Below are 55,736 nucleotides of genomic sequence, written 5' to 3' on the forward strand. Positions count from 1 at the left end.
ACTTGCCTGGCTGAAGCGTGAACTGCTGAATTCCAAAGCCACCTGGAAGGTCATCGCCTGCGACATGCCCATCGGCCTGATCGTCTGGGACAACTGGAAAGAGCAGGAAGGTGCCGAAGCAGTTGCCAACGGCGATCACGGCGCTCCGAAAGGCCGCGAACTGGAATTCGCCGATCTGCTGCGCTTCATCAAGACGGCCGACATCGACAACATCGTCTGGCTGACGGCCGATGTGCACTATACGGCGGCGCATTACTACAATCCGGACAAGGCCCAGTTCCAGGACTTCAAGCCCTTCTGGGAATTCGTCTCCGGCCCGATCCACGCCGGCACTTTCGGCCCGAACGAACTCGACATGACCTTCGGCCCGGAACTGAAATACATCAAGGCTCCGACTGCCGAACAGGGCGCCAACCTGCCCCCGTCCATGGGACTGCAGTTCTTCGGCCTGGTCGACATTAACGGCCAGAGCGAACAGCTCACCGTCCGCCTGATGGATCGTGACGACGTCGAACTGCACACCGTCACGCTGGATCCGGTTCGCAAGGCCTGATCTGAGTTTTTCAGACAAAAGAGCGGGCCGGGAAACCGGCCCGTTTGATTTTTCCACTCTCCCAGCCAGCCGCGCCGTTTCCGCAGCCTCCGGCAAGGACGGAAAGGGATCGGAAGATAAGGGCGACGGGAAGCGACCCGCGCGTCTACTCCGCTGCCGCCGGCTGGCGGATCTGGCTGCGCAGGAACAGATGAAAAATGATGCCGACGATGGGCATGCCCGGCAGAATGAAGGCGAGGCCAAGGATCGGTTCGCCAAGCGCGGCAATTGCCAGGCTGGCGACGATGCCGCCGCCGAACTGAAGGAAGCCGAGCATGGAAGACGCCGAGCCGGCAATATGCGGGAAAGGCGCCATGGAGTCGGTAAAGCTGGCCGGCAGAACCAGGGCCAGCGAGAATGTGAACAGCGCCACCGGCCCCATCACCGTCAGGATTGTCGGCTCATGGGTCAGCGTGACGTAACACATCAGTGCCGATGCCACGACCCACAGAGAGAGACCCCAGGGCACCAGCTTGCGCGCTTCGAAGTAGCGCAGCAGACGGCCGGTCAAAATGGTGCCTGCGATGAATGAACCCGACTGGATGATCATGGTCAGCCCGAAGGCGGACGGTGTCAGGCCGACTTCATAGATCAGGATGAAGGGCAGAACGGTCGCGAGCGCATAAAGATTGCCGAGCCCAAAACCGATGAGAAGACTTGGCGCGAGGAACCTCGGGTCCTTCAGCAAGGTCATATAATTGACCGCAAGTTGCCGCGGATTGAGGTGATGCTTGCCCGGCTTTGGATTGGTTTCGACCTGGAACACAAGCACGGCAACCATGAGCAGGGCGCCGTAGATCACCATGCACCAGAACACTTCCTGCCAGCCGAACAGCTCCAGCACGATGCCGCCGATGGTGGGCGAGATCGCCGGACCGAGCGCCAGCATCATCGCAATCGTATTCATGATCTTGGCGGAAGCCTGACCGGTAAACTGGTCGCGAACGATGGCGCGCGACACCGCGATACCAACCGCAGCGCCGACACCCTGAAGCGCCCGGGCGAACACCATAAATTCGACAGTTGGCGAGAAAGTCGCCAGCACGCTGGAGACGAGATACAGGACCAGGAAGGCAATCGTGACCGGTTTGCGTCCGAAAGCGTCGGTCAGCGGCCCGCAGACGAGCTGCGTGACGGCAAAACCGGCAAAATAGGCCGTGAGGGTAAGCTTGACCGCTGAATCGGTGGTGCCGAAAGCTTCGACGAGGGCCGGCATGGCCGGTGTGTAAAGCGCCATTGAAATGGGGCCGATGGCAACGAGCCCGGCCCCAAGCAGTGAAGTGCGTCTTGCGCTCATGATAGAGCTATCGGCAGTCATTTCTGTTTCCCTTTGGAAACCTCCTGCAGCAGGCTGTCCTTCATCGTCTGCAGAAGTGCTTCCAGTATCGGTCCTTGATCCGCGGGAATGCCCTCAAGCGCCTTTGAGCGCACTTGCTGAAGGGCAGCCCCAATTCTGTCAAGCAACGGATCGGCCAACGGCGTCAGCTCGATTATCTTGGCCCGGCGGTCTTTCGGGTCCTGGCAACGTTTGATCAATCCGGCTTTTTCGAGCGTGTCGAGATAACCGACAAGGGTCATCGGCTCGACGTACATTGCATCTGCCAGAACGGCTTGCCGTTGACCTGGAAGACGCCAAACATAAAACAGCGTACGCGCTTCTCCGGCAGTCAGACCAGTGTCAACCTTGGATAATTCCGCTTCGAAGTTCCGCCGCAACAACCGCGCCAGATCAACAACCAGCATGGTAACACCGACATTCGGAGTTGGAAGTGCCATCGCCGCCCCATTTTAGTAAGGTTACCTTACGAATACGGCTCTTCTGGAAGCTCTGTCAATGCGTAGATGTGACATTGCATTGCACAATTCCCTCGCGCCACGTATAAAGGCGCCAAATTCGGCATGGATGCCGATCCATAGCAATTCAACTTCCAGACAAGCTGCGGGTCCCCAAGGGCCCGTTCTGTCTTTTGGAGCCACTCATGAAACTTCGCAATATTGCCATCATAGCGCACGTTGACCATGGCAAAACCACCCTTATCGACGTTCTGCTGAAGCAATCCGGCGCGTTCCGCGACAACCAGCGCACCGAAGAACGGATGATGGACTCCAACGACATCGAGCGTGAGCGCGGTATCACCATTCTGGCCAAGGTCACCTCCCTGGTCTGGAAAGACACCCGCATCAACATCGTCGACACTCCGGGCCACGCCGACTTCGGCGGCGAGGTCGAGCGTATCCTGCACATGGTCGACGGCGTTATCCTTCTGGTGGACGCCGCCGAAGGCCCGATGCCGCAGACCAAGTTCGTGCTCGGCAAGGCACTGAAGCTCGGCCTGAAGCCGATCGTCGCGATCAACAAGATCGACAAGCCGGAACAGCGCGCTGATGAAGTGCTGGACGAGGTGTTCGACCTGTTCGCAGCCCTCGACGCCAATGAAGACCAGCTCGACTTCCCGGTTCTCTACGGCTCTGCCAAGCAGGAATGGATGGCGCTGGAGCCGACCGGCCCGCAGGACAGCATGGATCCGCTCTTCGACATGGTTCTGGACAAGGTATCGCCGCCGGAAGCCGAGCCGGGCGATTTCCGCATTCTGGCGACTACCATCGAATCCGACCCGTTCCTGGGCCGCATCCTGACCGGCCGCATCGTATCCGGCACTGCCGTGCCGAACATGCCGATCAAGGCGCTTGCCCGTGACGGCAGCCTGGTGGAAAACGGTCGCATCTCCAAGATCCTCGCTTTCCGGGGCCTGGAACGCCAGCCGATCGAAAAAGGTGAAGCGGGCGACATCGTCGCCATCGCAGGTCTGACCAAGGCAACCGTCGCTGACACCCTGTGTGCACCGTCGGTCACCGAGTCCCTGCAGGCACAGCCAATCGATCCGCCGACACTGTCCATGACCTTCCGGGTCAACGACAGCCCGCTGGCCGGCACCGAAGGCTCCAAGGTTCAGTCCCGCGTTATCCGCGACCGCCTGAAAAAGGAAGCAGAAGGCAACGTCGCGCTGAAGATTGAAGATACCGCTGAGCCGGACGCTTTCGTTGTATCCGGACGCGGCGAACTTCTGCTGGCGATCCTGATCGAGAACATGCGTCGCGAAGGTTTTGAACTCGGCGTCGGCCGTCCGCGCGTTGTCTATCAGTATGACGATGCCGGCAACCGCCTGGAGCCGATCGAGGAAGTCATCATCGACGTTGATGAAGAACATTCCGGCGTCGTTGTTCAGAAGCTGCAGGAACGCAAGGCCGACCTTCTGGAAATGAAGCCGTCCGGCGGTGGCCGCACCCGTCTGGTGTTCCATGCTCCGACGCGTGGCCTCATCGGCTATCAGTCCGAACTTATGTCGGACACCCGCGGCACCGCGATCTTCAACCGCCTGTTCCATGGCTACGAGCCGCACAAGGGTCCGATCCAAGGCCGCCATACCGGCGTGCTGCTGTCCAACGGCACCGGTGAAGCCGTCGCCTATGCGCTGTTCAACCTGGAAGACCGCGGCCCGATGATGATCGATCCGGGCACAAAGGTGTATCCGGGCATGATCATCGGCGAGCACACCCGTGGCAACGACCTGGAAGTGAACGTCCTGAAGGGCAAGCAGCTCACCAACATCCGCTCTGCCGGCAAGGACGACGCGGTCAAGCTGACCACGCCGAAGAAGCTGACCCTGGAAGCGGCACTCTCCTACATCGCAGACGACGAGTTGGTGGAAGTCACACCGGACTCCATCCGCCTGCGCAAGGCCATCCTCGACCCGCATGAGCGCAAGCGCGCCGACCGCGCGGCGAACAAGGAATCGGCATAAGCCCGATTTGAGAAACCAGAAAAGCCCGGGCAGCGTCCCGGGCTTTTTGCTTTTTCAAGGCCAGTTTCCTTTACGCCTCATCCTGAGGAGGACCGCAGGTCCGTCTCGAAGGATGGGCTGCTTGCTCCGAACTCTGCCGCCCATCCTTCGCGACAGCGCTTTGCGCTTCCTCAGGATGAGGTTTTGGTTTCCCTTCTCCGGTTTTCAGGGCTCCACTTATTTCGCCGGCAAACCAGAAGACTTGCGGCAATCCGCAAGCCTGCCCCGCAACCAATTGCCAAGCCACTTCTGCGCCTTGGTTTAATATGTCAATCCGCCCACCAAGTTTGAAATGCCATCCCACGCTCCGTGACGGAGAACTTCCTAAAATTCGGCAATTGAATTGAAGCGTCTGGCTGCAAGGCCATCGCGCACCAGGAAGGCCAAACCGATGAAACATCTCGCTCTCGCATTGGCGATGACTGCAAGCCTCGCCACATCCGCCGCTGCCGCAACCTTCGGCCCTCTGGTGGAGCCCGCCGAGCTGTCCGCGTCGCTGGACACCGTGGAGCCGGTGCTTCTGGACATTCGCAATGCCGGATACGAGAAGGGCCATGCCGACGGCGCCCTGTTTGCCCCCTACCGCATGTTCCGCGGACCGTCTGAAAATCCAGGCGGTCTTGTGGATGTCGAAAAGCTGGAAGCCGAACTGGAAGAGCTCGGGCTGGAACAGGACACCCCCATCGTCATCCTGTCCGAAGGCAAGACCGATACGGACTTCGGCTCGGCAGCGCGTGTCTACTGGACCCTGAAGTCCACCGGTTTTACTGATCTGTCGATCCTGAACGGCGGTCTGGAGTCCTGGAAAGCTGCGGGCCTGCCGGTCAACTCCACGGCAGAATCCGCCTTTCCGAGCGAGCTGGACCTGACGTTTGACGACACCTGGCTTGCCACCACGGCAGACGTTGCCGCTGTGGCAGCGGGCGAGTCGGACGCGCTTCTGGTTGATGCCCGCCCGGCTGACTTCTTCAACGGCAAGAAAGCGCATGACGCGGCAGCGCGTCCAGGAACCCTGCCGACCGCCATCAACCATACCTATACGGCTTTCTTCAAGGATGGCTCGCCAGCCATGTCGACCGCCATCGATCCTGCCGCGCTGAAGGCCTCGCTTGGTGTGAAAGACGGCAAGGATACGGTTTCCTTCTGCAACACCGGCCATTGGGCTGCGGCTCACTGGTTTGCGGTGTCCGAAGTGGCCGGAGTGGAAAACGCGAAGCTTTACGCGGGCTCCATGGTCGAATATTCCCAGTCCGGAAACGAGATGGCGAACACCCCGGGTCTCGTACAGAACCTGCTCAACCAGATATTGAACTGACGTGACCACCACCGCAGATATTCACGCAGCCGCTGCGACGCCGGTCTGGCGCCGCGGCGGTCTTGTTTTGGCCGCCTTGGCGGCTGTTCTGGCCACCGCTCTCCTCGTGGGCGGCCGCTATGGCTTGCTGCTTGCCGTCGGCCTTGGCTTCGGCATCGTGCTGGAAGGCCTGCGCTTCGGCTTTGCCGGCCCATGGCGTGCGATGATCCTGCGCCGCGACCCCGGCGGCCTGTGGGCACAGCTTCTGTCGATTGCCCTTGTTTCCCTGGTAGCCTTTCCCCTGCTTGCCGCCAACCAGGGTGAATTGAGCGGCGCTCAGGGGCCAATCGGCTTTGCGATGATCGCAGGGGCCTTCGTCTTTGGCGCCGCCATGCAGGTGGTGCTGGGCTGCGGGTCCGGCACCTTGGTCAATGCCGGCTCCGGCAATGCGGTCTCTCTCGTCGCCCTGCCCTTCTTTGCCATCGGCAGCTTCGCCGGGGCTTATCACCTCATCTGGTGGACAGACCTTGGCGCACTGCCGGTTCTGACCCTGTCCGGCTGGCAGGGCGCGGCGATCACGCTGCTGGGACTTTCGGCAGTTGCGGCACTGCTTTGGAAATTGTCAGCCCCCGAACACCGGCGCCTGCCACGCCGGCTGATCGTTGCGGCCGTCCTGCTGGCCGCCCTTGCGGTTCTGAACCTGATTGTCGCCGGTCAGCCGTGGGGCGTCGTTTACGGCCTTGGCCTGTGGGCCGCGAAAGCGGCGTCTGCCGCGGGCGCGGATCTGTCCGGCTCGGCTTTCTGGAGCGCGCCGGGTTCCGTCGAGCGCCTGACGCATAGCCTGCTGACGGACTACACCTCGCTGACGAATATCGGCATCATCCTGGGGGCGTTTCTGGTCGCCGGTTGGCGGACGGGCGGCCTGTCCCAGAACATCCCGTACCTGCCCGCACAGGCCTGGGTGGCTGCAATCGTCGCGGGCTTTCTGCTGGGTTATTCCTCCCGCCTCGCCTTCGGCTGCAACGTCGGGGCGTTCTTTTCCGGCATCTCGACCGGCAGCCTGCACGGCTGGGTCTGGTTTGCAGCCGCCTTTGCCGGATCGATCTATGGCGTGAAACTGCGCCCCCTCCTGAAGCTGGAGGCAAGATCATGACCCGTCTGGTGACTGCCCTCATCGCTCTTGCAGGCCTGGCCGCCGTGATCGCTCTCGACGCGTCTGCGACACCGCCCAATCCCTACAAGGCCCCGAAGCTTCTGGCCCTGGGGTCTGGCACCGCCCCCAGCGGCGGGTTTTGCGGCGCGCTGCCTGATCCGGCGGGCAAATGACCGCTGTTTACCTGTCCTTTTTCGGGCCGGATAGACAGCTTCAAATGCCGAGACCTGTTACAAAGCGTCATCGGCAAAACGTCTGACTTGCTTGTGTGCACCGCAGCGGGCTTAATCCTCTCCAGCAAATCAGAACCGGGAGGCACAGGTGAGCAAGACCAATCGCGGCAATTTCTTCGAAGACTTCAAGGTGGGTCAGGTAATCCGCCACGCAACGCCGCGCACCATCACCGGCGGTGACCAGGCGCTCTATAACGCGCTTTACGGCTCCCGCTTTGCGGTTCAATCGTCGGACGCTTTCGCAAAATCCCTGGGTTACGCCCATGCCCCGGTCGATGACCTGCTGACCTTTCACGTCGTATTCGGCAAGACCGTGCCGGACATCTCGCTGAATGCCGTTGCCAATCTCGGCTACGCCGGTGGCCGGTTTCTGGCGCCGGTGTTCCCGGGAGACACGATCTCCACCGTTTCCGAGGTGATCGGCAAGAAAGAAAACTCCAACGGCAAGACCGGCGTCGTTTATGTGCGTTCAACAGGCTACACCGCCAACGGCACCGAGGTGCTGGACTATGTCCGCTGGGTGATGGTCAACAAGCGTGTGGCGGCAAATCCGGCACCGGAACCCGTCGTGCCTGAACTTCCCGCGGCGCTCGACCCGCAGTCTCTCGGCACCGCCGTGCCACTGTTGGACACCGCCAATTGGGACAACGACCTGGCCGGTTCCGAATACCGTTTTGCCGACTACGAGGTTGGCGAGCAGATCGACCATGTTGACGGCATGACGGTGGAAGAAGCCGAGCACCAGCTTGCGACCCGGCTTTACCAGAACACCGCCAAGGTGCATTTCAACCAGCATACGGAAGCGCATAATCGCTTCGGACACCGACTGGTCTACGGCGGCCACGTGATCTCCATTGCCCGTGCCCTGTCGTTCAACGGGCTGGCCAACGCGTTCCACATAGCCGGTATCAACGGCGGCCGCCACGTCGGCCCGCTGGCCGCGGGGGATACGGTCTATGCCTGGTCGGAAGTGCTGGACAAGGCGGACATCGACGGACGCTCGGACGTTGGCGCGCTGCGCCTTCGCCTTGTCGCGACCAAAAACCGGACCTGCCATGATTTTCCGGGCCAGGACCATGAAGGCAACTACCTGCCGGAAGTGGTGCTCGATTTCGACTACTGGGCCTTGATGCCGAAATAAGCTGAAAACCGGCCCGATCCTTTTGGATGACGGATCTCCTCTTCCCGGCTACCATGACGCAAGAGGAGGTCTGGCATGCTGACAACGCTTTCGGGCCGGGAAACAAAGCTGATATTCGCGATCATGCAGGACATGACCGCCATCCAGGACGCGCGGCAACTCAGGCTGCAGCTTGGTGCACGCTTGCTTGACCTTCTGGAGGCCGATTATTTCGCGTCCTACGTCTGGACACGGACGGACGGCGACACCGACGGTGTGTTCCTGAACATGGACGAAAGCAATCTCGCCGCCTATCAGCATCATTTTCAGCACTGCGACCCGATCACGCCCCGGTTCCGCATGTGCCGGCGCGCCACCCATCTGGACCAGATCATTTCCCGGGAAGACTTCCTGCGCACCGAATTCTACAACGACTTTCTGGCGCGCGACGGCCTGCACCAGGGAATGAACTTCCATGCCTATGCGGCCAACGGCCATCTGGGCGACCTGCGCATCTGGCGCGGCGCCGGCAAGGAAACCTTCCAACAGCGCGATCTGGAGATGCTGAACGCAATCGGCACGGCCTTCGGGCAGGCGCTGGCCAACATGCGCTCCAATGAACAGAAACAGCGGGAAGCAGACCCCCGGTTACGCTTGGCTGCCTGGGCGACCCGCCATCATCTGACGGGCCGCGAACAGGACGTTCTGTGCCTGGTTAGCGAAGGCAAGCGCGACCGCGAGATCGCGTCAGACCTGAACATCTCCGTGACCACTGTGCGTTCCCACCTCAAGGCCGTGTTTCAAAAGTCCGGGCTCACCAGCAGGGCCGAACTGCTCGCCAGCATCAACGCACGGCATTCCCTTCAGTAAACACCCTTGCCTCCTCATTTTGGAGGATGTGCAGCACAGGCTCCCGGCGTTTGCTGTTTCCCCCAAGCACAAGAAGGGGAACAAAATGAAAGTGCATCTTACAGCCGGACTGACCGCGCTCGCGGCTGCCCTGGCCTGCCCGGCCCAGGCCGCGGAAGATATCACCACCCTGAGCGCGGCGGAAATGGCGAGCGCCATAGCTGAACAAACGCTCAGCGCCACGGACCTCGTCAACGCTCTGATTGCCAAGACCGGGGATGACCCTGGCAACGTCTACATATCCTTCGACACCGAAGGCGTCCTGGCGGCAGCAGCCGCGGCGGATGAAAGCGTGAAGGCGGGTGAAGCCCTCGGCCCGCTGCACGGTGTGCCGATTGTCGTCAAGGACAACATTGCCGCCGAAGGCCTGCCGACAACCGGTGGAACGCCGGCGCTGAAGGGCTGGGTGCCACGGGAGGACGCACCTGTCTTGAAGAAGCTGCGGGAGGCCGGTGCCATCCTGCTCGGCAAGACCAATCTTCATGAACTTGCCTTCGGCATCACGTCCAACAATGCCGCGTTCGGCGCGGTTGCCAACGCTTACGATCCGGACCGTATTGCCGGTGGCTCAAGTGGCGGCACAGGTGCTGCCGTTGGCGCCCGTCTTGCGCCTGCCGGACTTGGAACAGATACAGGCGGATCGGTGCGCATTCCCTCGGCGCTCAACGGCGTTGCCGGTCTGCGTCCAACCGTCGGCCGCTATCCGACAGAAGGTATCGTGCCGATTTCCGCCACGCGCGACACCCCCGGCCCGATTGCAAGAACAGTTGCCGATCTGGTTCTCCTCGATTCGGTCATCACCGGCAGTACGCCAGGGCTTGAGCCGGTCGACCTCACCACTGTCCGCCTCGGGGTTCCAGCTGGCCTGACGGACAACCTTTCACCGGAAACGGGCCGTCTGTTCAAGGAAGCGCTGGACAAGCTGGAGGCTGCGGGCGTGACGCTGGTTCCCGTTGATATCAGCACGGAGTTGGAGCTTGCCGGAAAAGCCGGGTTCCCGATCGCGCTTTGGGAAGTGAAGCGGGATCTCGCCGCCTTTCTGGAGACCCATGACACCGGGCTCGGATTGCAGGACATAGCCAATGAGGTCGCCAGCCCTGATGTCAAATTCATCTTTGACAATCTGATCCTGGGCAATCAGGCGATCCCCGATGCTGTTTACCGCGACGCCATGGACGACATGCGGCCCCTGATCCAGTCCGGATATGCGGAGGTCTTTGCGGCCAACAAGCTGGATGCGCTGGTCTTCCCGACAACCCCGCTGCCGGCCCAACCCATCGCGGAGTCCGACGAGACAGTGTCACTGAACGGAGAAGACGTACCCACCTTCCCCACCTTCATCCGCAACACCGATCCGGGATCGGTCGCCGGAATTCCGGGCCTCTCGCTGCCCGCGGGACTGACAGCGGATGGCCTGCCCGTCGGTCTTGAACTTGACGGCCCAGCCTTTTCCGACAGGCACCTGCTGGCGCTCGGTCTTGCGGTCGAAACGGTGCTGCCGGACATGCCGGCCCCGGCATCCAACTAAGCAGAAGACCCAGACAGGAAAAGGAAATTTCCTGTCTGGACTTTTCCGGATACCCTGACGCACACTCCCGCAAAACAGGAGTGTGAACCATGAAAACCGTTTCCTTCACCCAGATGAAAGACGGCACCAAGGAAGAATACGACTTCCTGGCCGAGGCGGAGCATCCCCATCACGCCATGACGCCGGATCGCGTCCTGGCTGAACTGAAACGCCAGGACGAGGACACCCTGAGTGGCTACAAGATCACCCGTCTGCAGCACGGCCTGCAAGCGGCGACAAGAGCACGCCGGGAAGGTGCGGATATCGACTGGATCGTCGGCGCGCTTCTGCATGATGTCGGCGACGGGCTGGCCCCGCAGAACCACGACCGGTTCTCAGCCGAAGTTATCCGGCCCTTCGTGCGCGACGAGGTCGCCTGGGTGGTGGAACATCACGGCATCTTCCAGATGCTCTACTATGCGCGCCATTACGGCTGGGACGAAAACGCCCGCGACAAGTTCAAGGACCACATGCACTTTCAGGCCTGCGCCGACTTCTGCGAGCGCTGGGACCAGTCGTCCTTCGATCCCGACTATGAAATGGACACGCTGGAAAGCTTCGAGCCGCTGGTGCGCGAGGTCTTCTCCCGCAAGGCCTACGACCCTGAGGTGCTGCAAGAGGGCGTCTCCACGGGTTTGCCGCCGCTAAAGGAAACGATCGCCGGGTAGTGGAAACGCGAAGCGGGCAAATCGGCTCGGCCCGCAGGACATCGCCATTCTGAAAAAAGCCCATGGCCTGTCGCGCTGGATGGGGAACTTGCTCCCGAGAACACGTTCCCCTTGAGAAGGACGTCTCAGTCCTTCTTGCGAATGAGGCGGTCAACGGCACCGGACACTCGCGATGGAGCTGAAACCGGACCTGGGTCCGGCTACCGGATCAAATGCCGAGCCAGATCAGTTCGGCTTGGTATCAGGAACCACTTCGGTTTCGATGGGGCCGACAGCGGCCCCTTCATCCGACGCTTTCGGCCCGAAGGGCACCCAGCGCTTGAAGAAGCTGCCGACAGAGCCGCCGCCAGACTGGTCCTGCGGGGCAAAGGCCGTCTCGACCGCCGAGCCCGGCTGAGCTGCCGGCGCGGCTTCCGCAGGTGCTGCTGCTGTCGCCGTTTCAGCCGGCTGCCCTTCGGGAACAGCGGTCTCGGCCGTGGTGACTTCCGGATTGGTATCGTCATCACCGCCGCCAAGCACTTCAGCAAGCCGATTGGACCGCTCTTCCCAGCGCTTCTGACGCTCTTCGCGAGCCTCGAACCGGGCCGCGAGCTGCTGGTATTTCTCGTTGTCGCGGCGCTGCTTGGAGGCCACGGCCGTCGCGATGCTCGGGCTCACCTGATAATCCGGGCACTTGGCGCTGGCCCGGAACGGCACACCCTGCACCAGCGTGGTGGCGTCGAACACGTATTTTTTCTCGCACACGGAAATCTGCGGCGGGGTCTGCGTGACTTCAAAGTGATCGTAGCCGGTCTTCAGCATCTGCCAGAATTCCATGTGCTCGCTATCGCGATGGCGCGCCATGTTTTCCGGCGTCATGCGAAACGGAAACGCCTGCACCTGGAAGGAGCGCTGGCCACCCTTGAAGCTGTCGCGGGCAAGCGCGTAGATGTCCTGCACCTGCTCGTCTGTCATGGCGTAGCAGCCGCGGGAGGAACAGGCACCATGCACCATCAGGTGCGAGCCTGTGCGACCGTGGGAACGGTCATAGGAATTGGGATAGCCGAGATTGAAGGCCAGATGGTAATTCGAGTTCGGGTTCATCAGGGCCGGCGTGATTTCATAGAACCCTTCCGGAGCCTGACGATCGCCTTCCTTGAACTTCGGGCCGAGTTTGCCGGACCACTTGCAGATCTCGAATTCGTCCAGAAGCTTGTACTTGCCGCTGCGTGTCTGTTTCCAGACTTCCAGCAAGCTCTCCTCCTTGAAGATCCGGATCATGATCGGTGAGGACGAACTCATGTTGAGGTCGTTCATCTTGCGCTTGATCGACGCACTGACGGGAAGTTGCGCCTTGTTCGGGCCTGCGCTGAATTCGTCTCCCTGGCAAGCGGCCAGTACGCCGGCAAGCAAAAGCGCTGCACCGAGGCGGACTGTCTTGCGACCACTCAGGCCACTTTTACCAAAAAGAAGGCCGGCTGACGTGTTCATAAGGCGCCGAAAGACCATGATACTGTCCCAAACTTAGCGGAAACCGACGAAGGCAGACGAATTGCCTTGCCGCACTTCCTGCGTCCTCGCCCCCGCGCAGAGGCTAGGCAACTATGGTTGACGATAAGTTACTGAAACCGCATTGCCCCTGCGACCAAAATTATGGTGATAGGAACAAAAACCTGCCCAAGCGTCATCCCGCACGTCTCAACGTCGCCTGAATGACGGCAAATTCTGGCCACAGAATGGCGAAAGGGCCGCTTTTACGGCGGCCCTGCAACGTTTTTCGCATATCTGCGGCGGTTTGAAGCCCTTTACGGTCGTGGAGAAGCTGTTTCACCGACCACCGCAATTGCGACGCCTTCACAGGACCGTGAAGTCCTAGCTCAGCGTCCTGCCGATGGAGAGGAATTTTTCGCGCCGCTGCTTGCGCAGTTCATCCGCAGACAGACCCGCCAACCCCTTCAATGCGGTTTCGATGGCTTTGCCCGCGTTGTCGATCACAATTTCGCTGGCACGGTGCGCGCCGCCGACCGGCTCCTTGATGATGTCGTCGATGACGCCGAGCTGCTTGAGATCCTGCGCGGTGATCTTCAGCGCGGTGGCAGCGTCCTGCGCCTTGGCACTGTCGCGCCACAGGATGGAGGCAGCCCCTTCCGGTGAAATCACCGAATAGATTGCATGCTCCATCATCAGCACCTTGTTGGCGGTTGCGATGGCAATCGCGCCACCTGAACCGCCTTCACCGATAACGACGGCGACGGATGGCGTGCCCAGACCCAAACCAACATCGGTCGAGCGCGCAATCGCCTCGGATTGACCGCGCTCTTCAGCGCCGCGCCCCGGATAGGCACCCGAGGTGTCGACAAAGCTGATCAGCGGCAGGCCGAAGCGTTCAGCCATTTCCATGACCCGGACAGCCTTGCGGTAGCCCTCGGGACGGACCATGCCGAAATTGTGCTTGAGGCGCGTTTCCGTGTCGTGCCCCTTTTCCTGGGCCAGAACGGCAACGGACTCTCCGCGGAAACGGCCGATCCCTGCGATCAGCGCTGCATCTTCGGCAAATTTCCTGTCGCCGGCGAGCGGCGTGAAATCCTCGATCAGCCCGGCGATATAGGCAACCGCGTGCGGACGGTCCGGATGACGCGCAACGAGCGTTTTCTGCCAGGGTGTGAGTTTGGTGTAGAGTTCCTGCAGCGTTTGCGAGGATTTCGTTTTCAGCCGGTCGATTTCTCCATCGACATTGACGGCTTCGCCATCTTCACCGGCCAGAGCCCGTAGCTCCTGAATCTTGCCTTCAATGTCTGCAACGGGCTTTTCGAATTCCAAATAGCTGTGCATTTACTCGGTTACCTGAAACATGCCGGTGCCGCCTCTCGTCCGCGGCCGTTCCGGAAATTCTGTTACAAGATCGAAGGATATCCGGCCGTCAGCGCCCAGTCACCCAATGTCGATCATTTCAAAGACGTTCAAGCATCTTTGCCGCCTTTGAACAACGCAAGATGCTTCAGGCCGCTCACGCGCGCCTGAACGCATACGTGGGGGCTGTATCAAGAGACGCAAGTAGGTGCAAGCCTCGGCGTGCCGGTTGCGGGAAACCGGAACGCCCCTTCGTCCTTGTTTTCATGCCGAAAAAGGGCCTGCAAGGAGCGTCACGAAAGACCGGAAATCAGTCGGCGGACGCCTGATCGCTGCCGGCACCGTCGATCTTGAGCTTGTCGGCTTCAACCACTAGCCGGCCGTTCTTCGTGTCGATGGAAATTCGGTACGGCACCAGCACGTTGTCGCGCCCCATGGGTGCGACCCAGACTTCCATCTTGGCTTTGGCCATGTATTTGACCGAATCCTTGGACGGACGGTGACCCGCGACCGGCACCCAGCGGGCCTTGCACACCACCACCGGGCCGTCATAACCGTGTCCGGAGACTTCCTTGGTACCGGCGTAGCTCAGCTTGATATCGAACCGTGTCCAGCCGTCGAACACCGGCAGACGGCGGGAACAGGCTTTCGGTCCGAGACTATCCTTGGCCCGGCCAACCGGCATCAGCGCCGCGCTCAGCGGATCGATCGCGTTCCGCGTATGCCGGCTCGTCACCTTGATCCGTTCCGGATTCGGCTTGAACTGGGGCGCGACCTCCATGGACCGGATGCTGCCGGACCCCTGGCTGAGATTGACGTAGAAATCGAGATTGGAGGCGTGCGAGGCCATGCGGTATTTCGACGGCACGACGCGTGAACCCACCATCCAGCCGGATGCTTCCGCCCCACCCTTGCCGGTGGAGAACAGCGTGCCGATCCCCGCGGGCTCAAGGCTGACCTTGGCCGAATAGGCATTGCCCTGCATCACGAGCGACAGTGTTCCGCGCCCGACCTTGAAGCCGGCAATCGAGATATTGTACAGGCCACCGACGCTGTTTTTCTTGGCTTCCGCCGGTGTCGTCAGCAGTGCCGCAGCAAGCATTGGCAGGGCGACCAGCCGCCCGAAAGACATCAAACCGAACACTTCAAAACCTCCGGACTGCCGCCTGGCAGCGAATTGCGCCCCCGCGCCATGAGAGTTCCGCGACGGAAAGATACCATGAATCCCGGTCGTTGAACGACCCCAATCATTCTCAATTATGGTAACTCACTGGTTAACGGCAGGGCATCATGCAAATAAAAGCAGTGAATCTCGGCAAAGCGGCTCAGATGTCTTGACGTTGGCTTCCAGTCCCATTATAGCGGGGCAACTTTTTCCGAGAAATGCCGGAGACGATGTCGCCGGGCCTCAGGTCCGCGCCGGTTCCGGTTGGACTTGCTGGGTTCAAAGTAACGGCCCAGCCACGAAAACAAAAGGTGATATCATGGCACGCCGTTGCGAACTCTCCGGCAAAGATGTGATGACGGGCAACAACGTCTCTCACGCGAACAACAGGTCCCGCCGCCGGTTCCTCCCGAACCTGTGCAACGTGTCTCTCATCAGCGACACGCTTGGCGAAACCTTCAAGCTGAAGGTCTGCGCACACGCTCTGCGCTCCGTCGAACACCGCGGTGGCCTGGACGCCTACCTGATGAAGGCCAGCGACGCTGAGCTTTCCGACGCTGCCCGCAAGATCAAGGTCAACATCAAGCGCAAGCAGGCTGAAGCCGCTGCTGCTTAAGGCCTGAAGCGCCTGCCAGGCCGTTCTCGGCAGCAGGCCGCTCTGACACTTGCAAAGAACCTTTTCAGAACGCCCAATCGATATCGGTTGGGCGTCTGTCGTTGTGAGGTGAACACATGACCGACACTCGGACATTTTCCGCAAGCCATCACGTTGTTGCCATTCTGGCGATGGCGGCTGTGGTCGTGGCCTCCAACTTTCTGGTCCAGTTCCCGGTCGAACATATCATCGGCGGCATCAACCTGGCCGATACGCTCACCTGGGGCGCCTTCACCTATCCGGTCGCCTTTCTGGTAACCGACCTTACCAACCGCCGCTTCGGCCCGGCAGCCGCCCGCAAGGTGGTGATGGCCGGCTTCCTGATTGCCGTTGCCCTGTCGGTGTGGCTGGCAACGCCCCGCATCGCCATCGCCTCCGGCACGGCCTTCCTTGTGGCGCAGTTGCTGGACGTGACCATCTTCGACCGCATGCGCAAGCTGGCCTGGTGGAAGGCACCGGTCACCTCGTCCTTCATCGGCTCGGTCATCGACACGCTCCTGTTCTTCGGCATCGCCTTTTCCGCCAGCTTCACCTTCATCGACAGCCTGTTCGGTATGAAAAACAGCTCGCTCGCCTTCCCTGTGCCGTTTCTCGGCATCAGCGAGGATACCCAGACGCTGTTGTGGGTCTCGCTGGCCGTCGGCGACTTCCTGGTCAAGATGCTCGTCGCCGTCGTCCTGCTCGCCCCTTACCGGATCGTTCTGGGCCTCTTTCGAGCGCTGCCGGATGAGCGCGCGGCCTAAGGGTCCAGAAGGTTCAACCTATCTGCGGCATGGATGAGGGAAAGGCGCTTCACGGCGCCTTTTTGCTTTTCCGCTTCTGATGACCTGCCTGTGCAGGCGAAATTTCCGAAAAAGAAGGAAGGAAGCCAAGCCGCACAGACAGCGGGCTTGAGAACCCCTATTCCTCCAGCCGAAACCTCAGAAACAGGGTTCGCTGCAGGATCGAGCGGTTGTTGTCGGAGACGAGCGTCAGGATCGTCTCACCCTTTTCATTGGTGTGAACGCCGAGCGCTTCCATGTTGTCGATCTGGGAGTTGAAGTCGGCCTCCAGCAGCAACTCGCCTTCCAGAACCGCTCCGGGAACGATGTCCGCTCCCTTGAACCGGCGCAGACGCATGCCGATCAGGTCGCGCAGGGTGAAGCGCCGCTCCATCAGAACCATGTCGCCACCGGGCAGAAACGCGGCATCGGTCGCATCGAAACGGTCATGCCGGCGGATGGAGAAGCGTTCCGTGCCCTTCGGACCGATGATGAAGCCCGACAGGTCGTGCAGATCGCTTGGCGCGGATTCCGCGACAGCAACGAGCTTGCCCGCCAGCGGGCTGTCTTCCGGCCCGGCAGCCAATGCTTCCAGCCCGGTGTTTCGTGGCAGATCACGAATATCTTGCGGCAGTGCGACTTCGCCGATCATCTTTTCCTTGCCTGTCGAGATCGGCCAGGGGAAATGATAGATGGCATTGCGGGTTTCGGCGGTTACATAAAGTCCGGAGCCCGACAGTGTAAGCGCCTCCGTATCGTGCCCCCAGCGCTTGTCCAGCTTTTTGCCGTTCGCACCAAGCAGCGGGGCGAAACGCAAGTCTGTGATCCCCGAGGGCTTGCCGTCCGCTGTCTGCTCGATCCGGCCGCTGACCCAATGGCCGTTGTCCGTGACAGCCAGAAACCCGTTGCCGCCATCCAGACTGATCATCCCGGACAGTCCGCCAACCTTGCGGTCGGCAGCAATCAGCTCAAGACCGCCCAGATAGGTAAGCTTGCCGAATGTCGCATCTTCCGCCCCGATGCGGAACGTCTCGATGGGCCGGGTACGCGACGGGACCGGCTGTCCGGCCGACAGCAGCTCCTGCGCGGAAGCGCGGAGAGGGACCGCACACAACAGAGCCGAAAGAACGACGGCTGCCAGCGCAATGCCAACTGCGGGACGACGCCCTTCTGCTGCCATGTTGTCCCGGTCCTGCCGACTAACGACGACCCGCACGGCGTCGACCGCCACGCGCATTGAAGGATGTGTCCACCTCGTCGTCGAAAAGATCGGCAAGCTGGTCCGTCATGGCACCCGCCAGTTCTTCGGCATCAACGATGGTCACGGCGCGGCGGTAGTAGCGCGTCACATCGTGGCCGATACCAATGGCGATCAGTTCGACCGGCGACCGGGTCTCGATTTCCTCGATGACATAGCGCAGGTGCCGCTCCAGATAGTTTCCCGGGTTGACGGACAGCGTGGTGTCGTCCACCGGAGCACCGTCGGAAATCATCATCAGGATGTGGCGTTGTTCTGGCCGCGCCATCAGCCGGTCATGAGCCCACAACAGGGCTTCGCCGTCGATGTTCTCCTTCAGCAGACCTTCACGCATCATCAGGCCAAGGTTCCGCCGGGCGCGCCGCCAGGGAGCGTCCGCGGACTTGTAGATGATGTGGCGCAGATCGTTCAGCCGTCCCGGAGTGGGCGGCTTGCCGGCACCGATCCAGCTTTCGCGCGACTGGCCACCTTTCCAGGCCTTGGTGGTAAAGCCGAGGATCTCGACCTTCACACCGCACCGCTCCAGCGTGCGTGCCAGAATGTCGGCACAAGTGGCTGCAACGGTGATCGGCCGACCGCGCATAGATCCGGAATTGTCCAGAAGCAACGTCACGACCGTATCGCGGAAATTGGTGTCCCGTTCCTGCTTGAATGCAAGCGGCGCCATCGGATCGGTCACGGCTCTTGTCAGCCTGGCCGTGTCCAGAAGCCCTTCTTCCAGGTCGAAGTCCCAGGCCCGATTCTGCTGCGCCATCAGCTTGCGCTGCAGCCGGTTGGCCAGGCGCGCCACGGCCCCTTGCAGATGGGTCAACTGCTTGTCCAGGAACCCGCGCAGACGCTCGAGCTCCGCAGAATCGCAAAGTTCTTCGGCAGTAATCGTTTCGTCGAACTGGGTGGTGAACACCCTGTAATCGGTTTCCGGCCGGTTGGAGGTCGGCAGGTCGGGCCGGTCGCTTTCGCCCGGCTCCTCTGTGTCCTCCGACATGTCCTGGTCGGCGAAGTCTTCCATGTCGGCTTCGGCAGCTTCCGTATCGCCGCTGTCCTGCTCTTCGCCGGAAAGTTCCATCTCCTGCGGAGAGGCATCCTGTTCGCCGCTGTCTTCTTCGCTGTCGTCGCCGGATTCGGCTTCGTCGTTGTTGCCCTGGTCCTCGTTTTCTTCCGGGTCCATGTCCTGGTCTTGGTCGCCAAGCTCATCGCCCATGTCGAGCGATTTCAGGACGTCACGCAGACGGGCCGCGAAGGAATTCTGGTTCTCGACCTCCGCTTCCAGCCGGTCGAGGTCGGCACCAGCCTTGTCCTCGATCCAGCCACGCCACATGTCGACAAGCTTTTCCGCACTTTCCGGAGGCTTTGCCCCGGTCAGGCGCTCACGTACCAGCAGGGACAGGGCGTCCTGCAGCGGCGCTTCTTCCCGGCTGCTGATATCCGGCGCACCGGACTTGCGGAACCGGTCGTCAAGCATCTCCGACAGGTTGTCGGCGACGCCCTGCATGCGCCGTGCACCGACAGCTTCACAGCGGGCCTGCTCGACCGCTTCGAAAATCGCCCGGGCGTCCGGGCCCTGCGGCATGTTCTTGGAATGCACGGCCTTGTCGTGGCAGGCGATGCGCAACGCAATACTGTCCGACAAACCGCGGGTAATGGCGATTTCCCGTGCGTTGATCTTGCGCGAAGGCTCGGGCAGGCGCGCGGACATGCCGCTGAGACCGGGCCGGTCACCGGAAAAGATGACTTCCAGTTCCGACTCACCGGAAATCGCCCGCATGGTGCCGGTCACCGATTGCTTGAACGGCTCGGTGCTCGGCGCGGGCTTGTTGCCCGGAAGGGAATTATGACCCGGCCGTGGTGCCATCGGGACCTCAGCTCATGACTACGTTGACAGAGGATTCCGGCAGATCTTCGCCGAAGCAGCGCTGATAGAACTCGGCCACCAGAGACTGTTCCATGTCGTCGCACTTGTTGAGGAAGGTCAGACGGAAGGAGAACCCGATATCGCCGAAGATCTGCGCGTTTTCCGCCCAGGTGATGACCGTACGCGGGCTCATGACGGTCGACAGGTCGCCGTTGATGAAGGCGTTCCGGGTCATGTCTGCCAGGCGCACCATTTTGGAAACGGTGTTGCGGCCTTCTTCCGACTGGAAGTGCTTCGCCTTCGACAGGACGATATCCACCTCGTTGTCGTGCGGCAGATAGTTCAGCGTGGTAACGATCGACCAGCGGTCCATCTGTGCCTGGTTGATCTGCTGCGTGCCGTGGTACAGGCCGGAGGTATCGCCGAGACCAACCGTGTTGGCCGTGGCGAACAGCCGGAAGGCCGCGTGCGGGCGAATGACGCGGCTCTGGTCCAGAAGCGTCAGGCGGCCGGAAGATTCCAGGATACGCTGGATCACGAACATCACATCCGGACGGCCGGCGTCATATTCATCGAACACCAGCGCGACATTGTGCTGATAGGCCCACGGCAGGATACCGTCGCGAAATTCCGTGACCTGCTTGCCATCCTTGATCACGATCGCGTCTTTACCGACGAGATCGATACGGGAGATATGGCTGTCCAGGTTGACGCGGATACACGGCCAGTTGAGACGCGAAGCCACCTGTTCGATGTGGGTTGATTTGCCGGTGCCGTGATACCCGGTCACCATCACCCGCCGATTGTGGGCAAACCCCGCCAGAATCGCCAATGTGGTGGCACGGTCGAAAAGGTAATCCTCATCACGCTCAGGCACGTGTTCTGACGGCGCGGAAAATGCAGGTACCTTGAGGTCGGACTTGAAACCGAAAACCTCTTCTACGGAAATTTCAGTGTCCGGCATGGCCATGGCCGCAGTCGTCGTCTCAGTCATCAGTCCTCCGCAGTCCCGCATTTTTCGGGAAGGGTCGTTTGGAAAAAGCCCGCAGGAACCTGCAGGCTCTAAAGGAAACCGGCTTTTTTCAGAACGTTATACGCCTGAATGATTTCCCGCAGGCGGTCTTCGGAAGACCTGTCACCGCCGTTGGCATCCGGATGGTTCAACTTAACAAGCTCCTTATAGCGCGCTTTGATTTCGGCGCCACGGGCTGTGTAAGGCAGATTGAGCACATCCAGGGATCGTTTTTCAAGCGTTAGTAGTTTTCTTTCGCGCGGACGGCGCACTTGCTCGGCTCGTCGCTGCGCGTTGGAGCGCATGTTGGAGCGTGCGTCGAACCCGTCCGGACCATCGGCGGCCTGCCGGTTTACACCCATTTTCCAGGTTGGCCGGTGCCCTGTCAGACTGTCCTTCTGATAGGTGCGCACGTCGTCATCGCCCATGCCCGTAAAATAGTTGTAGGACTTGTTGTATTCGCGCACGTGGTCAACGCAGAAATTGAAATACTGCCCTTCCCGGTCGCGCCCTTTCGGCGCCCGGTGCGTGCCCGGTCGCTTGCAACCCGGATGATCGCACACTGGATGACGGCCCTTGTCGGCCCGTTCCTTGTCCGGTTTCACGCGGATGCTGTCGAAAAGTTTTGAGTCCAGTTTCATGCGCCGAAATATTGAAGTGTGAGAGCATGTGGGCAAGCCACAGGCCGTTGCATTGTCCCGGTATCCAAAGTTAATTTCCTCGGACCGGACGTCGAAAGTCGAAGAGCCCGGCACTGTATCAGGCAGGGTCGGACCATGAAAGACTTGAACTTCGAAAACAGCTACGCCAAATGAGACAAATGAGCACGAAGCAAACGATCACCGACAAACTGTCTGCAGCTTTTTCACCGTCTTTTCTGAACGTTATTGACGAGTCGGACAAGCACAAGGGCCATGGCGGCTGGCGCGAGGGTGGAGAAACCCACTTCCGTGTACAGATTGCCGCAGCCGCTTTCGAAGGCATGAACCGGATTGCAAGGCACCGGGCGATCAACGATCTGCTTGCTGACGAGATTGCCGGCGGTGTTCATGCCCTGGCGCTGGAAATCCGCTCCGACAGCGAACCCGACCCGCGCGCCGCCCGGATGGCAGGCGGCTGACAGGCCGCTTTCTCGCAACCTCCCGGATCTGCACACAATCAACCTGGTTAGCTCCACCCGGCCCTCAGAGCCGGGTGTTTCTCGTTTACCCGCCCGCTTTCGCAGCCGCACCGGCGACTGCCTGGGCGGCGCCTGCCGGCATTTTGACGCCTGGCGTCTGGCCAAGCGGCATGATGCGCAGGCGCGTGATGCGGTTCTTTTCCCGCCGCAGCACCGTGAAGCGGAAGCCGTGGAAGGTGAAGATCTGGCGCTCGTCCGGGATCATCCGGGCTTCGTGAATGACCAGACCGGCAATCGTCGTCGCCTCGTCATCCGGCAGGCTCCAGTCGGCAGCGCGGTTGAGGTCGCGAATCGGCACCGAGCCATCGACAATCACCGAGCCGTCCGCCTGCGGCCGCAGGCCTTCCAGTTCCACGTCGTGTTCGTCGGCGATCTCGCCGACGATTTCTTCCAGAATGTCTTCCAGCGTGACGAGGCCCATCACCTCGCCATACTCGTCGACCACCAGAGCAAAATGCGACTTGTGCCGCAGGAAGGCGTTGAGCTGATCTTGCAGAGAGGTCGTGTCGGGAACGAACCAGGCCGGGGCGGCGATATCGAGAACGTTGATCTTCGCAGCATCCCCACCGGCAGCCTGCAGCGCGCGCAGCAGATCCTTGGCATGAAGCACGCCGACGAAATTATCGCTCTCCCCGCGCCAGAGCGGCAGGCGGGTGTAGGGCGATGCCAGTGCAGCGTTGACCAGCTTGTCCGGCGCATCGTCCGCATTCAGCGCCACCATGTTGGTGCGGTGAACCATCACGTCCGAAACTTCCAGCTCTGCCAGATCGAGCAACCCGCCGAGACGGTCGCGCTCGCCCTTTTCCAGGCCGCCTTCGATATGTTGCAGATCGACGGCGCCGCGCAGTTCCTCGTGCGGCGACAGGATCGAGGTGTCGTCACCGATATTGACGCCAAGCAGCTTCAGAATGTTGCGGACGATCCACTCCACCCCGACGACGATCGGGCCGAACACCGCCACAACGAAACGCACGATCGGTGCCACTGCCAGCGCAAAACGCTCCGGGTTCGATATGGCCCAGGTCTTGGGCAGCACTTCGGCAAAAACCAGAACAAGGGCGGTCATCACCAAAGTCGCAAGCGCCACGCCGGCGTCGCCGAAAAGCGATAGGAACACACTGGTTGCCAGCGCAGACGCCAGGATATTGACCAGGTTGTTGCCCAGAAGCAACGCGCCGATCAGCCGTTCACGGTTGGCGATCAGCAGGCTGACCACCCGGGCGCGCCAGTCGCCGGTTTTTTCCATCTGGTGCATGCGCGCGCGCGATGCGGCGGTGAGCGCCGTTTCCGAGCCGGAAAAGAAGCCGGACAGGAACAGGAGAACGAAGACGGCGACAATCGCCAGCCAGAGAGCCGTTTCCGTCATGCCTCGAGTTTCTCCTTCAGGAAGTCAGATACCAGCGCGGGATCCACGCCTTTTTCGACAAAGGCTTCGCCGATGCCGCGCGTAAGAATGAAGGTGAGCGCGCCCCGGCTGACCTTCTTGTCCTGTGCGATGATATCCATAAGGGTCCCTGCTGGCGGCAACTGGCCGGGAATGTCCTGCAGACGCACAGGCAGACCGACATCGCTCAGATGTCTGTGAACGCGATCGACGGTGTCCTGACCGATAAGGTCGAGACGTTGGGAAAACTCATGCGCCAGCATCATTCCGATGGAGACACCTTCGCCGTGCACCAGACGCTCGGTCTCGTAGGCGACGGCCGATTCCAGCGCGTGGCCAAACGTATGACCCAGATTGAGCAGCGCCCTGCGTCCGGACTCCAGTTCGTCCGCAGCCACCACATCCGCTTTTGCCTGACAGGACCGGGCGACGGCTTCGTCCCGCTCCGCCCCACCGGCAAACACCGCCTGCCAGTTGGCTTCCAGCCAGCTGAAGAAGTCGGCATCGCCCAGAAGACCGTATTTGGCAACTTCCGCATAGCCCGCACGAAAATCGCGCAACGGCAGCGTGTCCAGAATGGCCGTATCGGCCAGCACCAGCGCGGGCTGATGAAAGGCGCCGATCAGGTTCTTGCCATGACGTGAATTGATGCCGGTCTTGCCGCCGACGGAGCTGTCGACCTGGGCAAGAAGCGTTGTCGGCACCTGAATGAAAGCCATGCCACGACGTACGGCGGAGGCGACAAACCCGGTCAGATCGCCGACGACACCACCGCCAAGCGCCACCACAGCGTCACCGCGTTCCAGCCGGGCAGCCAGAACCTCGTCGCACAGGCGCTCGAATTCACGGAAGCACTTGGTGCTTTCCCCTGCAGGCACCGTAATGACGGTGTGCTCTAGCCCGGCAGCCTTCAGGCTTTGCGAAAAAGCCTTCAAGTGAAGGCCTGCGACTGTCTCATCGGCAACGACCGCCAGACGCGCACCAGGCATGACCGCGGCAATTTCCGCTCCCGCACCCTCAAGCAGCCCCCGGCCGATCTTGATGTCGTAACTGCGTGCGCCAAGATCGACCCGGACGACTTTTTCGTCCCGGCCCAACATTGCTTTTGCCACTACCGTGTCTACCATGCCGTCACGCTTTATCATTCAAGACATTACATTGATGTTTGCGCGGCGCCAGGAGCCCCGCGCTTGAAGAGATGATCCGCCAGGGCAGCAACGATCTGATCGACCACAGCCTCATGCGGAACGTCCCTGGAAGTCACCGTCAATGCCGCCTTGGCATAAACGGGTTCGCGGTCAGCCATCAGCTTGCGCATGGTGCCCTCGGGATCGGGGTTCTGCAACAGCGGCCGCGTGGACCTGCGCCGAACCCGTGCCATGACCGTGTCGAAATCGACTTTCAGCCAGATGGACAGGCCGTGTTCTGCGATTTCCGCACGCGTCGTTTCCCTCATGAACGCACCGCCGCCCGTTGCGAGCACCTGCGGACCTTCACGCAGAAGACGGGCGATCACCCGTTCCTCACCGCTGCGGAAATAAGGCTCGCCATGCTCGGCGAAAATTTCCGCAACGCTCATGTTGGCCGCGCGCTCGATTTCGGTATCGGCATCGACAAATTCAAGTCCAAGCCGATGCGCCAGCCGCTTGCCGACCGTCGACTTGCCACACCCCATGATTCCCACCAGAACGATGGACCGTTGCCCCAGGGCGGCTACCAGCCGGGCCAGATCAACGGGTTTTACGTCTGTCTCCGCGGATCCTCCTTCGGAAGACCGCGCCTTGTCGTATTCTGTCATGGCGGCGTTTTAGCATATTCGTCAAAAAAGACACGGGGGAACTCCGCCTCACAAACTGCTGCTTTGCCTTGCATGCACCCCCGCCTTGTTGAAACAATCCCGTATCCGATTCGCTTGCCCGCAAGGGAACCGATACCCTGACCTGGAGACAGCCGACGTGCCGACCCTGACCCGCCTGTTGCTCGTGCTGCTGCTGCTCGGCGCACTCGGTTATGGCGCGATCTATTCCCTGGCCAATCTCGTCGAACCGCGCGAACGGCAGATCGAGGTGCGGGTGAAAAAAGACGGCTTCGGCCGATAGGCCGCGTGTTCAACTGACAGGTCATCCACGGGACATGCATCAGGTCCTTTCCCAAGGCATACGCAATGGCAACCGGTTTCGATCTTGAAAACTTCCTGGAAATGCTGGCCGCCGAACGCGGTGCGGCGGAAAACACGCTGGCCGGATACCGCCGCGACCTGGAGGACTTCTCTGGCTTTCTCGGGCGCAAACCCCTCGCGTCTGCGCAATCCGAAGACATTTCGGCCTACATGGGCAATCTCAACCGGCGCGGGTTCGCCGAAACCTCGCAGGCAAGACGTCTGTCCGCGCTGAAGCAGTTCTACAAGTTCCTTTACGCGGAAGGCACGCGGGAAGACGATCCGACGCGCACCCTGTCTGCCCCGAAAAAACGCGCGAGCCTGCCAAAGGTGTTGTCGATGGAAGATGTCGACAAGCTGATAGAGACCGCGCGGACGGAAACCGAAAAGCCCCAGAAAAGCGCCGCGGCGCGTTTGCGCACGCAGCGCATGTACACGCTGATAGAGGTCCTTTATGCCACCGGCCTGCGCGTTTCGGAACTGGTTGCCCTGCCGGTCACCGCAGCCCTCAGAGATGCGCGCCTGATCGAAATCAAGGGCAAGGGAGGCAAGGAGCGCCTGGTGCCGCTGTCGCGTGCCGCGCAAGTCGCCATGAAGGATTATGTCGGTTTGCGCGCTGCCGAAGGTGCTTACGAAAAAAGCCCCTGGCTGTTTCCCTCTCACGGCGACAGCGGACACCTGACCCGCCAGCATTTCGCGCGCGAGCTGAAAGACCTTGCCATCGCCGCCGGGCTCGATGCCGGCAAGATTTCTCCTCACGTTCTGCGTCACGCCTTCGCCTCTCACCTTTTGCAGAACGGTGCCGATCTTAGAGTGGTGCAGCAGTTGCTGGGCCATGCCGACATTTCCACGACGCAGATCTACACCCATGTTCTGGACGAACGCCTGCGCGAACTGGTCGAAAGCGCCCATCCGCTCGCGAAGAAATGACTGCCCGGCAACTTCCCCAAAATGCTCTGAATTGGCGGAAATCCGGTTATTGAGACTAGGGGCCGGACCCCGATTTTCGTCGAAGACGTCGACTCTATTGCACTGCAGCAATGGCCACCCTAAACTCCGCTGCTTAAAATTGATGCACCGGACGCTCTGACATGCTGCAGCCAACCTCCAACTACGACGCGCTGAAAGAAACGTTCCGCTGGCCTCGGCCCGCGCAGTACAACATGGCCGCAGCCGTCAGCGACCAGTGGGCCACGCAGGACCCCGGCCGTCTTGCTATCCGTCAGGTTCTTGAAGACGGCTCGCACCGGGACTGGAGCCACCTTGCCCTGAACCGGGCGGCCAACCGCTTTGCCAACGCCCTGGAGGGCCTTGGCCTGAACCGCGGCGACCGAGTCGCCCTGCTGCTTCCGCAGATCCCCGAAACCGCCATCGCGCATCTGGCGGCCTATAAGTCCGGCGCAATCGCCGTGCCTTTGGCGGCCCTGTTTGGACTGGAGGCGCTGCGCTACAGGCTCGCCGACTCCGGTGCGCGTGTGCTGGTGACCGATTCCGCAGGTCTGGCAAAGCTTGCCGACATCCGGTCCGACCTTCCCGGTCTCGATCTGGTGATCTCCGTCGACGGCCCGCAAAGCGGTGTGTTCGGCTTTGACGACCTTTTGGAAAAGGCCTCCGACGATTACCAGACCCTTGCGACCAGCCCCGACGACCCGGCGCTGATGATCTATACCTCCGGGACCACCGGACAGCCCAAAGGCGTGCTGCATGGTCACCGGGTACTGCTCGGCCATTTGCCCGGCATCGAGCTTTCGCAGAATTTCCTTGGCCGAGACGGCGACTTGCTATGGACCCCCGCCGACTGGGCCTGGGCCGGCGGCTTGCTGAACGCACTGTTTCCAGCCCTGTCGCTGGGCGTGCCGGTGGTCTGCAACGCGTCGCGCAAGTTCGACCCGGAGTTCGCTTTCCGTCTTCTGGAACAACAGAAGATCCGCAACGCCTTCATTCCGCCAACGGCCTTGAAAATGCTGCGGTCCGTTGAAAATCCATCCAAGCGCTTCAACCTGGTCTGGCGCAGCGTTGGCTCCGCCGGAGAAGCCCTCGGCAAGGAAACCTACGATTGGTTCGCTGCGGAATTCGGCTTCAAGGTCAATGAATTCTACGGCCAGACCGAATGCAATGCCGTTCTCGGCTCCGTAGCCGCCCTTGGCGTCAGCCGGTCAGGCGCCACCGGCAAGGCAACGCCCGGCCATCAGGTTGCGATCATTGACGATGAAGGCCGTGAGCTGCCGGCAGAAACCCTCGGCCAGATCGCCATCCGGCGACCCGATCCGGTCATGTTCCTTGAATACTGGAACAAACCGGAGGCAACACGGGAGAAGTTCATCGGCGACTGGATGATCACCGGCGATCAGGGCCTGATGGACGAGGATGGCTATATCCATTTCGTTGGCCGCGACGACGACATCATCACCTCGGCCAGCTACCGGATCGGCCCGGGCGAGATCGAGGATTGCCTGTTGAAACACCCCGCCATCGCGCTTGCTGCTGCCGTCGGCAAACCGGATAAGCTGCGCACGGAAATCGTCAAGGCCTTCATTGTCCTGAAACCGGGCACCGAAAAAGGCTCGGCTCTGGAAAACGACATCCGCACCTTTGTCCGCAAACACCTGTCGGCACATGAATATCCGCGGGAGATCGAATTCGTCACCTCCCTGCCCCTGACCACCACCGGCAAGATCATTCGCAGGAAATTGCGGGATCTGGAAAGCGTGGAGGGCTAGGCGGGGAAGGCTAGGAGCTCACTCGCGCTCTAACGGCCCTTGCGGCCCTGCGCAGGGTTTGTTCAAGCCGGAGATCCGTCTTGCAGAGCACCCGTTTGAGACCGTCGGCATAGAGCAGCGTACCGGTCTCCAGCCGGCCGCGCCACAGCGGCTCGATCATCGAATGTCCCGGGATGGCAAGGGAATCCGCCACCCTGAACCCCGGAATTGCAAGATTTGTCTTCAGGGCCTGCAGCGCGAGCTGGGCTCCGGGCGAATACCGCGCGAACGCCTCGTCAAAGCCGATTTTCCAGGCAAACACCTTGCCTGACTGCAAGAACAGCACCAGAGCGGCAACCAGCGTCTCACCCGACCAGAGCTGATCGATCCGCACCGCGTTTCGCCCTGCCAGATTGGCAATGGCGGTGCGGGCAAAGTCCGCCGTCTCTGGCTGACTGACGAGCGCGGTTCCCGACCGGCCTTTCCAACCGGAAGCTTCAAGTTCCAGAAACGCCTCGAACCCGGCGACGGCGTCCGGTCCGGACAAGCTGCGGAACGTGGTCTTGCCATGGTCCCCCAGCCGCCGCATCAGCCGTCGCATTTCCTTGCGCCGTTTGCCGCTGTCGGCCTCCGCAAGCTGCGCCTTGCCCGTGGCGCCACCGTTATGGCTCGCTCGGAAGGATTTTGCGAGAACCGACCTTTTTCCGGGCCCCGCCGCCTTCAACCGGACGGCCGATTGCGAATGCAGCGGCAAATACGGAATCGCGAGCGCGTGTCCCGGCTCCCTGGCAGCACTGAGGAAAGCGGTAACAGCATCAGCACTCGCCTCCGGATGGATCAGCGGAGTGCCGAGCGGTGCATAGTCCGTCGCCCAGGTGGTGTTGACCGGTACGGCCAATCCGAATCGCCGGCGGCCGATGGGGGCCGCCACCAGCCAGCGACCAGCCGGCTGTTCGCGCACCACGAGAAGCCGCACGGGCCGTTTGTCCATCTTTTCCAGAAACGGACAGAGAAAATCCGGACCGAAAAACGGGTTCGGGCTGAGGGCAGCCGCGCAAAGCGTCTGCCAGTCGTCCAGCGGCACCTCGGCACTTAATGGATCAAGGGACAAAACCTCAAACGGCACGGAAGGCGGGGTATTACTGGTCAACCTGACGGTCCCTGGAAAAAAGCAATGGCAAAACGAACGTCGTGATATTGAGCTTCCGTTTTGCCACAACCGCAAGGGCGGTGGCTTCAAAAAGGATCGCAATGCTTGTGGCAACGGCCGCACCGGCAAGGCCGAGCAGCGGAATCAGAATGAGATTGAGGATGACATTGAGGAAAAACGTTCCGGCATAAATGCCGGCGCAGGTTTTCTGGTGCCCGGTCATCGTCAACAGCGCATCGGCTGGTCCGACGGATGCCCGCGCCAGCACGCCGATCATCAACAGGGCGATCAACTCGTAGCCGCTTTCAAAGTCGCTGCCGAACAGGGCCAGCAGCAGGGGCGCAATCAAAAGCAGGCCCGCCCCCGCGGCCACTGACGGACAGAAGGTCCAAAGGGTCGCTTGCCGCATGTAACCGGCAAGCCCCGAAAGATCCTCGTTGTGAGTGAAGCTGGAAATGCGATGGGCCGAAGCCGCCCGCACGGCAAAATAAACGAAATGCACCAGGGCCAGCGTTTTGGACGCAGCGAAATAGACCGCGACCTCGTCCGGATGCTGAAAGAAGCTGACCATGATCACGTCGGCGCTGGTAATCAGCTGCAGGAAACCGTCGACCATCAGCATCGGCATGGACACCGCCAGCCAGGACCCGAACTCGGTCTGTCGCGGCCCCCGCGGAACGCAAGGAGACAGCCGCCGGCGCAGATGAAGAAACTGGTATAGCGCGACCAGGACGGTGGCCGCCACGGCCACCACGGCAGCCGTCAGCGCGTCGGGCTGAAACCCCGCCAGCACAGCGCAAACCAGCAGAAACAGGATGGCCAGCGGCCGCCAGATATAGGTGGGCAGCATCGCCAGCGATGACCAGTCGTAACTGCGGGCGATCCCGTCCTGCACCAGGCCGAATGCGAAAAAGGGCAATGCCAGCAGAACGACGGTCAACGGCTGGAAATAGGACGGATCGAGGAACGACCGGAACAGGGCAACGCAACCGATGCCGATGACCGCTGCCGCGCCGCCCAGTAAGAACGCCATTTGACGGCTGGTGTGCAGGAACCCACGCAGGCGCGCCATGTCACCGTTTTGCTGATACTGCGGGATGAACCGGCTGGCAGAGGTGGAAAACCCGCCGCATGCCATCACGCCCAGAATGATCACGAAGGTCCAGGCGACCGAATAAAGACCGTAGTCATGCGCCCCCAACAGGCGGGCAAGCACGATTTGCGACAGATAGGCGAGAGCCGCACCAGCGATCCGTACGGCGAAGGTCGACACCGCCATCCGGCCTGCCGCATGCCGGTCGCTTCCGTCACCCTTCAGGAAATCCAGGACCTGGTCAGCCCCTTGCCCCAATCCCAGCGACGAGGCGGCGCATTGCAAACGCTTGGTCCAGGAATTGGCCGAAAAACGCACTGATGGGTCCCTTATGAGTAGTCTTCCGTATTTGTGACATGACTGGCTTAATAATCTATGGCAATCGTTCAAACGCAGCCGGTCAGGTTTCACAGATGTGTGATAACGTCCTGGAGGCTGACGGCGCATTGATTTTCCCTCATCGTGGCAAGCACCTTCTTGCACCCCTACCTGCCTATTGGTCGATTCCCTGCTTGACGCTGGGCCAGTGAATCATGCTAAAAAGAACAAACAGAGAACGAGAGTCGATTCGACCCTGTCGACTGCCCTCCGGCTGCCTCTTGCCGTGGGCCTTCCCGATCTCCTTGTTGCGGATGTTGAGGGCTGCCTCCCCTTCTATCCGCAAATTGGTCCGGTCCCTGCCCCCGCCGCCAATCGCAGGGACCGGACGATTTTTTCATGAGCAACAATCGTAACAACCCGCCAGAAAGCCAAACACCTATTCCGGCACGGCTTCCACATAGTACCAGCGTCCGACTTTCTTGCGGAAGCGGCTCAGTTCCCGGTGTGTGTGAAGCTGGCCCGCGGACAGGTATTTCGCCTCGAAAAGCACGGTGCCGTCCCGATCGGCCGGGCCGCCCTTGTCGGTGGCCAACACGCTGAGACCCGTCCAGTGGCTTTCCGCCGCCCAGCGAGCGGTGCCTTGCGCATCGAATCCAGGCTGATACTTCGGCCAGAGCGTTTCCTTCAGATAAGGAATGAGTTGCTGGCTATAGGCACTGTAGCGCGAGCGCATGAGCGCCTCCGCGGTTTCCGGCACAGCCTTGCCGGAAAGATAGGGCTCGCAGCACAGATCGAAATCTTTGCCGCTGCCACAGGGGCATGCCTCGCCGCTCATTTGCCTCTCCCCTCTGGACGGACCATTCTTGAACCAGCGCTCTCTACCACTTGATCCGTCGTGCCGCTATGGTTTCACTCATGCGTCCAAGCTGCGGGTCTTCGGAATGAAACTTGCCACCTTCAACATGGAATCTTTCGGCGCGGACCGGCATGACCCGGATGCCCTGACGCCGCGGCTGGACGCACTTCGGCCCAAAATCCTGGAACTTGGAGCCGACATCCTGTGCCTGCAGGAGGTCAACGCCCAGAAGATAAGAGGCAAGACCGCACGGCAATTCCAGGCGCTGGATCTGCTCCTGAAAGGAACGCCCTATGAGAACTTTCACCGGGCGACCAGCGAACGCCCTTCCGGAAAAGGCCCCGGTGACCGTCACAACCTGGTGGTACTCTCGCGATTTCCGATAACCGGGTTCTCCAGCCTCTATCAGGACCATGCCCACCCACCCCAGTGGCACCCCAAAAGCGCCGAGCCAGCCTACGATAGCCCGCAAACAATCCTGTTCGACCGCCCTGTCCTGCAGGTGGAAATCGATATCGGTACCGGGCGGCCCCTCCATGTCTTCTGCGTTCACCTGCGCGCGCCGATTGCGGCCATGATCCGTGGAGGCAAGAAGAAGGACCGGACGTGGAAATCGGTCTCCGCTTGGGCGGAAGGCTACCAGCTATCCGTCCTGAAACAGACCGCCCAGGCACTGGAACTGCGACTTGCCGTGGAAAGCCTGTTCGATGCAAACGAGAACAGCCACATCGTGCTGGCGGGGGATTTCAACGCAACCGGTGAAACAGGAACACTCAGGCTGCTGCGCGCCGACCCGGACGACACCGGTTCGCCAAAGCTTGACGGGCGCCGCCTCTATCAGCTCGACGCCTCACTACCAGCGGAACGACGCCAGACCGTCATTCACAAGGGCAGGGGCCTGGCGCTGGACCACATTCTCGCCAGCGCCTCCATGGCCCACCGGACGATTGACCTGAAAGTGTTCAACGTCGGCCTGCCCGATGAAGTCTTCGATGCGGATGAAGAGGCCTATGCCGGCTCCTTCCACGCCGCCATGCTCGCAGAGTTCGAGCTTTAAAGCGCGGACTGGCTGGAAATTCTCAGTCCGGAAAACCCGATACCAAAACAAAGACCCTGACAATCCCGCTCCCTCATCCTGAGGAAGCGCAAACGCGCTGTCTCGAAGGATGGCCGCGCACTCCAATAACGACGCTTCGTCTGTCGAATCGACCCGCCTCAGGGTGCCAGGGACGTGATGTAGCTGGCGAGATTTGCGATCTCGATGTTGCCGAGCGTCATGTTCGGCATTTGTGGATGAGGATTGGCGAGGAAAGTCGCGAGTTTTTCCTCAGACCAGCTCGTGTCCTTCGCCATGTCGTAAAAGCTGGGCAGAGACGCGCTGGAGGCCCGGTCCTGATCCTCGGAGACAAGATGGCAGGCAGAGCACCATTGCAGGGCCAGCGCTTTGCCGGCGGCGGCATCCCCCGCCTCGGCAGCCCCGGCACCGGACAGGACAACGGCACACACAAGGGCGGCTCCGCCCAGGAACACTCGAACTCTTGCAGGAAAAGGCCGCGTCGAAATCGCAATTGCGTTGCTCATGGATCCTCCTTCAACCAGTCGCGAGCTGGGCTCTTGCAGCTTGCCGCGTTCAGACTGCAGCCTATCTGATCATCTGGCTTTGCGCTGAATCAAGAACGACTTAAAGTTGCTCGAAAGACCGCCACGCCCGCTGCGCGATCTGCTTACCACCTGCAAGCTCCCGCCATTCCGGCGACCGGAGGACCCCATGAAACACTGTCTCAAATCCAGCTTTGCCGCCGTTTCCCTGGCAGCTGCGCTCGTTGCCGGCCTCGCGGCACCCCTTGCGGCGCAGGAAACGCCGATCTACTCGCTGAAAGACCGGTTCCAGCCGGAAACGGCGCAAAACGGCATGGTTGCCAGCCAGGAGGCCGTCGCAACCCGCATCGGTGTCGACATCCTGAAAAAAGGCGGCAACGCAGTCGATGCCGCCATTGCCACCGGCTTCGCGCTGGCGGTCACGCTGCCCCGGGCCGGCAATCTGGGCGGCGGTGGCTTCATGATGATCCACCTTTCCGACAGCGGTGAAACCGAAGCGCTCGACTATCGGGAAAAAGCACCGGACGCTGCCTTCAAGGACATGTTTCTGGGAGACGATGGCGAGCCGGACAATCAGAAGTCCCGCTTCTCCGGACTTGCCGTTGGGGTTCCGGGCACAGTTGCCGGTTTTGCCGCGGCCTTTGAAAAACACGGCAGCGGCAAGCTGACCTGGGCCGAGCTCGTGGCTCCTGCGATCGATCTTGCCGAAAACGGCATCGAAGTGACACCGGATCTTGCCGCCTCGCTGACCGCCTCCGCAAAGCGGCTTCTCAAGGACCCGGCAACCGCCGCAACCTTCTACAAGACCGGCGGCCTGCCGTTCGTACCAGGCGATACACTCAAGCAGCCCGACCTTGCCAACACATTGAAACGCATCGCCGACAGCGGCGCGGCAGGCTTTTACACCGGTGAAGTTGCCGAAAAAATCGCGCAGAAGGTGCAGGCCTCCGGCGGCGGCATGACCACGGAAGATCTGGCCGGTTACAAACCCATCTGGCGGGAGCCCGTCACGGGCAGCTATCGCGGCTATGAAATCGCATCGATGCCACCGCCGTCTTCCGGCGGCGTCCATATCGTGCAGATCCTCAACATGCTGGAAAACTTTCCGCTGGCCGAATATGGCCCGAACTCCGCCGACAGCATCCACGTGATGGCCGAATCCATGCGCCGCGCCTATGCAGACCGCTCCAAGTATCTGGGCGATCCGGATTTCGTCGAGGTTCCGGTGAAAGGCCTGACCGATCCGGCCTACGCGGCAGAACTGGTCAAGACCATCAAGATGGACGCGGCCACACCCTCTGTAGAGGTGAAGCCGGGTGACCCTTTCCCCTATGAAAGCAACCAGACCACGCATTTCTCCGTCGTCGACAAGGATGGCAATGCCGTCTCCAACACCTACACGCTGAACTTTTCCTACGGCGTTGGCCTCACCGCCGACGGCACCGGCGTGCTGCTCAACAACGAGCTGGACGACTTTTCCGCGAAGCCCGGCGTCCCCAACGCCTACGGCCTCGTCGGCGGCACGGCAAACGCGGTCGAGGGCGGCAAGCGGCCGCTGTCTTCCATGAGCCCGACACTGGTGTTCAAGGACGGCGACCTGTTGCTGGCAACGGGTTCTCCGGGCGGCAGCCGCATCATCACCACCACGTTGCAGATCATCCTCAACGTCGTTGACCACGGCATGAACATTGCCGAGGCAACCGCCGCCCCGCGCATCCACAATCAATGGCTGCCGGATGAGATCCGCATCGAGGAAGGGCTTTCGCCGGACACCATCCGCCTTCTGGAAGAGCGCGGACACAAGGTGGAAGTCAAGAACGCCATGGGCTCGACCCAGTCGATCATGCTCGTTGACGGCGTGCTGGCCGGGGCCTCCGACCCGCGCCGCCCAGGCGCTCTGGCCGCCGGATACTAGGACACCGCATCCCCGCAAATCTGCCCCGGGCCTCTTCGAGCGTCCGGGGCTTTTTCATGCACGAGTTCCAGATTTACGTTTCGGATCCCGCAACCGTCGCCATTGCAACAAGCTGCGCGAACCGCCGGTCGAGGGCGGCGCGGTCTTCCGCCGGCATGTCCGGCCAAACGATCTGGCTGCCGACAAAAGCGGCGTATTCGATTTTTGCAACATCCGCTGCAAGCGCTGGCGCGAGCCCTCCGATTTCGTAAAGCTGGGCGATGAAACCGGTCCGCAGGTCGTCAACATCCCGGACAATCTCCTGCGCCTGCCGATCTGACTGCGCGAATCGGCGCACGGCCCGCTCCAGCCGGTGGTCCAGACCGTTGGCAAGGTCAGACAGTTTGCGGGTGCGCAATGCACTTTCTTCGGCCAGGGTCTGATCGACAAGGTTCAGCGTGTGCCGCTGTTTCCAGGCAAGCATCAAGGCTTCCACAAAGGCACCGTGATCCTTGAAGTGATGATAGAATGAACCGCGGGTACGACCGGCCGCAGAACAAAGCGCCTCGATGGTCAGTCCCGCAGGCCCGTCCTTCGCAAGCTGCGTCAGGCCGAGATCAAGCCAGTCCGATTTTCCGAAACGCTTCTTCAGGTCAGCTCACTCCACCCAGAACACCCAGCACGACAATCGGCAGAAACAGCCAGCCCTGCGGCATCTGGCTGTATTTCTGCTTCTTCAGCGGCGGCACCGCAAGGCCCAGCAGACAGAAAGACGCGGTCAAGGCCGTGGCCACCCAGCCAAGGTCGAGGCTTTCGGGCCGTGTTCCCGCAAGGACGAACATGACCGCGATCATCGCCAGGACAATCGTGACGATGTGCCAGCAGTAGTAAGCGACATATTTCGGCACCGGATGCAGATCCGCCGCATTCAGCAGCGGCACGGCAATCGTGCGCCCCCCCGCGAATGTGTGGATCAGGCAGACGGCAGCAGACAGACCCGCAGCCGCCAACAGGAGACCATTCATTTCCATGCCCACCTCCATAACAAACCATAACATATGGTATGTTTTCATAAGTGGGCATGACGAGAAATGCGGCGGTGCGTCACAGCCGGGACGGTCTGGCCTAACGGATGCGTTGGTGTCTGGTGCGGCTTTTTAACGGCGTGTGGTTTTCGCCGGGTGGCCTTTTGCCCGGAAGACCCAGCAGCAATTCTCTGGTTCTCCCGCGCCGGTTTGGAGCCCTCGATGCGAACTGTGATCGAATATTACAGCCCGTCCGATTGACAGCATAAAACCCTGATGCTAGCGCTATCCAAAGCGCTTTGGAGGATCTTTCAGGGAAAGCGCTTCAGTTCTGAATTTGCCAACAATTCTGCCAACATCTGAACAACGGGAGAGGCTGACATGCCGATCAGAGCCGTGGTCTGGGGCGAAAACGTCCATGAACAGCACAACAAGATCGTCGCGGGTGTTTATCCGGACGGCATGCACCAGTGCATCGCCGATACGCTGAATACCGATCCCGAAATCAACGCCACCACGGCAACTCTTCAGGAGCCCGAACACGGCCTGACGAAGGAACGCCTTGCCGAAACGGACGTGCTGCTTTGGTGGGGTCACGCCGCCCATGGCGACGTTGCCGACGAGGTGGTCGAGCGGGTCTGCGACGCTGTCTGGTCCGGCATGGGCATGGTGTTTCTGCATTCGGCCCACTTCGCCAAGCCGTTCAAGAGGTTGATGGGCGGTCCGTGCAACCTCACCTGGCGCGAGGCCGGGGAACGCGAGCGCCTTTGGGTGACCAGCCGCAACCACGCGATCACCACTGGCCTACCGGACAGCTTCGAGCTGGAAATGGAAGAAATGTATGGCGAGCCCTTTGGCGTGCCGGAGCCGCTGGAAACGGTCTTCATCAGCTGGTTCCAGGGCGGTGAGGTGTTCCGCTCGGGCCTGACCTACAAGCGTGGCGCCGGCAATGTCTTCTACTTCCGCCCGGGTCACGAGACCTATCCGACCTATCACAATGAACATGTGCAGACGGTGCTGAAGAACGGCGTCAAATGGGCGTTCAACCCGATGGCCCGAATCGCCGATCCGAACGCCGCCCCCAATGTGCCGGTGGAATCAGCGCCTGAAAAGATCGAGGAGCGTGGCCCCAAGCTTCACGCTGAAGGTGAAGAAGGCTTCCGCTGATCCGAATGCCCTTCCGGACCGGCAGCTTTTGGCCGGTCCGGCCTATCCCCAAACGCTGAGGAAGATCCCCGTGACCTCTGCTACAACTCCTCTCCGGATCCTGATTGTCGGAACCGGCAACATGGCGCGTACCCACGCGGATGCCTTTTCGAAAATCGACGGCGTTGAAATCGTCGGCGGTGTCGACAGCCGCCCGGACGTTCTCACCCAATTCTGTGACACCTTTGCCATTCCGAACCGCTTCGCGACGCTGGACGAGGCAATCGCCTGGGGCGGCTTTGACGCTGCAGCCAACGTGACGCCGGATGCTGCGCACCATCCGACCACGATGGCCCTGATGAAGGCGGGCAAGCACGTTCTGTGTGAAAAGCCGCTGGCGACCAATGCTGCCGACGCCCGCGAAATGGCGGATCTGGCCCGCGCGCAGAACCTGATCGGCATGGTCAACCTCAGCTATCGCAATGTCGCCGTGCTACAGAAGGCAGCCGAGCTGGTCGCCGAAGGCACCATCGGCACCCTTCGCCATTTCGAGGCTTCCTATCTGCAAAGCTGGCTGACCCAGCCGGCCTGGGGAGACTGGAAAACCGAAAGCCAGTGGCTTTGGCGCCTGTCGAGTGCACATGGCTCCAAGGGCGTTCTCGGCGATGTGGGCATCCATATCCTCGACTTCGTCATCTTCGCCGCTGGCAGCCCGGTGAGCGAACTTTCCTGCCGGCTGAAGACTTTCGACAAGGCCGAGGGCGGCAAGATCGGCGAATACACGCTGGACGCCAACGACAGCGCCACCTTGCAGGCGGAACTGGAAAACGGCGCGCTCGGCACAATCAGCGCCACAAGGTTCGCCTCCGGCCATCTCAACGACCTGCGTCTGCGTCTTTATGGCGAAAAGGGCGGCCTGGAAGTGCGTTTCGAAAAGGGCATCGAAGGCCTGCGCATCTGCAAGGGCGAAGATCTCCCCTCCGCCAAATGGACCGACATCGAGGTTGGCCCCGTGCCGACTGTCTACCAGCGCTTTGCCGCCGCGATCCTGACCGGAGCCCCGGCAGACCCAGACTTCGAACACGGCGCCCGGCTTCAGGTCGCCCTCGACCTCGCCGAACGCTCACATGCGGAAAACGGCTGTTTTCTTAAAGTTTGAGTGAGACATGTGAATAGTGAGCGGAGCAACTCTGCTCCGCTCGCTCGACAGCCCTTCCACCGTCATCCCGGACGCAGCGAAGCGAAGATCCGGGATCGGAGAGCCCCTGATCTGGCAGTCTCGAGGAACGGGAAAGCCTCTCTGGCTCACAGGGTGTCTGAGCCGTCCACCCGCTCACCCTTCCCGCAACGCCTTAATATAACGCCTGCGGTTGGCCTCCGGCGTAACCGCATCTGCCGGCGCAACCGGAACAAGCACCGCAAATCCGTTGACGCCGATCAGCATCAGCCAGGTCACGATGACAAAGGTCGAGGTCAGCACCGGCATGCCGATGGGCTCCAGAAAGATCGCGACGGACGCCCAGAGCCAGGTCGACACGACAACGCCAAACAGTGTGTAGAGCGCGGAGGCTGGCGTCAGCACCAGGAAGAAGCCCCCGAGCGCGATCGCCGTCAGGGCCGCGTTGTAGCCGAACAGGCCATCACTGATCGCCCCTTCCGGCGCGCCGTAAACAACGGCGACAAAGGCCGCCACATTGGCTCCGAGCAGTGCCATGAGCGCGCTGATGCGCGAGTTCACCGCAATGCCGAGCACGATCAGATACCCGCTGATCCAGTTGTCCTGAAAGAAGATCTGGCCGATGGCATTGCCAATGCCCTTGTACCAGGTTGCCAGAGTGTACTGGACTGTCCCGTCATATTGGGTGGGCGACACGGGTTTCGCCAGCGGGCCGGCATCGATGCTGTGGAACTTCAGAACGGCAAACAGGAACAGCCAGCCGACCAGCACGAACGGCATTGTCAGTGGCGCGACCCTGTGCGGACCAAGCAGGTTTGCAAGACTGGTGAACACCATCGCCGTCATGGCGCAACCGAAGGCGATATAGACCGTCAGATAGGCGGTCGGCACAGCGCCATAGTGAAAGTCCTCACTGGTATACGCAATCAATGCCAGCGCGACGAGTGCCCCGTTGAAACCGAACAGGCCATCGCGGATCAGCCCCTTGTCCGCCTTCAGAAGAACTGCCGTCGCAGTTGAAACCACCACGCCGAAGACAGCAATGGCACCGTAGATCGGCGAATTGAAGAAAAGCGCGCCCAGGATAATCAGCCCCGAGACCGGGTTGTTCTGAAACACAACCTGCCCGACGCCCCGCAGACACCAGTCGGCAAACCCGAACACCGGCTGATCCTTCAATGCGTTCATGCCTTTCCCCCAACTACAATCGGCATGAGAGGACGGTAACACGGCCCGACAAGAGGCGCGGCACTATTGAATGCGGTGAGATGTTTTTTGGGCAACAGCCCCGAAAAGCCAGACGCGCAATACGGGCTCAGCTTTTTCGCGCCGGCAGCCATTGGGGCTGCAGCGGAACCGGAAGGCACCGCTGCAGCCAAGTTGGGTACTTGAGGCATGGCAAAAGACGAAGGCCACCGGTTGAAGGCGCCTCCGTATCACGCACCCCGACATTACTCCCGAGCCCCCTGCAACTTCGTTCCGGTTGGGAGGCGGGTTTGTTTCAATGTTTAGGTGAAACTCGAAATATTGGCGGTCAAGCGCGGCAAACCGTCGATCCTGAAACCAAAACAAAAAAACCAGCATTCTTTCGAATGCTGGTTGATCGGACCATTCGGTCAAATTGGAGCGGGCGATGGGATTCGAACCCACGACCCCAACCTTGGCAAGGTTGTGCTCTACCCCTGAGCTACGCCCGCATAGCGTCCCTAGTCCGTGGCGGTGACCGCCTCGGCGTCGGTGGCGCAGTATATGAACTATGCTGAGACGGATTGCAACACCGAAATTGAAGAATTTTTGCTGGCCTTCCATTTGTGGATTTCCTATGAAATCAGCGCCGGAAAATCGCAGATTTCTGCCGCTTTTTCTACTCCCCTCCTCTTGTGGCCGGTAGCCAAATCGCGCTAGACAGCGCAAAAGCTCTCAAATTTCTCAGGAAAACACATGCCGGCGACACGCGACGACCTACTGGCCTTTTTCGAGGAACTCGGGATCCCCGTCACGACCGTGGATCACGAGCCCGTCTTTACCGTTGCAGAGTCCGGCGACCTGCATGAACGCATTCCCGGTGGCCACACCAAGAACCTGTTCGTGAAGGACAAGAAGGGGCGGCTGTTCCTGATCGTCGCCCTGCATGATGCGGAAATCGACCTGAAGAAAGCGCACCAGATCATCGGTGCCCAGGGGCGTGTGTCTTTCGGCAACGCGGATCTTCTGATGGAAGTGCTTGGCGTGGAACCGGGCTCGGTGACGCCTTTCTCGCTGATCAACGACCGCGAAGCCCAAAGGGTCACGCCCGTCTTCGACGCGGCGATGATGCAGCATGAGGTTCTGAATTATCATCCGCTGAAGAACAACGCGACCACGTCGATCTCCTCGGCCGATCTTCTGAAATTCGCGTCTGCTTGCGGCCACACGGCACAGGTTCTGGCAGTCAGTGAGGAAGCCAAGGCGGCGGGGCTTTAGCCGCCCGCACTTATCGGCAGGGAAAGGCGTTTGTATTTCGCGCCCACTGGCTCCATGTTATGGACCAACTCAACCATTCAACGGCATTCACTTTGAGCCGGAATGCCTCAGGCACCGGCGGGACATTTCGAGGCGACACATGAGCAACGGCAATTACAGCATCGGTGGCCAGGTCGGCGGCGGCTTTGGCGCAAGTATGGGCGGCGGTTACGGCGGTCCGGGTGGCGGAAGCATGGGCGGTGGCAACATGGGCGGCGGCAATGGCGGCGATGCCCCAGCCGGTGATCTCATCTTCGACGTTACCACGCAAACGTTCATGGCCGACGTCATGGAAGCATCCCGCCAGCAGACGGTTCTGGTGGATTTCTGGGCGCCATGGTGCGGGCCGTGCAAGCAGCTGACACCGGTCATCGAAGCCGCGGTGAAGGCCGCAGGCGGCCGCGTCAAACTGGCCAAGATGAACATTGACGACCATCCGGAAATTGCCGGCCAGATGGGCATCCAGTCGATCCCCGCCGTGGTCGCCTTCAAGGACGGACAGCCTGTGGACGGCTTCATGGGCGCGCAGACGGAAAGCCAGGTCCAGGAATTTATCGAACGCGTTGCCGGCCCTGCCCCGGTCAGCCAGACCGAAACCTTCCTGGAGCAGGCAGCTGATCTTCTGGTGGCCAAGGATTACGGCCAGGCCGCACAGCTTTTCGGCGCCGTGATGCAGATGGAGCCGGACAATGTGACCGCAATTGCCGGTCTCGCGCAGTGCTATCTGGGCGCCGATGACCTGGAACGTGCCAAGCAGGCACTGGAACTGGTGCCGGAAGAAAAGCACACCGAAGAAGCCTATGTCGCGGCCAAGACGGCAGTGGAACTTGCCGAACAGGCGGCGTCGCTGGGCGACCTTGCGGAGCTGCAGGACCGGATCGCAAAGGATCCGCTCGATCTGCAGGCCCGGTTCGACCTTGCGCTTGGCCTCAATGGCAAGGGCGACAAGGAAGGCGCTGTCGACCAGCTGATCGAGATTGTTCGCCGGGATCGCGAGTGGAATGAAGACGGTGCGCGCAAGCAGCTTCTGCAGTTCTTCGAAGCCTGGGGATTCAAGGATCCGGCCAGCGCCTATGGCCGGCGCAAGCTTTCCTCCGTTCTGTTTTCTTGACGACCGCAACAACTGACACACATTTAGGAAACAGCACGAAGCTGGCAGTCATGCGGCGATAAAGACGAAAAAGAAGGCACCGGAATGCAGGCGGGAAATGCGATTTATGAAACCATAGCGGATCTGCCGCCAATCCTGCCCGTGTTTCCGCTGCCAGGAGCGCTGCTGTTGCCGCGCACCCAGTTGCCACTGAACATTTTCGAACCGCGCTACATCGACATGGTGGATGCTGCATTGGCCGGCAACCGCCTGATCGGAATGGTGCAACCATCTCCCGACCGCCCGTCGGACGATCCGGATAATCCGCCCCTTGCCAGCATCGGCTGCGTTGGCCGGCTGACCAGTTTCCAGGAAACCGGAGACGGCCGCTATCTGATCACCTTGCAGGGCATCACAAGGTTTGCCCTTGGCCGGGAGGTCGAGGACTTCAGCAAGTTCCGCCAGATCGAGTGTGATTTTTCCGCCTTTGCGCATGACCTGAAATGCGGCCAGGGCGAGGAAGATGTCGACCGGACAGGCCTGCTCAGAACCCTGCGCGAATATCTGGACGCCAACAATCTGGAAGCCGACTGGCAGAGCGTGTCGGAAGCCGAAACGGAAGTGCTGGTGAACGCGCTGTGCATGATGTGCCCTTACGGCCCGCAGGAAAAACAGGCCCTGCTGGAAGCTCGCGATCTGAAGACCCGTGCGGAAACCCTGATCGCCATCACCGAGATGGACCTTGCCCGCACACAAAATGACGGCGGCACCACGTTGCAGTGAGTGGACTGATCTTGGCGCCTCAACCTGAAAGACACCCGGACATGACTGAACCGACCGAACGCCCGGTGGACCGCAAGCTGCTGGAACTGCTGGTGTGCCCCGTGACCAAGACCACGCTCGAATATGACGCGGACGCCAAGGAACTGATCTCGCGCACCGCCAAGCTTGCCTACCCGATCCGCAATGGCATCCCGATCATGCTGCCCGACGAGGCGCGCAAGCTGGAAGACTGAAACGCCTGAACAGCAAAAAGCCCGGGCGGCCGACCCGGGCTTTGAACAATAAGCGCCGACTTTCCGTCACCGGACGCGGGCGCATCCGGTATGTCCATCTGGCAAAAGCGGAACATGTGGCTGGACGCCCGGACGAAATGCCCGGGCTCTGCACAACTGACCCGTCAATAGCCCCGGAACATCGGCAGGATGTTCAGGATGATCAACTGGCGGACGAAAATGATCAGAAGCAGCAGGATCACCGGGGAAATATCGACACCGCCGAGATCCGGCAGGAACCGCCGGATCGGCCTGAGCGCCGGCTCCGTCAGGTTGTAGAGAACCCGCCCGATGGAATTGATGATCTGGTTGCTCGAATTGACGATATTGAAGGCATAGAGCCACGAGAAGATCGCGCTGGCGATGATCACATAGGTGTAAAGTTCCAGGGCGAGCAGTATCACGTTGAAGAGTGCGGTCATGGTCCGGTCCGTTGCCGTTCAAAATCTGGTCTGCCCTCATGTAGCTTCCCGACAGCCCCGCCGCAAGACGCCAGCGTTCCCGACGTTTGATTGTGCTTAAGCTTTGCCCCCGCGATCGGGCGATGCGGAAATGCAACAGTCCGGCAAAACCCATTCTCCTTAGGGTTTGTATAAGCACTTCTCGTGCTATCTTCCTGGTAATGGAATTCCTTTACTGGTGGGTTGAATGTTCAAGTTGATGACGCGCGCTACGCTGGCGCTGGCTCTTAGCGCTGTGTCCGGGGCCGCTCTGGCGCAAAGCGGTGACTTGTCCGAAGAGGACGCAAACCGCCAGTTCGTGGTTGATCTTGGCGCTGGCGCCATTGTCAAGCCGCGGTACGAAGCTGCGGACTCCTACCTGGTCTATCCTTTCCCGATCATCGCCGTCGGTCGCTTCTACTTCCCGGGTCTTGGCCAGGTTGTCGACGGCCGCCGCAAGTCCGGTGTGTTCTTCTACCCGTCTTTCAACTTCATCGGCGAGCGCAAGGCCAGCGACAGCACCGACCTGACCGGCACCAACACCATCGACTGGGCACTTGAACTCGGCCTCGGGGGCGGTTTCCGCACCGAGCACTTCCGGGCTTTCGCAGAGTTGCGTCAGGGCATCAACGGGCACACAGGCCAGGTTGGTCAGCTTGGGCTCGACGGCATCGTCTATCCTGCTGAAAAGTGGGAAATCAGTGCTGGTCCGCGCGCAAGCTTTGCCTCGGACGAATACATGGACACCTATTTCGGCGTGACTTCCACCGAAGCAGCCAACAGTGGCGGACGCCTGACGAAATTCAATCCGAGCGCGGGTTTCAAGAGCGTCGGCCTGGCGGCACGTGCCAGCTACGATTTCAGCGACGACATTCGCCTGCACCTGCAAGGTGGCTATGACCGGCTTATCGGCGATGCAGCGGACAGCCCGATTGCCAAGAACGGCAGTGAAAACCAGTTCAGCATCGGCGCTGGTGTTACCTATCGCTTCGCTTTCGACCTGTTCTAGAAGCATATCGCCAAGAGCGGCGCCGGTTGCCGGCTCTTCGCCAGATGACACGCGTCGACAACGTGAAGACACCTGTCACCTGAAGGCATTGCCCCCCCCAAGGGAACCATCCCAGGCACGTTCTGGTATGACTTGAGCTGCTGCTGCCCCTGACGGGACAGCAGCAGTTTTCGTTTGACCGGAAGGTTCAACCGCCGACGGAAGAATGCAGACGCGAAGGAATTGCCACAGGATCGACACCAGATGAGCCGCCTCGCGCACAGGCGCGTCATTGCAGGATGACGCCGGACGGGCAAGGGCAGCACAGGATCGAAAGACCCTGTCTACCCATCCGTTCCTGAGGACTTACCAGGCGCAGGGAACGAGTGTGATGCCACGCGGCAACTTCGTGGTGTCGTCACCACAGGCGCCCAGAATGCGCTTCGGATCAAGATTGTAGGCGCCGGACAGATCGGCACCGGCAAGACGCGTACGTCGCAGCAGAGCTCCGTCGAAATTGACGCCTTCCAGGTTAGCGCCCGTCAGATCTGAACTGACCAGACGCACACCGGAAAAATCCGCTCCTGAAAAATTCGCATTGTGAGCCTTGATCCTGTCGAGCTTGGCCTGGCGCATGCGGGCGCCCTGGAAGTTCGCCCCGCTCATGTCGACGCGCTCCAGGTTCGCGTCGTCCATCTTGGCACCCTTGAAGGAGGCATTGTTCGCCATCGATCGGGTCAACAGGACATTGCGCATGTCTGCGCCGTCAAAAATGGCTCCATTCGCCTCGACCGTGTTCAGATCCCCGTCCCGGAGGTCCGCATCCTGAAAATTCGCCTTGTTCAGATTGGATTTTTCAAGATCGACAGATCGCATGTTGGAACCGGTGAAATCACTGCCGGAGAAATCGGCCCGTTCGGCTTCCGTCCGACGAAAATCGGAATTCGTGAAATTCGCGTCCGGCAGCATCGCTTCCTTCAGATCGACTTCCCGCAGATTGACACCGGCGAAATTTCCATTTTGAAGCACCAGTCCGCGAAGTTCCGCCAGTTCGAGATCGCAACGGGGGCAACCGCCCTTTTCCTTGATCTCGGCCATGCGCGCTGCATCGCTTCCGGCTTGCACGCCATTGGACGCCAGCAGAACCATTGCGCCGACGCACCCTGCAAGAACCCGGGTCACCCTGTTTTTCATCGCAAATCCCTTTGCCAATCTCATCTAAACATAGGTCGCACTTCTGGCGGTTGAAGGACTGTATCCGATCACAAGGTTGAAAAAATGAGAAAAGTCGGAAGATCCACGTCACATCGATGCGATGCTGTGACGCGTGTGAGCTTTTGGAAGGTCATGAAAAAAAGGGAGGGAAGAAGCAGGCGGGGTCGCAGATGCCCACTCCTTCCATCCATCTAGGCGCTGACGACGCACTACCTGACAATCAGCGTATGGTGCACATCGCAAAAGCCTTGCCAATTTGCTTTCACGGCGTTTCAAACCAGATCTGCCCCTGGCTGGAGCTGTCGGCACAAGATGCTGAATATGTTTAGGCTTTGTTGACAACTTCTGCATTGCATTTTGCAACGCCACTTGCGAACACGGCTAACAGATAGTTAAGAAACCCAGGAGCCTGCCCGTCAGGAAATCTCTCCCTTGACGTCAATCGTCGAGCGTTTGCCGATATCGTCATAGTGCCGCTCGAGCCATTCCTGTGCGGTCTTGCGCCCAAGTTCCTTCAGGTCGGTCAGGAACGCCCATTCGGCATTCATTTTCGACGAGGCTTGAAGCGGCTTCAGTTCACCGGCGGAAATCCGGTGCATTTTCACCTTCATGTATTCTTCGCCGGACAGCTTACCTTCCTCGACCAGACGCGTGACGAAATCGATCGCCCTGAGCTCGCGAAGCAGCGTGGAATTGAACGTGATCTCGTTGAGCCGATTAACGATCTCCCGCGCTGTCTTGGGCACGTTGCGCCGTTCGATGGGGTTGATCTGAATGAGCATCACATCCGGTGTATCCGTGCCGTAAAACAGCGGATAGAGAGGCGGATTGCCCATGTATCCACCATCCCAATAGGGCTCCCCATCGATTTCCACTGCCTGAAACACCTGCGGCAGGCAGGCCGAGGCCATCACCGCGTCCAGGGTGACTTCCTTTTCGCTGAACACGCGGATCTTGCCGGTAAAGACATTTGTCGCCGCAACGAAGATCTTCATGTGCTCGCATTCATTGACCCGGTCGAAATCGACCGTCTTTTCCACGACATCGCGTAGTGGATTGGCGTTGAGCGGGTTGAATTCGTAAGGCGACGCAAAACGCGTCAACACGTCGAAGAAGAGATAGCTGGGCGAATGATCCAGGCTCCATTCTCCCAGGAAAACATCCAGAGGCGACCGCTGGATCGGGCTGTATTTGGCCTGCTTGCTGACTTCGTACCAGAAAGCTTCCAGGCTCTCACGCGCACCGTCTTCACCGCCCTCCTGCATACCACTGGCAAGGACAACCGCATTCATCGCGCCGGCGGAAGTACCGCTGATGGCGTCGATCTTCAACCGCCGATCTTCCAGAAACCAGTCCAGAACGCCCCAGGTGAAGGCGCCATGCGCACCGCCACCTTGAAGGGCAAGATTGATCTTCTTCGGCGCGGCCATGGCGGCTCCTCCATTTTGGGGATTTGGCGAAACTCGCGGGCGGACGACAGCCCGCGCCGCGAGAAGCGCGGGTCAGTGCGCGGTCCAGCCGCCATCGATGGGCAGGATGGATCCGGTGATCGACGCGGCGGCGTCAGAGCACAGGAACACTGCATAGGCAGCCACCTGCTCGATGGTCACGAACTCCTTGGTTGGCTGAGCGGCGAGCATGACATCGTTCTTGACCTGCTCTTCGGTCATGTTGCGCGCCTTCATCGTGTCGGGTATCTGCGCCTCCACCAGAGGGGTCCAGACATACCCCGGGCAGATGGCGTTGACCGTGATACCCTGCTGCGCCACTTCCAGCGCCACTGTTTTGGTGAGGCCGGCAATGCCGTGCTTGGCCGCCACATAAGCGGACTTGTAGGGCGAAGCGACAAGCGCGTGGGCGGAAGCGGTGTTGACGATCCGGCCCCAGCCTCTGGACTTCATGCCCGGCAGCGCGGCCCGAATGGTGTGGAAGGCGGACGTCAGATTGATCGCGATGATCGCGTCCCATTTTTCAATCGGGAATTCATCGACCGGCGACACGAACTGGATACCCGCATTGTTGACCAGGATATCAACCCCGCCGAATTCCTTTTCCGCATCGGCGATCATGCCGGCGATCTCGTCGCCCTTCAGCATGTTCGCCGGCGAATAGGTGCAACGCACCCCGAAGTCGGCCTCAATGGCGGCACGGGTCTTCTCGATCTCGTCCTGATCGCCCAACCCGTTGATAACGACATTGGCGCCCTTTTCCGCAAAAGCGCGTGCATAGCCCAGACCGATGCCTGAAGTGGATCCGGTAATGACGGCGGTTTTGTTGGCAAGCATTTGGGGTCTCCCTTGATCGGCGGACCACCAGCCGGAACGGCCCGGTCTTCCGCAAACGGATCTTTGAAAAGCGGAGAGGCCTCATTCATTCCACGGGATGGAAGGAGGCATCCGTACTGAAATTTCAGGAACACATTCGACCAGTTATCGCCGCACCGCAACATCGGAATGATGATTTTTCACCTGGCCGGATCATCAGCGCCTGTTCATGCGCTGCGCTCCGGCCAGCGCCTTGCGCGCCCGTTCCCGCGCGGCGTCCCTCTGTGCTTCAGCCCTGGAAAGATCTTCCTGTTTGAGACCGAGCTGCGAGGCAAAGCGTTCGCGGATCAGGCCGTAGAAAGTCGCGTGCAGACTGGCGAATGCCCACACCAGGATCAGCATGGTGCCCATCGGAAAGACCGCCGAACGGATCTGCTGCCACAGCACGCTGGCAGGCATCAACCCATCGCTCACCCCGAGCACGACCGCCAGGATACCAACCAGGAACCCCGCGAGCAGGCTCATCACCAGCGCCGCAAAGGCCATCGCCCAGCCAAGCCCGGATGTTGTCCGCCAGCTTTCCCTGAGCGTCAGCGGATCGTCCACCGCCGCTGCCGGCAGCACTACGGAAAACCGTTGCACCACCATCAACGCAATGAACGGTGCCAGAAAAAGGAGCAGCAAGCCGAGGCCCGCCGTTACCGCGGCCAATAGCAGCGAAACGATCACAAGCGGCAGCAGCGACAGAGCCCCGATCAGCGCAAGTATGATCATGTTGAAAATGACACGGATGTTGCGCGCCCCGAAGGTGACCGGAAAATCCCGCGCGTCGATCAGAATGCGCCGGACATAGGCAATGGCGATGGAAAAGCCGACAAGCAGATTGGCGATGGCTGCCAGCGCCCTGAGCGCGCCCTCATCTGCCGCGGCGACCGGCTCGGTCATGTAGGAAACGGTCTTGAAGCCGCTTTCCGGCATCAGCGATCCGCCAATGGCGAAATTCAGGGCGACCAGAAGCAGGATATAGGCCCAGCCGGTTTTCAGAAGCGTCCCGAAATTGTGCTGCGCCAACGATAGCGAACGTTCCAGAACGGTGAAAAACATGATCTGCCCCGGTTGGTTGCGACCAGCGAAGGATACGCGATTCAGACCTGGGCACCAGCCCCTTCAGGCCGCTCCATCGCGATCCGGTACCCTGCCGTCAGGATCGAGATTCCCAGCACGGTAACGATGATCTGCACCAGCACGTTGAGCACGAGGATCTTCATCTGGATGAGGGCCGCCGGCAGGCCGCCGGACAGAAGACCAAGAAGATACTGCAGCCCCTCGCCAACGGCGACAAAAGGCAGGATCAGGATAAGCGCAGCCAGGAACATCGGCATGCCGAGGCCTTTTCCGAACTGAAGCATCTGACTGAAGCCGAGCGGTCGCTCAACGGCAACGGCCGGCAGACTGAGGTTCAGACGGAACAGGAACGGGGCGAGAATGAAAATCGCGACGATCCACAGCATCACCGTCAGGACGTTGCTTTTGAACAGGCTCGACAGCACGCCGATCACCAGTGCGGCAGGCAGCACGACAACGACGGCGGCAAGCGAGAGCAGAAGCATTTGCCCGATGAAGCGGAACTCGACCGCTCCGACGCGAAAGTGCAGTGGCCCGGGTCGCTCGTTCAACAGACCGAACCGGTGCCAGGCGACCGAAATGGAAGCGGACGACAGCAGCGCAATCAGCATGGAGGTCAGAAGCAGCAGGACCGTCGTTCCGGAAATATCTTCCGGCGCAGTCGCCGCGTCGATGTTCGCGCCATTCGCCAGAATGAGAAGAGAGAGCACGAATTGCAGAAGAAACCAGCCGCCACACACCTTGAACACGGTTTCCAGATTACCAAACACAATGGAAACCGAGTCCGACAGCAACCGTTTCAACATGCAGTACCCTCCGAAAAAGCCGGTCGGCGAAGTGGACCGCCGCTGTGAAGCTCATAGCGGGCTGAAATCCATGTGGCAATGTCCGCATGACGAAGGATCGACCTGTCTTCGCTTCGCACTACCATTGCCCTTTTTTGCCGCACACCCTAATCATGCGCTGGAAAGTCGGCCCCAGTTCCCTCATATGAGGGGCAAACGCTCAAAACCTGTTGGTTCCTGTGATGATCGATGATTTCGCGAAAGCCCTGCCCCGCCGCTCCTCCGTCGGTGTGAAGGTCGGCGATGTGATGGTCGGCGGCGATGCGCCCATCGTGGTGCAATCCATGACCAATACCGACACGGCGGATGCCGATGCCACCGTTGCACAGGTGGCGGCCCTTGCCCGCGCCGGATCTGAAATCGTCCGCATCACCGTGGACCGCGCGGAAGCCGCCGTCCAGGTGCCGCGGATCAAGGAACGGCTGGAACGGATCGGCATCACGGTGCCGCTGGTCGGTGACTTCCACTACATCGGCCACAAGCTGCTGACCGACTATCCCGATTGCGCCGCAGCCCTCGACAAGTACCGCATCAACCCGGGCAACGTCGGCTTCAAGGCCAAGCGCGACACGCAATTCTCGCAGATCATCGACATCGCGCAGAAATACGACAAGGCCGTCCGGATCGGCGTCAACTGGGGTTCGCTCGACCAGGAGCTCCTGACGAAGCTGATGGACGAGAATGCCGAAAGTGCAAATCCGGTGTCGGCAGCGGCCGTCATGCGCGAAGCGATCATCCAGTCCGGGCTCCTGTCGGCCGAGCGCGCCGAGGGCCTTGGCATGGGCCGCGACAAGATCATCCTCTCGGCCAAGGTCAGCCAGGTGCAGGACCTGATCGCCGTTTATGCCGATCTCGCCCGCCGTTGCGACTACGCCCTGCATCTGGGGCTGACCGAGGCCGGCATGGGCACCAAGGGTATCGTTTCCTCCGCCGCGTCCATGGGTATCCTTTTGCAGCAGGGCATCGGCGACACCATCCGCGTGTCGCTGACGCCGGAACCGGGCGGTGACCGCACCCGCGAGGTGCAGGTGGCACAGGAGCTGTTGCAGGTGATGGGCTTCCGCGCCTTCGTGCCGGTGGTGGCCGCCTGCCCCGGCTGTGGCCGCACCACGTCCACGGTCTTCCAGGAACTGGCCCAGGACATCCAGGGCCATATCCGCGATTCCATGCCCAAGTGGCGCGAGCAGTATCCGGGTGTTGAAAGCCTCAACGTCGCCGTGATGGGCTGCATCGTCAATGGCCCGGGCGAATCCAAACATGCCGATATCGGCATTTCCCTTCCCGGCACCGGAGAGACCCCCTCCGCCCCCGTTTTCATCGACGGCGAGAAGGTCATGACCCTGCGCGGCCCCGGCATTGCCGACGAGTTCAAGCAGATGGTTCTGGACTATATCGAAAAGCGCTACGGCACCGGCAGCAAGTCGTCCTCCGACGCTGCCTGACCCCAGAAGGAACACGACCCCATGATGCAGCCGGGCGCTCCCGAGCCACAGAGAAAGCCGGTTCTGGTGATCACGTCACAGGTGGTACGCGGTGGCATCAGCGGCCGCGGACTGACCTTCGCGCTGGAGCGGATCGGCCATGATGTCTGGTTTCTGCCGACCATCCTGCTGCCTTGGCATCCCGGACAAGGCAAGGGCAAACGCATCGTCGCCCCTGCGGCCGACTTCGCAGCGATTGTGGAAGATCTTGCGGCTTCGCCGAAACTGGCGGAAATAGGGGCGATCATTTCCGGCTATCTCGGCGATCCGGACCAGGCAGGCCCCATCTCCGCGCTCATCAAGGCAGTGAAGGCACACAATCCGGAAGCATTTTACGTGTGCGATCCGGTGATGGGCGACGAACATGACGGCAGCGGCAACCTCTATGTGCCCACGGCAACGGCCGAAGCAATCCGCGACCAGCTTGTGCCGCTGGCCGATGTGGTCACACCCAATGCCTTTGAACTCGGCTGGCTGACAGGCCGCGAGATCGACAGCGAAACGCAGGCGCTCGCAGCGGCCCGCAGCCTCGGCAACGAGCGCGTGATGGTGACCTCGTCCCCGGCCCTGCGCCGCAATGCCATCGCCAATCTTCTGGCAGGCCCGCGCGGTGCCGTTGCTGCCGAACATGCCGCCATCGCCAATCCGCCGCACGGCACAGGAGACCTGATCGCAGGCCTGTTCCTGTCCAACCTGCTCGCCGGTCAAAACGACGAGGAAGCCCTGAAACGCGCCTCAGCCTCCGTTTTCGAACTGGTTGCCCGCAGTGTACGCAAGGGGGCGGACGAACTTCTGTTTGCCGAGGAACAGAACTCCGTGGTGAAGGCAATGGCCCTCGTCACCTCGCGCCGGGTTCTGGAAGCAAAGGCCCGTGCCTGACGGTGCAGGCACATGGGTTGCCGGTGTCGACGGCTGCAAGGCCGGCTGGGTGGCGGTCATCCGCAATCTTGATGCTCCTACCGATCTGAAACTGATTGTCGTCCCGACTTTCGAGGATATCGTCGGCTACACCCCGCAGCTTTCCACCATAGCCGTCGACATGCCCATTGGCCTGCCGGACCGCATGGGCCCTGGCGGCCGCGGCCCGGAAAAGGCCGCCCGCAAACATCTGGGCATGCGCCAGTCCTCTGTCTTCACGGTGCCGTCCCGGGCCGCCGTTTATGAGGACGACTACGTAACGGCCTGCGACACGGCCCTTGCGACCTCCGACCCGCCAAAGAAAGTCTCCAAACAGTGTTTCTTTCTGTTCCCGAAGATACGGGAAATCGACACACTGATGACACCGGAGCTGGAAGTGCGTGTCCATGAGGTTCACCCGGAACTTGCCTTCTGGCGCCTCAACGGCGAAGCGGAAATGAGCCTGCCCAAAAAAGTCAAGAGCCGCGCCAACCCGGCTGGCCTCGACCAACGCCGTGACTTGCTGGTGTCAAAAGGGTTGCCGAAGGACTTCCTTGATCAAGCCCCGCCACGCGGTTGCGGGCGCGACGACCTTCTGGATGCCGCCGCCAACAGCCTGATTGCCGAGCGGATCTTGCTTGGAGAGGCTGAGCCGTTCCCCAAGGACTTTCGCCGGGATGAGCGCGGCCTAAGGATGGCGATCTGGGCGTGACGTGAGGGGTCTGACGCCAACGCGGGAAGGGCGTTCTCCGTGTGATCAGCTTTCCGGAAAGCCTTCTCGCAAAACCGCAATACCTGGAACTTTCAGATGCCTGAAGAGGTCCAGGTCTCCCCGCTGAACCGCTCCAGAAACCTGAGCGCCCGCCCCTCGGCAGCCCTCAGGCCCGCTCTGGTCTGATCCTGACGCGCAAACCATTTTGCGCTCGCCGGCAATGCGTCCTCTGAAAGCGCGATAACGGCGGGATGAATGTAACTCGACCGGCTGATCGCCGGAGTGTTGGAAAGAACCTCCGCAGATGCTTCTGCCATGGCCCGGATGGTGGGGCGGCCGCCTTCGCAAATCGCCTCGTGGGCCACATCGTAAGCCGCCACGCTGCCCGCCCAAGTCCGGAACGTCTTCGCCGTGACGTCGAGTTCCGTCACCTCCGACAGATACGCATTCAGCCGGCCGGAATCCACGGGTCGAAGCTGATCGTCCCCGTCCCGCCACGCAAAAAGCTGGCGGCCCGGCAAATCGGAAATTTGCTCAAGGACACGGCTGAGACGTGGGTGACGCAAGCGACGCCGCACCCGTTTGCCGCCCTTGCCGGTAAAATCAAGCTCTAGCCGATCACCTTTCAATCTTAAATGCCGTTTCAGAAGCGTCGTTGCACCATAGCTGCCGTTTTCCTCCGCATAGGCCCGGTTGCCGACACGAAGATGTGCGCGGTCGAGAAGCATGCACAGCGCGGCCAGCACGGTTCGCTCCTCCGTGGCATCGCCTTCAAGGTCCCTGAGCACCCGTCGCCGAAGACGCGGCAGGGCGTTGCCGAAGGCGGCCAGCTGCTCAAACTTGTTGTGGGTGCGAAAGGTCTGCCAGTCTGCGTGATAGCGGTATTGCTTGCGCCCACGGGCATCAAGGCCCGTTGCTTGAAGGTGTCCGTTTGCTCGCGTGCAGATCCAGACGCTCTCATAGGCGGGTGGCAGACCCAGGCTCTTGATCCGCTGGAGCTCCGCCGCTTCCCGCAAAAGACCGCCGTCCGACAGGTGATAGGAAAATCCCCGTCCCCGGCGAATACGCCGGATCCCCGGCTCGCTGTCGCTGACATAGACCAGCCCTATGGCGCCGACCTGCGCCGCGGGATCACAGGGATTGAAATGCGCGTTCATGGCAGTTTCCTCCCCTTGGTGCGCCGACTACGCTCCCGTCTCACGCACAGGAAACCGTATACGCCACTCGCCGTCCGTCCGGATGTCAGTGGCAACTCCATCTTCAAGGTAACCCGTTCGCGAAAGGAAGGTTCCGGAGGTCGGAACGCCGCGCGAACGGGCGCACCTGCGCAAAGAGAGGAGATTTCCAGAAGCCTCAACCCTTCCCTTTTCGCAAAAACCTGCTAAAACGCGCGCCGTTCCCCACAAGGGAACCACCGGTCGCAGCCTACCCGGTGACGAGCGTCTCAACGGGCGTTCAACAGCGAAAACAAGGGACCACATCGTTGAAAACACTTGTCATCTGTTCCGGCGGAATGGATTCCGTCACCCTTGCGCACAAGGTTGCGCGAGAACATGAGCTGATCGGCCTCGTTTCTTTCGACTATGGCCAGCGCCACAAGAAGGAGCTGGACTATGCGAAGGCCTGTGCCGATGAGTTGAAAACCGAGCATATCCTGATCGACATTTCCAATATCGGTCGCCAGCTCACAGGCTCGGCGCTGACCGACGATCTGGACGTGCCGGACGGGCATTATGCCGAGGAAACCATGAAGATCACCGTTGTGCCGAACCGCAACGCGATCATGCTTTCCATTGCCTTCGGCATTGCCAGCGCGCGCGGTGCCGAGGCGGTCGCAACCGCCGTTCACGGCGGCGACCACTTCATCTATCCGGACTGCCGTCCGGCCTTCACCGAAAGCTTCGAGACCATGCAGCGCCATGCGCTGGAAGGCATGGGCGAGATCAGCCTCTATACGCCTTACGTCCACACCTCCAAGGCGGACATCGCCGCCGAGGGACTGGAGCTCGGCGTCGACTACCGCAAGACCTGGTCCTGCTACAAGGGCGGCGAGGTTCACTGCGGGCGCTGCGGCACTTGCGTGGAACGGCGCGAAGCCTTTCACCTGGCCGGCGGCATCGATCCGACGGTTTACGCCGACGAAGCGTTCTGGAAGGAGGCGTGCAATGTTTAGGATCACCAAGGAATTCCATTTCTCCGCCAGCCACCAGATCCTGGGCCTTGGCGAAGACCACCCCTGCGCCCGTCTGCACGGCCACAATTACGTGGTCGAGGTGGAGCTGATGTCGGAAGAGTTGAACGACACCGGCTTTGTGCGCGATTACCGCGAACTGTCCGAGTTCAAGCGCTTCATCGACGACAGGCTCGACCATCGGCACCTGAACGATGTGCTTGGCAACGATTGCGTGACTGCCGAAACCATGGCGCGCTATTTCTACAACTGGTGCCGCCAGCGCTGGCCGGAAACCTCGGCGGTGCGCGTCAAGGAAACACCGAAGACCTGCGCCGAATTCCGTCCTCTCGTTTATCC

General features: G+C 60.7%; 56 protein-coding genes, 1 tRNA gene and 1 pseudogene (2 of these 58 running past the window's edge). 30 read left to right on the plus strand and 28 right to left on the minus strand.

Translation table 11 applies throughout. From position 1 onward, the window contains the following. Nucleotides 1-553, plus strand: the final stretch of a protein-coding gene (locus tag FMN63_RS08975; protein WP_148583622.1) for an alkaline phosphatase D family protein. It extends 1,022 nt beyond the left edge of the window; 553 of the gene's 1,575 nt are visible here — the last part of the coding sequence; its start codon lies off the left edge, out of view; it ends in the stop codon at nucleotides 551-553. Nucleotides 554-698: 145 nt separating this feature from the next. Here the strand turns inward: FMN63_RS08975 and FMN63_RS08980 are convergent, their stop codons facing one another. Together FMN63_RS08980 and FMN63_RS08985 are read right to left on the minus strand one after the other, a co-directional pair. Next, entirely contained in the window at nucleotides 699-1,910 is a 1,212-nt protein-coding gene (locus tag FMN63_RS08980; protein WP_148583623.1) for a multidrug effflux MFS transporter, read from the minus strand. Continuing rightward, nucleotides 1,907-2,368 carry a MarR family winged helix-turn-helix transcriptional regulator gene (locus tag FMN63_RS08985; protein WP_148583624.1) on the minus strand — a complete coding sequence of 154 codons (462 nt, stop codon included), beginning with the start codon at nucleotides 2,366-2,368 and terminating at the stop codon, nucleotides 1,907-1,909. The genes FMN63_RS08980 and FMN63_RS08985 overlap by 4 nt, the downstream gene beginning before the upstream one ends. Before the next feature lie 203 nt (nucleotides 2,369-2,571). Between FMN63_RS08985 and typA the strand changes: the two genes are divergently transcribed. The 8 genes from typA to FMN63_RS09020 all read left to right on the plus strand — a co-directional run bounded on the left by typA (nucleotide 2,572) and on the right by FMN63_RS09020 (nucleotide 11,378). Continuing rightward, the gene (gene typA / locus FMN63_RS08990) at nucleotides 2,572-4,395 is read left to right on the plus strand and encodes a translational GTPase TypA (protein WP_148583625.1); all 1,824 of its coding nucleotides are present in this window, start codon (nucleotides 2,572-2,574) and stop codon (nucleotides 4,393-4,395) included. A gap of 430 nt (nucleotides 4,396-4,825) precedes the next feature. Then, complete coding sequence (locus tag FMN63_RS08995) at nucleotides 4,826-5,749, plus strand: sulfurtransferase (protein ID WP_209001027.1); 924 nt, start codon at nucleotides 4,826-4,828, stop codon at nucleotides 5,747-5,749. Nucleotide 5,750: 1 nt separating this feature from the next. Continuing rightward, nucleotides 5,751-6,881 (plus strand): YeeE/YedE family protein, encoded by a 1,131-nt coding sequence (locus FMN63_RS09000; protein WP_148583627.1) that lies wholly within the window; start codon nucleotides 5,751-5,753, stop codon nucleotides 6,879-6,881. Further along, a complete protein-coding gene (locus tag FMN63_RS29550) occupies nucleotides 6,878-7,054 on the plus strand; it encodes a hypothetical protein (RefSeq protein ID WP_162855010.1) in 177 nt (58 codons plus the stop codon). The genes FMN63_RS09000 and FMN63_RS29550 overlap by 4 nt, the downstream gene beginning before the upstream one ends. A 148-nt stretch (nucleotides 7,055-7,202) precedes the next feature. Then, the gene (locus FMN63_RS09005) at nucleotides 7,203-8,255 is read left to right on the plus strand and encodes a MaoC family dehydratase (RefSeq protein ID WP_148583628.1); all 1,053 of its coding nucleotides are present in this window, start codon (nucleotides 7,203-7,205) and stop codon (nucleotides 8,253-8,255) included. A 75-nt stretch (nucleotides 8,256-8,330) separates the two neighbouring features. Continuing rightward, entirely contained in the window at nucleotides 8,331-9,104 is a 774-nt protein-coding gene (locus FMN63_RS09010; RefSeq protein ID WP_148583629.1) for a helix-turn-helix transcriptional regulator, read from the plus strand. Between the two features lie 85 nt (nucleotides 9,105-9,189). Beyond that, nucleotides 9,190-10,671, plus strand: a complete 1,482-nt coding sequence (gene iaaH, locus FMN63_RS09015; RefSeq protein WP_209001028.1) for an indoleacetamide hydrolase — start codon at nucleotides 9,190-9,192, stop codon at nucleotides 10,669-10,671. An 89-nt stretch (nucleotides 10,672-10,760) separates the two neighbouring features. Further along, on the plus strand, nucleotides 10,761-11,378 hold the full coding sequence (locus FMN63_RS09020) for an HD domain-containing protein (RefSeq protein ID WP_148583631.1): 618 nt from the start codon (nucleotides 10,761-10,763) through the stop codon (nucleotides 11,376-11,378). Between the two features lie 225 nt (nucleotides 11,379-11,603). Here FMN63_RS09020 and FMN63_RS09025 read toward each other — a convergent pair whose 3' ends face one another. The 3 genes from FMN63_RS09025 to FMN63_RS09035 all read right to left on the minus strand — a co-directional run bounded on the left by FMN63_RS09025 (nucleotide 11,604) and on the right by FMN63_RS09035 (nucleotide 15,351). Continuing rightward, nucleotides 11,604-12,866, minus strand: a complete 1,263-nt coding sequence (locus FMN63_RS09025) for a L,D-transpeptidase family protein (RefSeq protein WP_148583632.1) — start codon at nucleotides 12,864-12,866, stop codon at nucleotides 11,604-11,606. Between the two features lie 363 nt (nucleotides 12,867-13,229). After that, on the minus strand, nucleotides 13,230-14,189 hold the full coding sequence (locus FMN63_RS09030) for an acetyl-CoA carboxylase carboxyltransferase subunit alpha (RefSeq protein WP_148583633.1): 960 nt from the start codon (nucleotides 14,187-14,189) through the stop codon (nucleotides 13,230-13,232). A gap of 328 nt (nucleotides 14,190-14,517) precedes the next feature. Then, nucleotides 14,518-15,351, minus strand: coding sequence for a DUF3108 domain-containing protein (locus FMN63_RS09035; RefSeq protein WP_209001029.1), 834 nt, complete (start codon nucleotides 15,349-15,351; stop codon nucleotides 14,518-14,520). Between the two features lie 340 nt (nucleotides 15,352-15,691). Between FMN63_RS09035 and rpmB the strand changes: the two genes are divergently transcribed. Beyond that, nucleotides 15,692-15,988: a 50S ribosomal protein L28 gene (gene rpmB / locus FMN63_RS09040; RefSeq protein ID WP_148583634.1), complete on the plus strand. Its 297-nt coding sequence runs from the start codon at nucleotides 15,692-15,694 to the stop codon at nucleotides 15,986-15,988. A 116-nt stretch (nucleotides 15,989-16,104) separates the two neighbouring features. Then, on the plus strand, nucleotides 16,105-16,770 hold the full coding sequence (locus FMN63_RS09045) for a VUT family protein (RefSeq protein WP_148583635.1): 666 nt from the start codon (nucleotides 16,105-16,107) through the stop codon (nucleotides 16,768-16,770). Between the two features lie 157 nt (nucleotides 16,771-16,927). On the opposite strand, the gene FMN63_RS09050 is transcribed toward FMN63_RS09045, so the two are convergent. The 4 genes from FMN63_RS09050 to FMN63_RS09065 form a co-directional block, all read right to left on the minus strand. Then, on the minus strand, nucleotides 16,928-18,025 hold the full coding sequence (locus FMN63_RS09050) for an esterase-like activity of phytase family protein (protein WP_209001030.1): 1,098 nt from the start codon (nucleotides 18,023-18,025) through the stop codon (nucleotides 16,928-16,930). Next, complete coding sequence (gene cobT / locus FMN63_RS09055) at nucleotides 17,988-19,898, minus strand: cobaltochelatase subunit CobT (protein WP_148583636.1); 1,911 nt, start codon at nucleotides 19,896-19,898, stop codon at nucleotides 17,988-17,990. The genes FMN63_RS09050 and cobT overlap by 38 nt, the downstream gene beginning before the upstream one ends. Nucleotides 19,899-19,905: 7 nt before the next feature. Beyond that, on the minus strand, nucleotides 19,906-20,892 hold the full coding sequence (gene cobS / locus FMN63_RS09060) for a cobaltochelatase subunit CobS (RefSeq protein WP_148583637.1): 987 nt from the start codon (nucleotides 20,890-20,892) through the stop codon (nucleotides 19,906-19,908). Nucleotides 20,893-20,960: 68 nt separating this feature from the next. After that, entirely contained in the window at nucleotides 20,961-21,551 is a 591-nt protein-coding gene (locus FMN63_RS09065; protein ID WP_148583638.1) for a DnaJ domain-containing protein, read from the minus strand. 179 nt (nucleotides 21,552-21,730) lie between these two features. Between FMN63_RS09065 and FMN63_RS09070 the strand changes: the two genes are divergently transcribed. Continuing rightward, nucleotides 21,731-22,030 carry a BolA family protein gene (locus FMN63_RS09070; RefSeq protein WP_162855011.1) on the plus strand — a complete coding sequence of 100 codons (300 nt, stop codon included), beginning with the start codon at nucleotides 21,731-21,733 and terminating at the stop codon, nucleotides 22,028-22,030. 85 nt (nucleotides 22,031-22,115) lie between these two features. Here FMN63_RS09070 and FMN63_RS09075 read toward each other — a convergent pair whose 3' ends face one another. The 3 genes from FMN63_RS09075 to FMN63_RS09085 are packed head-to-tail and all read right to left on the minus strand — an operon-like array spanning nucleotide 22,116 to nucleotide 25,272. Next, the gene (locus tag FMN63_RS09075; protein WP_148583640.1) at nucleotides 22,116-23,456 is read right to left on the minus strand and encodes an HlyC/CorC family transporter; all 1,341 of its coding nucleotides are present in this window, start codon (nucleotides 23,454-23,456) and stop codon (nucleotides 22,116-22,118) included. Then, a complete protein-coding gene (gene aroB / locus FMN63_RS09080; protein WP_148583754.1) occupies nucleotides 23,453-24,574 on the minus strand; it encodes a 3-dehydroquinate synthase in 1,122 nt (373 codons plus the stop codon). The genes FMN63_RS09075 and aroB overlap by 4 nt, the downstream gene beginning before the upstream one ends. A gap of 53 nt (nucleotides 24,575-24,627) precedes the next feature. Beyond that, nucleotides 24,628-25,272 (minus strand): shikimate kinase, encoded by a 645-nt coding sequence (locus tag FMN63_RS09085; protein ID WP_205513928.1) that lies wholly within the window; start codon nucleotides 25,270-25,272, stop codon nucleotides 24,628-24,630. Between the two features lie 157 nt (nucleotides 25,273-25,429). On the opposite strand from FMN63_RS09085, the gene FMN63_RS29555 reads away from it, so the two are divergent. The 3 genes from FMN63_RS29555 to FMN63_RS09095 all read left to right on the plus strand — a co-directional run bounded on the left by FMN63_RS29555 (nucleotide 25,430) and on the right by FMN63_RS09095 (nucleotide 28,352). Beyond that, nucleotides 25,430-25,573, plus strand: a complete 144-nt coding sequence (locus FMN63_RS29555) for a hypothetical protein (RefSeq protein WP_162855012.1) — start codon at nucleotides 25,430-25,432, stop codon at nucleotides 25,571-25,573. 65 nt (nucleotides 25,574-25,638) lie between these two features. Continuing rightward, nucleotides 25,639-26,562 carry a site-specific tyrosine recombinase XerD gene (xerD, locus tag FMN63_RS09090; protein WP_148583641.1) on the plus strand — a complete coding sequence of 308 codons (924 nt, stop codon included), beginning with the start codon at nucleotides 25,639-25,641 and terminating at the stop codon, nucleotides 26,560-26,562. A gap of 161 nt (nucleotides 26,563-26,723) precedes the next feature. After that, nucleotides 26,724-28,352, plus strand: a complete 1,629-nt coding sequence (locus FMN63_RS09095) for an AMP-binding protein (protein ID WP_148583642.1) — start codon at nucleotides 26,724-26,726, stop codon at nucleotides 28,350-28,352. 10 nt (nucleotides 28,353-28,362) lie between these two features. Here FMN63_RS09095 and FMN63_RS09100 read toward each other — a convergent pair whose 3' ends face one another. From FMN63_RS09100 to FMN63_RS09110, 3 genes are all read right to left on the minus strand, one after another. Next, on the minus strand, nucleotides 28,363-29,481 hold the full coding sequence (locus FMN63_RS09100; RefSeq protein WP_148583643.1) for a GNAT family N-acetyltransferase: 1,119 nt from the start codon (nucleotides 29,479-29,481) through the stop codon (nucleotides 28,363-28,365). Beyond that, a complete protein-coding gene (locus FMN63_RS09105; RefSeq protein WP_209001031.1) occupies nucleotides 29,471-30,892 on the minus strand; it encodes a lipopolysaccharide biosynthesis protein in 1,422 nt (473 codons plus the stop codon). The genes FMN63_RS09100 and FMN63_RS09105 overlap by 11 nt, the downstream gene beginning before the upstream one ends. A gap of 439 nt (nucleotides 30,893-31,331) precedes the next feature. Further along, entirely contained in the window at nucleotides 31,332-31,730 is a 399-nt protein-coding gene (locus FMN63_RS09110) for a YchJ family protein (RefSeq protein ID WP_148583644.1), read from the minus strand. Between the two features lie 106 nt (nucleotides 31,731-31,836). Between FMN63_RS09110 and FMN63_RS09115 the strand changes: the two genes are divergently transcribed. Then, the gene (locus FMN63_RS09115; protein ID WP_148583645.1) at nucleotides 31,837-32,808 is read left to right on the plus strand and encodes an endonuclease/exonuclease/phosphatase family protein; all 972 of its coding nucleotides are present in this window, start codon (nucleotides 31,837-31,839) and stop codon (nucleotides 32,806-32,808) included. 158 nt (nucleotides 32,809-32,966) lie between these two features. On the opposite strand, the gene FMN63_RS09120 is transcribed toward FMN63_RS09115, so the two are convergent. Continuing rightward, on the minus strand, nucleotides 32,967-33,332 hold the full coding sequence (locus FMN63_RS09120; RefSeq protein ID WP_209001032.1) for a c-type cytochrome: 366 nt from the start codon (nucleotides 33,330-33,332) through the stop codon (nucleotides 32,967-32,969). Between the two features lie 187 nt (nucleotides 33,333-33,519). On the opposite strand from FMN63_RS09120, the gene ggt reads away from it, so the two are divergent. After that, on the plus strand, nucleotides 33,520-35,265 hold the full coding sequence (ggt, locus tag FMN63_RS09125; protein ID WP_148583646.1) for a gamma-glutamyltransferase: 1,746 nt from the start codon (nucleotides 33,520-33,522) through the stop codon (nucleotides 35,263-35,265). A gap of 73 nt (nucleotides 35,266-35,338) precedes the next feature. Here the strand turns inward: ggt and FMN63_RS09130 are convergent, their stop codons facing one another. From FMN63_RS09130 to FMN63_RS09135, 3 genes and pseudogenes are all read right to left on the minus strand, one after another. After that, nucleotides 35,339-35,728, minus strand: a complete 390-nt coding sequence (locus tag FMN63_RS09130) for a hypothetical protein (RefSeq protein ID WP_286192561.1) — start codon at nucleotides 35,726-35,728, stop codon at nucleotides 35,339-35,341. Between the two features lie 12 nt (nucleotides 35,729-35,740). Beyond that, nucleotides 35,741-35,896 (minus strand): annotated as a pseudogene (locus FMN63_RS29815) (TetR/AcrR family transcriptional regulator); the annotation flags it as partial. A 1-nt stretch (nucleotide 35,897) separates the two neighbouring features. Beyond that, nucleotides 35,898-36,275, minus strand: a complete 378-nt coding sequence (locus tag FMN63_RS09135) for a hypothetical protein (protein WP_209001033.1) — start codon at nucleotides 36,273-36,275, stop codon at nucleotides 35,898-35,900. 375 nt (nucleotides 36,276-36,650) lie between these two features. Between FMN63_RS09135 and FMN63_RS09140 the strand changes: the two genes are divergently transcribed. After that, nucleotides 36,651-37,436, plus strand: a complete 786-nt coding sequence (locus FMN63_RS09140) for a ThuA domain-containing protein (RefSeq protein WP_148583648.1) — start codon at nucleotides 36,651-36,653, stop codon at nucleotides 37,434-37,436. 70 nt (nucleotides 37,437-37,506) lie between these two features. After that, nucleotides 37,507-38,574 (plus strand): Gfo/Idh/MocA family protein, encoded by a 1,068-nt coding sequence (locus FMN63_RS09145; protein ID WP_286192562.1) that lies wholly within the window; start codon nucleotides 37,507-37,509, stop codon nucleotides 38,572-38,574. Between the two features lie 174 nt (nucleotides 38,575-38,748). On the opposite strand, the gene FMN63_RS09150 is transcribed toward FMN63_RS09145, so the two are convergent. After that, nucleotides 38,749-39,780, minus strand: a complete 1,032-nt coding sequence (locus FMN63_RS09150) for an urea transporter (RefSeq protein WP_148583649.1) — start codon at nucleotides 39,778-39,780, stop codon at nucleotides 38,749-38,751. A 434-nt stretch (nucleotides 39,781-40,214) separates the two neighbouring features. After that, nucleotides 40,215-40,289 (minus strand) — tRNA-Gly (locus FMN63_RS09155). 16 nt (nucleotides 40,290-40,305) lie between these two features. Here FMN63_RS09155 and FMN63_RS09160 point away from each other — a divergent pair. The 5 genes from FMN63_RS09160 (at nucleotide 40,306) to FMN63_RS09180 (ending at nucleotide 43,200) form a co-directional block, all read left to right on the plus strand. Next, nucleotides 40,306-40,497: a hypothetical protein gene (locus FMN63_RS09160; RefSeq protein WP_148583650.1), complete on the plus strand. Its 192-nt coding sequence runs from the start codon at nucleotides 40,306-40,308 to the stop codon at nucleotides 40,495-40,497. Between the two features lie 36 nt (nucleotides 40,498-40,533). Then, the gene (locus FMN63_RS09165; protein WP_148583651.1) at nucleotides 40,534-41,055 is read left to right on the plus strand and encodes a prolyl-tRNA synthetase associated domain-containing protein; all 522 of its coding nucleotides are present in this window, start codon (nucleotides 40,534-40,536) and stop codon (nucleotides 41,053-41,055) included. A 139-nt stretch (nucleotides 41,056-41,194) separates the two neighbouring features. Then, nucleotides 41,195-42,205, plus strand: coding sequence for a thioredoxin (trxA, locus tag FMN63_RS09170; protein ID WP_205513929.1), 1,011 nt, complete (start codon nucleotides 41,195-41,197; stop codon nucleotides 42,203-42,205). 84 nt (nucleotides 42,206-42,289) lie between these two features. Beyond that, complete coding sequence (locus FMN63_RS09175; protein WP_148583652.1) at nucleotides 42,290-42,967, plus strand: LON peptidase substrate-binding domain-containing protein; 678 nt, start codon at nucleotides 42,290-42,292, stop codon at nucleotides 42,965-42,967. A 41-nt stretch (nucleotides 42,968-43,008) separates the two neighbouring features. Beyond that, complete coding sequence (locus tag FMN63_RS09180) at nucleotides 43,009-43,200, plus strand: Trm112 family protein (RefSeq protein ID WP_148583653.1); 192 nt, start codon at nucleotides 43,009-43,011, stop codon at nucleotides 43,198-43,200. 164 nt (nucleotides 43,201-43,364) lie between these two features. On the opposite strand, the gene FMN63_RS09185 is transcribed toward FMN63_RS09180, so the two are convergent. Continuing rightward, the gene (locus FMN63_RS09185; RefSeq protein ID WP_148583654.1) at nucleotides 43,365-43,661 is read right to left on the minus strand and encodes a YggT family protein; all 297 of its coding nucleotides are present in this window, start codon (nucleotides 43,659-43,661) and stop codon (nucleotides 43,365-43,367) included. A gap of 226 nt (nucleotides 43,662-43,887) precedes the next feature. Here FMN63_RS09185 and FMN63_RS09190 point away from each other — a divergent pair, with 226 nt between their 5' ends. Beyond that, on the plus strand, nucleotides 43,888-44,688 hold the full coding sequence (locus FMN63_RS09190) for a MipA/OmpV family protein (protein WP_148583655.1): 801 nt from the start codon (nucleotides 43,888-43,890) through the stop codon (nucleotides 44,686-44,688). 345 nt (nucleotides 44,689-45,033) lie between these two features. Here FMN63_RS09190 and FMN63_RS09195 read toward each other — a convergent pair whose 3' ends face one another. The 5 genes from FMN63_RS09195 to FMN63_RS09215 form a co-directional block, all read right to left on the minus strand. Beyond that, entirely contained in the window at nucleotides 45,034-45,861 is an 828-nt protein-coding gene (locus FMN63_RS09195; protein ID WP_148583656.1) for a pentapeptide repeat-containing protein, read from the minus strand. A gap of 437 nt (nucleotides 45,862-46,298) precedes the next feature. Continuing rightward, on the minus strand, nucleotides 46,299-47,312 hold the full coding sequence (locus tag FMN63_RS09200) for a patatin-like phospholipase family protein (protein WP_148583657.1): 1,014 nt from the start codon (nucleotides 47,310-47,312) through the stop codon (nucleotides 46,299-46,301). 72 nt (nucleotides 47,313-47,384) lie between these two features. After that, nucleotides 47,385-48,167, minus strand: coding sequence for a 3-hydroxybutyrate dehydrogenase (locus FMN63_RS09205; protein ID WP_148583658.1), 783 nt, complete (start codon nucleotides 48,165-48,167; stop codon nucleotides 47,385-47,387). Between the two features lie 195 nt (nucleotides 48,168-48,362). Continuing rightward, nucleotides 48,363-49,250 carry a 4-hydroxy-3-methylbut-2-en-1-yl diphosphate synthase gene (locus tag FMN63_RS09210; protein WP_148583659.1) on the minus strand — a complete coding sequence of 296 codons (888 nt, stop codon included), beginning with the start codon at nucleotides 49,248-49,250 and terminating at the stop codon, nucleotides 48,363-48,365. A 41-nt stretch (nucleotides 49,251-49,291) separates the two neighbouring features. Further along, nucleotides 49,292-50,077 carry a hypothetical protein gene (locus FMN63_RS09215; RefSeq protein WP_148583660.1) on the minus strand — a complete coding sequence of 262 codons (786 nt, stop codon included), beginning with the start codon at nucleotides 50,075-50,077 and terminating at the stop codon, nucleotides 49,292-49,294. 221 nt (nucleotides 50,078-50,298) lie between these two features. Between FMN63_RS09215 and ispG the strand changes: the two genes are divergently transcribed. The 3 genes from ispG to FMN63_RS09230 are packed head-to-tail and all read left to right on the plus strand — an operon-like array spanning nucleotide 50,299 to nucleotide 53,206. Continuing rightward, nucleotides 50,299-51,558 carry a flavodoxin-dependent (E)-4-hydroxy-3-methylbut-2-enyl-diphosphate synthase gene (gene ispG / locus FMN63_RS09220; protein ID WP_148583661.1) on the plus strand — a complete coding sequence of 420 codons (1,260 nt, stop codon included), beginning with the start codon at nucleotides 50,299-50,301 and terminating at the stop codon, nucleotides 51,556-51,558. Nucleotides 51,559-51,579: 21 nt separating this feature from the next. Then, nucleotides 51,580-52,476 (plus strand): pyridoxal kinase, encoded by an 897-nt coding sequence (gene pdxY / locus FMN63_RS09225; protein ID WP_148583662.1) that lies wholly within the window; start codon nucleotides 51,580-51,582, stop codon nucleotides 52,474-52,476. Beyond that, nucleotides 52,469-53,206: a DUF429 domain-containing protein gene (locus tag FMN63_RS09230; RefSeq protein ID WP_148583663.1), complete on the plus strand. Its 738-nt coding sequence runs from the start codon at nucleotides 52,469-52,471 to the stop codon at nucleotides 53,204-53,206. Before pdxY ends, FMN63_RS09230 begins: the two co-directional genes overlap by 8 nt. A gap of 92 nt (nucleotides 53,207-53,298) precedes the next feature. Here the strand turns inward: FMN63_RS09230 and FMN63_RS09235 are convergent, their stop codons facing one another. Beyond that, nucleotides 53,299-54,363: a DNA topoisomerase IB gene (locus FMN63_RS09235; protein ID WP_148583664.1), complete on the minus strand. Its 1,065-nt coding sequence runs from the start codon at nucleotides 54,361-54,363 to the stop codon at nucleotides 53,299-53,301. A 326-nt stretch (nucleotides 54,364-54,689) separates the two neighbouring features. On the opposite strand from FMN63_RS09235, the gene queC reads away from it, so the two are divergent. Together queC and queD are read left to right on the plus strand one after the other, a co-directional pair. Beyond that, nucleotides 54,690-55,379: a 7-cyano-7-deazaguanine synthase QueC gene (queC, locus tag FMN63_RS09240; RefSeq protein WP_148583665.1), complete on the plus strand. Its 690-nt coding sequence runs from the start codon at nucleotides 54,690-54,692 to the stop codon at nucleotides 55,377-55,379. Next, on the plus strand, nucleotides 55,372-55,736 hold the 5' portion of the coding sequence (gene queD, locus FMN63_RS09245; protein WP_148583666.1) for a 6-carboxytetrahydropterin synthase QueD. It continues 19 nt past the right edge of the window; the window shows 365 of its 384 coding nt (coding positions 1-365); its start codon is at nucleotides 55,372-55,374; the stop codon falls past the right edge of the window. The genes queC and queD overlap by 8 nt, the downstream gene beginning before the upstream one ends.

This window comes from Stappia sp. BW2 (genome assembly GCF_008107695.1).
In the GTDB taxonomy this organism is placed as follows: domain Bacteria; phylum Pseudomonadota; class Alphaproteobacteria; order Rhizobiales; family Stappiaceae; genus Roseibium.

Bases quoted from the DNA above. Each gene is read 5' to 3' on its own strand.
- FMN63_RS09070 (WP_162855011.1), top strand. From the start codon at position 21,731: ATGAGCACGAAGCAAACGATCACCGACAAACTGTCTGCAGCTTTTTCA.
- FMN63_RS09180 (WP_148583653.1), top strand. From the start codon at position 43,009: ATGACTGAACCGACCGAACGCCCGGTGGACCGCAAGCTGCTGGAACTG.
- FMN63_RS09210 (WP_148583659.1), bottom strand. From the start codon at position 49,250: ATGTTTTTCACCGTTCTGGAACGTTCGCTATCGTTGGCGCAGCACAAT.
- cobS (WP_148583637.1), bottom strand. From the start codon at position 20,892: ATGACTGAGACGACGACTGCGGCCATGGCCATGCCGGACACTGAAATT.
- FMN63_RS09165 (WP_148583651.1), top strand. From the start codon at position 40,534: ATGCCGGCGACACGCGACGACCTACTGGCCTTTTTCGAGGAACTCGGG.
- FMN63_RS09115 (WP_148583645.1), top strand. From the start codon at position 31,837: ATGAAACTTGCCACCTTCAACATGGAATCTTTCGGCGCGGACCGGCAT.
- cobT (WP_148583636.1), bottom strand. From the start codon at position 19,898: ATGGCACCACGGCCGGGTCATAATTCCCTTCCGGGCAACAAGCCCGCG.
- FMN63_RS09085 (WP_205513928.1), bottom strand. From the start codon at position 25,272: ATGACAGAATACGACAAGGCGCGGTCTTCCGAAGGAGGATCCGCGGAG.
- FMN63_RS09140 (WP_148583648.1), top strand. From the start codon at position 36,651: ATGCCGATCAGAGCCGTGGTCTGGGGCGAAAACGTCCATGAACAGCAC.
- aroB (WP_148583754.1), bottom strand. From the start codon at position 24,574: ATGTTGGGCCGGGACGAAAAAGTCGTCCGGGTCGATCTTGGCGCACGC.
- FMN63_RS08985 (WP_148583624.1), bottom strand. From the start codon at position 2,368: ATGGCACTTCCAACTCCGAATGTCGGTGTTACCATGCTGGTTGTTGAT.
- pdxY (WP_148583662.1), top strand. From the start codon at position 51,580: ATGATGCAGCCGGGCGCTCCCGAGCCACAGAGAAAGCCGGTTCTGGTG.
- FMN63_RS09150 (WP_148583649.1), bottom strand. From the start codon at position 39,780: ATGAACGCATTGAAGGATCAGCCGGTGTTCGGGTTTGCCGACTGGTGT.
- FMN63_RS09010 (WP_148583629.1), top strand. From the start codon at position 8,331: ATGCTGACAACGCTTTCGGGCCGGGAAACAAAGCTGATATTCGCGATC.
- FMN63_RS09095 (WP_148583642.1), top strand. From the start codon at position 26,724: ATGCTGCAGCCAACCTCCAACTACGACGCGCTGAAAGAAACGTTCCGC.
- FMN63_RS09120 (WP_209001032.1), bottom strand. From the start codon at position 33,332: ATGAGCAACGCAATTGCGATTTCGACGCGGCCTTTTCCTGCAAGAGTT.
- FMN63_RS09065 (WP_148583638.1), bottom strand. From the start codon at position 21,551: ATGAAACTGGACTCAAAACTTTTCGACAGCATCCGCGTGAAACCGGAC.
- FMN63_RS09200 (WP_148583657.1), bottom strand. From the start codon at position 47,312: ATGGCCGCGCCGAAGAAGATCAATCTTGCCCTTCAAGGTGGCGGTGCG.
- ispG (WP_148583661.1), top strand. From the start codon at position 50,299: ATGATCGATGATTTCGCGAAAGCCCTGCCCCGCCGCTCCTCCGTCGGT.
- FMN63_RS08995 (WP_209001027.1), top strand. From the start codon at position 4,826: ATGAAACATCTCGCTCTCGCATTGGCGATGACTGCAAGCCTCGCCACA.
- typA (WP_148583625.1), top strand. From the start codon at position 2,572: ATGAAACTTCGCAATATTGCCATCATAGCGCACGTTGACCATGGCAAA.
- xerD (WP_148583641.1), top strand. From the start codon at position 25,639: ATGGCAACCGGTTTCGATCTTGAAAACTTCCTGGAAATGCTGGCCGCC.
- FMN63_RS09050 (WP_209001030.1), bottom strand. From the start codon at position 18,025: ATGCGCGTGGCGGTCGACGCCGTGCGGGTCGTCGTTAGTCGGCAGGAC.
- FMN63_RS29550 (WP_162855010.1), top strand. From the start codon at position 6,878: ATGACCCGTCTGGTGACTGCCCTCATCGCTCTTGCAGGCCTGGCCGCC.
- FMN63_RS09205 (WP_148583658.1), bottom strand. From the start codon at position 48,167: ATGCTTGCCAACAAAACCGCCGTCATTACCGGATCCACTTCAGGCATC.
- FMN63_RS09020 (WP_148583631.1), top strand. From the start codon at position 10,761: ATGAAAACCGTTTCCTTCACCCAGATGAAAGACGGCACCAAGGAAGAA.
- FMN63_RS09130 (WP_286192561.1), bottom strand. From the start codon at position 35,728: ATGCTTGCCTGGAAACAGCGGCACACGCTGAACCTTGTCGATCAGACC.
- FMN63_RS09235 (WP_148583664.1), bottom strand. From the start codon at position 54,363: ATGAACGCGCATTTCAATCCCTGTGATCCCGCGGCGCAGGTCGGCGCC.
- FMN63_RS09045 (WP_148583635.1), top strand. From the start codon at position 16,105: ATGACCGACACTCGGACATTTTCCGCAAGCCATCACGTTGTTGCCATT.
- FMN63_RS09185 (WP_148583654.1), bottom strand. From the start codon at position 43,661: ATGACCGCACTCTTCAACGTGATACTGCTCGCCCTGGAACTTTACACC.
- FMN63_RS09195 (WP_148583656.1), bottom strand. From the start codon at position 45,861: ATGAAAAACAGGGTGACCCGGGTTCTTGCAGGGTGCGTCGGCGCAATG.
- FMN63_RS09110 (WP_148583644.1), bottom strand. From the start codon at position 31,730: ATGAGCGGCGAGGCATGCCCCTGTGGCAGCGGCAAAGATTTCGATCTG.
- FMN63_RS09215 (WP_148583660.1), bottom strand. From the start codon at position 50,077: ATGTTGAAACGGTTGCTGTCGGACTCGGTTTCCATTGTGTTTGGTAAT.
- trxA (WP_205513929.1), top strand. From the start codon at position 41,195: ATGAGCAACGGCAATTACAGCATCGGTGGCCAGGTCGGCGGCGGCTTT.
- FMN63_RS09075 (WP_148583640.1), bottom strand. From the start codon at position 23,456: ATGACGGAAACGGCTCTCTGGCTGGCGATTGTCGCCGTCTTCGTTCTC.
- rpmB (WP_148583634.1), top strand. From the start codon at position 15,692: ATGGCACGCCGTTGCGAACTCTCCGGCAAAGATGTGATGACGGGCAAC.
- FMN63_RS09175 (WP_148583652.1), top strand. From the start codon at position 42,290: ATGCAGGCGGGAAATGCGATTTATGAAACCATAGCGGATCTGCCGCCA.
- FMN63_RS08980 (WP_148583623.1), bottom strand. From the start codon at position 1,910: ATGACTGCCGATAGCTCTATCATGAGCGCAAGACGCACTTCACTGCTT.
- ggt (WP_148583646.1), top strand. From the start codon at position 33,520: ATGAAACACTGTCTCAAATCCAGCTTTGCCGCCGTTTCCCTGGCAGCT.
- iaaH (WP_209001028.1), top strand. From the start codon at position 9,190: ATGAAAGTGCATCTTACAGCCGGACTGACCGCGCTCGCGGCTGCCCTG.
- FMN63_RS09190 (WP_148583655.1), top strand. From the start codon at position 43,888: ATGTTCAAGTTGATGACGCGCGCTACGCTGGCGCTGGCTCTTAGCGCT.
- FMN63_RS09025 (WP_148583632.1), bottom strand. From the start codon at position 12,866: ATGGTCTTTCGGCGCCTTATGAACACGTCAGCCGGCCTTCTTTTTGGT.
- FMN63_RS09030 (WP_148583633.1), bottom strand. From the start codon at position 14,189: ATGCACAGCTATTTGGAATTCGAAAAGCCCGTTGCAGACATTGAAGGC.
- FMN63_RS09135 (WP_209001033.1), bottom strand. From the start codon at position 36,275: ATGGAAATGAATGGTCTCCTGTTGGCGGCTGCGGGTCTGTCTGCTGCC.